45 protein-coding genes and 1 pseudogene (2 of these 46 cut by a window edge) are annotated in these 57,671 nt (G+C 64.5%); 16 read left to right on the top strand and 30 right to left on the bottom strand.

The features are described from left to right. From L1Z78_RS20545 to L1Z78_RS20445, 21 genes are all read right to left on the bottom strand, one after another. Positions 1-24: the 5' end (the start) of a proteasome-type protease gene (locus L1Z78_RS20545; RefSeq protein WP_234638196.1), read on the bottom strand. The gene continues 1,005 nt to the left of window position 1, outside the view; 24 of the gene's 1,029 nt are visible here — the first part of the coding sequence; its start codon is at positions 22-24; its stop codon lies beyond the left edge, outside the window. A 57-nt stretch (positions 25-81) separates the two neighbouring features. Next, entirely contained in the window at positions 82-2,670 is a 2,589-nt protein-coding gene (gene mutS / locus L1Z78_RS20540) for a DNA mismatch repair protein MutS (RefSeq protein ID WP_234642228.1), read from the bottom strand. A 384-nt stretch (positions 2,671-3,054) separates the two neighbouring features. Continuing rightward, a complete protein-coding gene (locus L1Z78_RS20535; RefSeq protein ID WP_234638195.1) occupies positions 3,055-3,288 on the bottom strand; it encodes a hypothetical protein in 234 nt (77 codons plus the stop codon). Positions 3,289-3,390: 102 nt separating this feature from the next. Further along, a complete protein-coding gene (gene brxL, locus L1Z78_RS20530) occupies positions 3,391-5,523 on the bottom strand; it encodes a BREX system Lon protease-like protein BrxL (protein WP_234638194.1) in 2,133 nt (710 codons plus the stop codon). Between the two features lie 3 nt (positions 5,524-5,526). Beyond that, positions 5,527-8,049 carry a PglZ domain-containing protein gene (locus L1Z78_RS20525; RefSeq protein WP_234638193.1) on the bottom strand — a complete coding sequence of 841 codons (2,523 nt, stop codon included), beginning with the start codon at positions 8,047-8,049 and terminating at the stop codon, positions 5,527-5,529. 17 nt (positions 8,050-8,066) lie between these two features. After that, a complete protein-coding gene (locus L1Z78_RS20520; protein ID WP_234638192.1) occupies positions 8,067-9,962 on the bottom strand; it encodes a BREX-1 system adenine-specific DNA-methyltransferase PglX in 1,896 nt (631 codons plus the stop codon). After that, a complete protein-coding gene (locus tag L1Z78_RS20515) occupies positions 9,959-11,878 on the bottom strand; it encodes a BREX-1 system adenine-specific DNA-methyltransferase PglX (RefSeq protein ID WP_234638191.1) in 1,920 nt (639 codons plus the stop codon). The genes L1Z78_RS20520 and L1Z78_RS20515 overlap by 4 nt, the downstream gene beginning before the upstream one ends. A gap of 16 nt (positions 11,879-11,894) precedes the next feature. Beyond that, entirely contained in the window at positions 11,895-15,554 is a 3,660-nt protein-coding gene (gene brxC, locus L1Z78_RS20510) for a BREX system P-loop protein BrxC (RefSeq protein WP_234638190.1), read from the bottom strand. 18 nt (positions 15,555-15,572) lie between these two features. After that, positions 15,573-16,145, bottom strand: coding sequence for a BREX protein BrxB domain-containing protein (locus L1Z78_RS20505; protein ID WP_234638189.1), 573 nt, complete (start codon positions 16,143-16,145; stop codon positions 15,573-15,575). Further along, positions 16,126-16,911 carry a BrxA family protein gene (locus tag L1Z78_RS20500; RefSeq protein WP_234638188.1) on the bottom strand — a complete coding sequence of 262 codons (786 nt, stop codon included), beginning with the start codon at positions 16,909-16,911 and terminating at the stop codon, positions 16,126-16,128. The genes L1Z78_RS20505 and L1Z78_RS20500 overlap by 20 nt, the downstream gene beginning before the upstream one ends. Next, a complete protein-coding gene (locus L1Z78_RS20495; RefSeq protein ID WP_234638187.1) occupies positions 16,911-17,408 on the bottom strand; it encodes a BrxE family protein in 498 nt (165 codons plus the stop codon). Before L1Z78_RS20495 ends, L1Z78_RS20500 begins: the two co-directional genes overlap by 1 nt. 74 nt (positions 17,409-17,482) lie before the next feature. Further along, positions 17,483-18,169 (bottom strand): hypothetical protein, encoded by a 687-nt coding sequence (locus L1Z78_RS20490; RefSeq protein WP_234638186.1) that lies wholly within the window; start codon positions 18,167-18,169, stop codon positions 17,483-17,485. After that, positions 18,156-18,704: a hypothetical protein gene (locus L1Z78_RS20485; protein WP_234638185.1), complete on the bottom strand. Its 549-nt coding sequence runs from the start codon at positions 18,702-18,704 to the stop codon at positions 18,156-18,158. The genes L1Z78_RS20490 and L1Z78_RS20485 overlap by 14 nt, the downstream gene beginning before the upstream one ends. 451 nt (positions 18,705-19,155) lie before the next feature. Next, entirely contained in the window at positions 19,156-20,349 is a 1,194-nt protein-coding gene (locus tag L1Z78_RS20480) for a DNA glycosylase AlkZ-like family protein (protein ID WP_234638184.1), read from the bottom strand. Positions 20,350-20,399: 50 nt separating this feature from the next. Beyond that, positions 20,400-21,116, bottom strand: coding sequence for an arsenical resistance protein ArsH (arsH, locus tag L1Z78_RS20475; protein ID WP_267966988.1), 717 nt, complete (start codon positions 21,114-21,116; stop codon positions 20,400-20,402). Beyond that, positions 21,103-21,534 (bottom strand): arsenate reductase (glutaredoxin), encoded by a 432-nt coding sequence (gene arsC, locus L1Z78_RS20470; RefSeq protein WP_234638183.1) that lies wholly within the window; start codon positions 21,532-21,534, stop codon positions 21,103-21,105. Before arsC ends, arsH begins: the two co-directional genes overlap by 14 nt. A gap of 23 nt (positions 21,535-21,557) precedes the next feature. Beyond that, positions 21,558-22,847 (bottom strand): arsenic transporter, encoded by a 1,290-nt coding sequence (locus L1Z78_RS20465; protein WP_234638182.1) that lies wholly within the window; start codon positions 22,845-22,847, stop codon positions 21,558-21,560. A gap of 57 nt (positions 22,848-22,904) precedes the next feature. Then, a complete protein-coding gene (locus tag L1Z78_RS20460) occupies positions 22,905-23,411 on the bottom strand; it encodes an arsenate reductase ArsC (protein ID WP_234638181.1) in 507 nt (168 codons plus the stop codon). A gap of 6 nt (positions 23,412-23,417) precedes the next feature. Further along, on the bottom strand, positions 23,418-23,906 hold the full coding sequence (locus L1Z78_RS20455) for an ArsI/CadI family heavy metal resistance metalloenzyme (RefSeq protein ID WP_234638180.1): 489 nt from the start codon (positions 23,904-23,906) through the stop codon (positions 23,418-23,420). A 12-nt stretch (positions 23,907-23,918) separates the two neighbouring features. After that, a complete protein-coding gene (locus tag L1Z78_RS20450) occupies positions 23,919-24,242 on the bottom strand; it encodes an ArsR/SmtB family transcription factor (protein WP_234638179.1) in 324 nt (107 codons plus the stop codon). A gap of 151 nt (positions 24,243-24,393) precedes the next feature. Next, entirely contained in the window at positions 24,394-25,371 is a 978-nt protein-coding gene (locus L1Z78_RS20445; protein ID WP_234638178.1) for a LysR substrate-binding domain-containing protein, read from the bottom strand. A gap of 123 nt (positions 25,372-25,494) precedes the next feature. Here L1Z78_RS20445 and L1Z78_RS20440 point away from each other — a divergent pair, with 123 nt between their 5' ends. From L1Z78_RS20440 to L1Z78_RS20410, 7 genes are all read left to right on the top strand, one after another. Beyond that, positions 25,495-26,730: a metal-dependent hydrolase family protein gene (locus L1Z78_RS20440; protein WP_234638177.1), complete on the top strand. Its 1,236-nt coding sequence runs from the start codon at positions 25,495-25,497 to the stop codon at positions 26,728-26,730. 34 nt (positions 26,731-26,764) lie between these two features. Next, positions 26,765-28,126, top strand: a complete 1,362-nt coding sequence (locus L1Z78_RS20435; protein WP_234638176.1) for an MFS transporter — start codon at positions 26,765-26,767, stop codon at positions 28,124-28,126. Continuing rightward, complete coding sequence (locus L1Z78_RS20430) at positions 28,123-28,668, top strand: GAF domain-containing protein (RefSeq protein ID WP_234638175.1); 546 nt, start codon at positions 28,123-28,125, stop codon at positions 28,666-28,668. Before L1Z78_RS20435 ends, L1Z78_RS20430 begins: the two co-directional genes overlap by 4 nt. A gap of 155 nt (positions 28,669-28,823) precedes the next feature. After that, a complete protein-coding gene (locus L1Z78_RS20425) occupies positions 28,824-29,342 on the top strand; it encodes a sigma-70 family RNA polymerase sigma factor (RefSeq protein WP_234642226.1) in 519 nt (172 codons plus the stop codon). Between the two features lie 2 nt (positions 29,343-29,344). Continuing rightward, a complete protein-coding gene (locus L1Z78_RS20420) occupies positions 29,345-30,343 on the top strand; it encodes a FecR family protein (RefSeq protein ID WP_234638174.1) in 999 nt (332 codons plus the stop codon). Positions 30,344-30,447: 104 nt separating this feature from the next. Continuing rightward, complete coding sequence (locus tag L1Z78_RS20415) at positions 30,448-32,907, top strand: TonB-dependent siderophore receptor (protein WP_234638173.1); 2,460 nt, start codon at positions 30,448-30,450, stop codon at positions 32,905-32,907. Positions 32,908-33,075: 168 nt separating this feature from the next. Continuing rightward, positions 33,076-34,947: a PepSY-associated TM helix domain-containing protein gene (locus tag L1Z78_RS20410; RefSeq protein WP_234638172.1), complete on the top strand. Its 1,872-nt coding sequence runs from the start codon at positions 33,076-33,078 to the stop codon at positions 34,945-34,947. A gap of 28 nt (positions 34,948-34,975) precedes the next feature. Here the strand turns inward: L1Z78_RS20410 and L1Z78_RS20405 are convergent, their stop codons facing one another. Next, complete coding sequence (locus L1Z78_RS20405) at positions 34,976-35,836, bottom strand: LysR family transcriptional regulator (protein ID WP_234638171.1); 861 nt, start codon at positions 35,834-35,836, stop codon at positions 34,976-34,978. A gap of 144 nt (positions 35,837-35,980) precedes the next feature. On the opposite strand from L1Z78_RS20405, the gene L1Z78_RS20400 reads away from it, so the two are divergent. Then, on the top strand, positions 35,981-37,525 hold the full coding sequence (locus L1Z78_RS20400) for an MFS transporter (RefSeq protein ID WP_234638170.1): 1,545 nt from the start codon (positions 35,981-35,983) through the stop codon (positions 37,523-37,525). Between the two features lie 18 nt (positions 37,526-37,543). Here L1Z78_RS20400 and L1Z78_RS20395 read toward each other — a convergent pair whose 3' ends face one another. Continuing rightward, the gene (locus tag L1Z78_RS20395) at positions 37,544-38,482 is read right to left on the bottom strand and encodes a DUF4349 domain-containing protein (RefSeq protein WP_234638169.1); all 939 of its coding nucleotides are present in this window, start codon (positions 38,480-38,482) and stop codon (positions 37,544-37,546) included. 36 nt (positions 38,483-38,518) lie between these two features. Next, complete coding sequence (locus L1Z78_RS20390) at positions 38,519-39,346, bottom strand: hypothetical protein (protein ID WP_234638168.1); 828 nt, start codon at positions 39,344-39,346, stop codon at positions 38,519-38,521. Positions 39,347-39,611: 265 nt separating this feature from the next. Here L1Z78_RS20390 and L1Z78_RS20385 point away from each other — a divergent pair, with 265 nt between their 5' ends. The 3 genes from L1Z78_RS20385 (at position 39,612) to L1Z78_RS20375 (ending at position 43,071) form a co-directional block, all read left to right on the top strand. After that, complete coding sequence (locus L1Z78_RS20385) at positions 39,612-40,856, top strand: SAM-dependent methyltransferase (protein WP_234638167.1); 1,245 nt, start codon at positions 39,612-39,614, stop codon at positions 40,854-40,856. A 469-nt stretch (positions 40,857-41,325) separates the two neighbouring features. Beyond that, complete coding sequence (locus tag L1Z78_RS20380) at positions 41,326-42,099, top strand: SDR family oxidoreductase (RefSeq protein ID WP_234638166.1); 774 nt, start codon at positions 41,326-41,328, stop codon at positions 42,097-42,099. 39 nt (positions 42,100-42,138) lie between these two features. After that, on the top strand, positions 42,139-43,071 hold the full coding sequence (locus L1Z78_RS20375; RefSeq protein WP_234638165.1) for a LysR family transcriptional regulator: 933 nt from the start codon (positions 42,139-42,141) through the stop codon (positions 43,069-43,071). On the opposite strand, the gene L1Z78_RS20370 is transcribed toward L1Z78_RS20375, so the two are convergent. From L1Z78_RS20370 to L1Z78_RS28105, 4 genes and pseudogenes are all read right to left on the bottom strand, one after another. Continuing rightward, positions 43,025-44,149: a sterol desaturase family protein gene (locus tag L1Z78_RS20370; protein WP_234638164.1), complete on the bottom strand. Its 1,125-nt coding sequence runs from the start codon at positions 44,147-44,149 to the stop codon at positions 43,025-43,027. The genes L1Z78_RS20375 and L1Z78_RS20370 overlap by 47 nt on opposite strands. Positions 44,150-44,293: 144 nt before the next feature. Continuing rightward, entirely contained in the window at positions 44,294-45,175 is an 882-nt protein-coding gene (locus L1Z78_RS20365; RefSeq protein ID WP_234638163.1) for a hypothetical protein, read from the bottom strand. Continuing rightward, positions 45,168-46,301, bottom strand: coding sequence for a type IV toxin-antitoxin system AbiEi family antitoxin (locus L1Z78_RS20360; protein WP_234638162.1), 1,134 nt, complete (start codon positions 46,299-46,301; stop codon positions 45,168-45,170). The genes L1Z78_RS20365 and L1Z78_RS20360 overlap by 8 nt, the downstream gene beginning before the upstream one ends. Positions 46,302-46,510: 209 nt before the next feature. After that, positions 46,511-46,729, bottom strand: a pseudogene (locus tag L1Z78_RS28105) (fatty acid hydroxylase); the annotation flags it as partial. 146 nt (positions 46,730-46,875) lie between these two features. Here L1Z78_RS28105 and L1Z78_RS20355 point away from each other — a divergent pair. The 4 genes from L1Z78_RS20355 (at position 46,876) to L1Z78_RS20340 (ending at position 54,630) form a co-directional block, all read left to right on the top strand. Beyond that, positions 46,876-49,200, top strand: coding sequence for a type I restriction-modification system subunit M (locus L1Z78_RS20355; protein ID WP_234638161.1), 2,325 nt, complete (start codon positions 46,876-46,878; stop codon positions 49,198-49,200). Next, positions 49,197-50,504: a restriction endonuclease subunit S gene (locus L1Z78_RS20350; protein ID WP_234638160.1), complete on the top strand. Its 1,308-nt coding sequence runs from the start codon at positions 49,197-49,199 to the stop codon at positions 50,502-50,504. The genes L1Z78_RS20355 and L1Z78_RS20350 overlap by 4 nt, the downstream gene beginning before the upstream one ends. 35 nt (positions 50,505-50,539) lie before the next feature. Beyond that, positions 50,540-53,824 carry a type I restriction endonuclease subunit R gene (locus L1Z78_RS20345; protein ID WP_234638159.1) on the top strand — a complete coding sequence of 1,095 codons (3,285 nt, stop codon included), beginning with the start codon at positions 50,540-50,542 and terminating at the stop codon, positions 53,822-53,824. A 395-nt stretch (positions 53,825-54,219) separates the two neighbouring features. Continuing rightward, entirely contained in the window at positions 54,220-54,630 is a 411-nt protein-coding gene (locus tag L1Z78_RS20340) for a hypothetical protein (protein WP_234638158.1), read from the top strand. 37 nt (positions 54,631-54,667) lie between these two features. Here the strand turns inward: L1Z78_RS20340 and L1Z78_RS20335 are convergent, their stop codons facing one another. Further along, a complete protein-coding gene (locus tag L1Z78_RS20335; protein ID WP_047473815.1) occupies positions 54,668-55,018 on the bottom strand; it encodes an ArsR/SmtB family transcription factor in 351 nt (116 codons plus the stop codon). Positions 55,019-55,363: 345 nt separating this feature from the next. Between L1Z78_RS20335 and fusA the strand changes: the two genes are divergently transcribed. Continuing rightward, positions 55,364-57,466 (top strand): elongation factor G, encoded by a 2,103-nt coding sequence (gene fusA / locus L1Z78_RS20330; RefSeq protein WP_234638157.1) that lies wholly within the window; start codon positions 55,364-55,366, stop codon positions 57,464-57,466. 16 nt (positions 57,467-57,482) lie between these two features. On the opposite strand, the gene L1Z78_RS20325 is transcribed toward fusA, so the two are convergent. Beyond that, a protein-coding gene (locus L1Z78_RS20325) for a LysR family transcriptional regulator (protein WP_234638156.1) crosses the window boundary here: on the bottom strand, positions 57,483-57,671 show its end. Its footprint extends 756 nt past the window's final position; the window shows 189 of its 945 coding nt (coding positions 757-945); the start codon falls outside the window, past its right edge; it ends in the stop codon at positions 57,483-57,485.

Below are 57,671 nucleotides of genomic sequence, written 5' to 3'. Positions count from 1 at the left end.
CTTGATGGCAACGCAATAAGTCATGGGAAGGCGTCCGATTCTGCGGTGGGGGCAAGTTTAGTGCGGCGCGATTGCCCGTGTTCAGGCCGCGAGCTTCTTGAGCTGGTAGAGCGCCTCCAGCGCCTCGCGCGGGCTCAGCGCGTCGGGATTGATGGCGGCCAGGGCCTCGGCCAGCGGGTTGTGCCGGCTCTCGGGCGCGGGCATGTCGGGCGCATCGAACAGATCCACCTGCAGGCGGCCCTCGTCGGCATGGGCCTCCAGTGCCTCCAGCGCATGGCGCGCGTGGTGCAGCACGCCGGCCGGCATGCCCGCCAGCTTGGCGACCTGGATGCCGTAGCTGCGACTGGCGGGGCCGGGCTGGATCTCGTGCAGGAAGACGATGTCCTGGCCCGACTCGGCGGCGCTCACATGCATGTTCACCGCCGCGCGCGCCTTGGCTGGCAGCTCGGTCAGCTCGAAGTAGTGCGTGGCGAACAGCGTGAAGGCACGCGTCCTGTCATGCAACTGGGTCGCGATGCCGCTGGCCAGCGCCAGGCCGTCGAAGGTGCTGGTGCCCCGGCCGATCTCGTCCATCAGCACCAGGCTGTGCGGCGTGGCCGCGTGCAGGATCTGGGCGGCCTCGGTCATCTCCATCATGAAGGTGGACTGGGCGTTGGCCAGGTCGTCGGCCGCGCCGATGCGCGTGTGGATGGCATCGATGGGCCCGAGCCGGCAACTGGAGGCTGGCACGTGCGAGCCCATGCTGGCCAGCAGCACGATCAGCGCCACCTGGCGCATGTAGGTCGACTTGCCGCCCATGTTGGGGCCGGTGATGATCTGCATGCGCGTGTTGGCGTTCATGCGCGTGTGGTTGGCGATGAAGCTGCCGCTCGAAGTCTCGGCCATCCGCGCCTCGACCACGGGGTGGCGGCCGGCCTCGATCTCGATGCACGGGTGGCCCACGAACTCGGGCGCGCACCAGTTCAGCGTCAGCGAGCGCTCGGCCAGCGTGCACAGCACGTCGATGGAGGCGATGGCCCCGGCCACGCGCGTGAGCGCGGGCACATGGGGCTGCAGCTGGTCCAGCACCTGCTCGTAGAGGAATTTCTCGCGCTGCAGCGCGCGCTCCTGGGCGGACAGCGCCTTGTCCTCGAAGGCTTTCAGCTCGGGCGTGATGTAGCGCTCGGCGTTCTTCAGCGTCTGGCGGCGGCGGTAGCGTTCGGGCACCGCGTCCTTGTAGCTGTTGGTGATCTCGATGTAGAAGCCGTGGACCTTGTTGAACTGCACGCGCAGGTTGGGAATGCCCGTGAGCAGCTTTTCCTTGGCCTCCAGCTCCAGCAGGAAGTCGTCGCAGTTGTTCTGGATGGCGCGCAGCTCGTCGAGCTCGGCGTCGAACCCCGTGGCGATCACGCCGCCGTCGCGCACCAGGGCCGCAGGTTCCTCCATGATGGCGCGCGCAAGCAGTTCGGCGCAGCCCTCGGGCGGCAGCAGGTCGGCGAACAGCTGCGTCAGGTGGGCGGACGGCGTCTGCCCCGCCCGCGCCAGCACGGCGGCCTTTTGCAGCGTGCGGCCCAGGCCCACGAGTTCGCGCGGGCGTACCTGGCGCAGCGCCGTGCGCGCCGTGATGCGCTCCACATCGCTCACGCCCTTGAGCTGCTCGCGCAACTGCTGCCAGGGCGCGGCCATGCCGCCCCCGGCGCCGCCTTGCAGCGCCCGCGTGGCCTCCAGCCGTGCCATGGCCAGGGCGCGGTCGCGGCGCGGCTCCAGCAGCCAGGTCTTGAGCAGGCGGCTGCCCATGCCCGTCATGCAGGTATCGAGCAGCGAGAACAGCGTGGGCGAATCCTCGCCGCGAAGCGTCTTGACCAGCTCCAGGTTGCGGCGCGTGGCCAGCGGCAGGGCGATCAGCTCATCGTCGCGCTGCACCTGCAAGGCGTGGATGTGGGACAGGCTGCGCCCCTGCGTGTGCTCGGCATATGACAGCAGCGCGGCGCTGGCCGCGTGTGCCAGCGGCAGGCCTTCCGCCTCCCAGGCCTTGAGGCTGGCTGCGCCCAGCAGCTCCAGCAGCTTGCGCTCGCCCAGGCCGCTGTCGAACTGCCAGTCCGGGCGCGGCGACAGCGGACAGGCAATGGAGCCGCCATGGCGCAGCGCGAACAGGCCCTGCTCGAAGCGCTCCGTCACGCCCGCGCTGTAGATCAGCTCGCTGGGCGCGATGCGCGAAATCCAGGCACCCAGCTCATCCTGGGCGCACTCTGCCAGATGGATGCGCCCCTGCGTCACGGCCATCCAGGCCAGGCCGCAGCGCTGGCGCCCGGCCGTGTGCAGGGACAGCAGGATGGCCTCGTTCTTGTCCGACAGCAGCTCGCTGTCCGTCAGCGTGCCCGGCGTGACCACGCGCACCACCTTGCGCTCCACGGGGCCCTTGCCCGCGCCCACCTCGCCCACCTGCTCGCAGATGGCCACCGACTCGCCCAGCTTGATCAGCCGGCCCAGGTAGTTCTCCAGCGCATGGAAGGGCACGCCCGCCATGGGAATCGGCTGCCCCGCCGTCTGCCCGCGCGTGGTCAGCGTGATGTCCAGCAGCCGAGCCACCTTCTCCGCGTCCCCGAAGAACAGCTCGTAGAAGTCGCCCATGCGGTAGAACACCAGCGTGTCGGGATAGTCGGCTTTCAGGCCCAGGTACTGCTGCATCATGGGGGTGTGCGCCGACAGATCAGGGGCCGGGGAGGGCTGGGTGCTTTGCGAAAGGTCGCTCATTGGCTTGGGAATCAACGGTTTGCGGCGGCGCTGCGGGCGCCGGCAAGGCCTTGGCCCCTGGCGCGAGGCCGCGGGAAGGCGCAGGTGTTCTTGTGTCGAGCCTGCCGCCCCGGACGCTTGCATTCAGCCAAGGGCACGGCGGCGGGCAAAGGTCACATTATCGACCAGGCGGGATTGGGGCTGGCGCCATGGGGGAAGTTTGCAGCGCTGGCGGACAGGTGTCGTGGCGCAGGCCGATCCCCGACTCGCTTGCATATGGCGGCGTCCAGAAAGGCAAAACCCGCCAGAAGCGGCGGGTCGGTATCGTGCAGACTGCATGGGTCAGGCATCTGGCGGATCGATCATGACAGGGAAGCGTCGATCCTTTCGCGGCTTGCGCGCGGCGGCTTCCAGGCGAGCTTGCATCTTTGCATCCACCACTGGAATGCTCTTGAACGAAAACTTAAAAACGCGGCCTGTCCCGGCAGGTTGTGCACTGGCCTGGGGCGCACGGACGGCCCCCGTCTCGGGCTTCGGCGTTGTCAATGATTCTTGAGGGCTGTGGACCTTGTTCATGTGGCTTCAGACTACAGCCTTGCGCTGCCCGCATTGGAGCTCGTGCTCCGGAGGTCATCCAATTGCGCCGTAGACCTTCAGAACAATGGCGGGTTCAAATGACTAAACGGCAGTCGCCTTGAAGATGTCCACCTTGGTTTCCAGACATCGCCGCAGGCTGATGTCATTTGCCCCGATGCCAAACCAGCTGTCTGGCTTCTGAAAGAAATCCAGGCCGCGGCCGATTTTGATGGTCCAGCCGTTGTCGATACGGATCTCGCGGTCGTGTAGGTTCTCATTCACTTTCACGTCCAAAGCCACATCCAGCTCCAGCAAGCTTTGCTTGAGTTCGTCCAAGCGCGCAGCCAACTCTTGCAGGTTTGTCGTCTCATCGTAGCTCGTGATCAGAACGACATTGCGCACCGAAGCCACTTTGATGACTGCCTCACAAAAGCGCACGAAGTTCTGGACCTGATGAGTGGCACGGATGTACGGGTCCTCGATGGTCACCGTGCGTGCGTTGCGCAGATAGGGCAACACGATGGACTCATAACTGTGGCCGGTGTCGCCGTAATGGATGGTGAAGTGCTGCTCGTTAAGTGCAGCCTCCGCAGATGCCGTGCTTGACGGGGGCGTGGTTGCGGTTGCCAACCCGACCTTGGGGTCAACCAACGCGGTAGCGGCTTCAGGCGCCGTGAGTGATGTCGCCGCAGGTTGCGTGTCTGCTGGTACCAGTGGCTGCACCGGCGCTCCACCATGAATACTGCGACGGCTAGGCTCGAGCGTGGCCGTGGCGTTACGAGATTCGGGACAGAACACGACAACCTCTTGCCCCGAAGCGCTGATGTAAGACAGATTGATGCGCGCGTATTCGTCGTCTGTCTTGCGCTTGTTCATCTGCTCTTTCACGCGGCGGCGGCCTTCCACCCCGTAAGCCACGTACTCCTCAAATTCGGCATCGGTCGGGCTGCCGTGCGGGTGCAGGATCTTCAAGAAAGCGCACACAGTCTTCTTGATCCCTTTCTCGTCGCGCCCCTCTACCTCGCTGCCCAGCTTGATACGCTTGCTGACCTCCTCGTACCTGTTGGTCTGCTTCAGTTGGTGATGAAAGGCTTCCGCCAAGTAGTCCGTGATGAACCCGTAGCGGCCTGTCAAGAACTCGCTGCTGTTCTTGGGCATCTCCCAGCCTGGCAAGTAGCAGGCGAAACGATCCTGCACTGCCAGGTCGAACTCTTTCGGCAAGGGCTGGAACAGGTCGTACACCTCCGAGTTCACGATCTGATCCACAGACAGATCCAGGTTGCCCACGAAGGCCAGGGACGCGTCCGCGATCACCTCGACGCCGCGCGAGAAGCGGCCGTTGGCCATGAAATCCTTCATGATCTGGATCGTGTCGGGATCCTTGACCTTCAGGCCACCCACCTCATCGAAGGCCACGGTGTCCCAGAAGCCGACCAAGCCAATCTTGTGGCGCTGGCTGTTGTAAAAGAGCACGGCTTTGGTGGCCTGGCCTCCACTGATGAGCGTGGAGTAGGGTGAGAACTCGCTGAAGAAGTACGATTTTCCTGTACCGCGGGGGCCCAGTTCAATGAAGTTGTAGTTTGCCTCGATGAGTGGCGCCAGACGCGCAATGAAGTGGAACTTCACCCGTGCAGACAGCCTGCCTGGTTCAAGGCCGACGGAGCGCAGGATCACGTCCATCCACTCATCGCGGGTGAAGCCCGCGCGGCCTTCGCAATAGCGGTCGAAGTCGAATCGACTGAGCTGGATGGGCCTGAGGTCTTCCACGTAGAAGGTGTACTTATCGTCTTCTACCTCGTTGTATGCTACGGTCACTTCCGCCCAAAGCCCGCCTTGCAGCAGCCGGTCGTTGTCGCGGTAATACTTCTCGCTGATGGCCACGCGGCGAGAATCGAAGTTCTCCAGCGCTGCCCAATGGCGCCGGTCCTTCTCCACGTAATTGACGTGTACCTTGTCAATAAAGCGGTGCTTGCCCTTCGTGGCCACTCGTGACTGTGCCGCGTTGGCATCGTTGGGCCGCACGTAGTTCTCGTTCAAGGTATCCAAGACGGCTTCCATGCCCGCCTGGATCTCTGCGGCGTCATCACTGGCGCAGTAGCGTGCAAGCAAGAATTCCAGCACGAACGTGGGCACGTTTGTGCCCTTCTTGATGCGGTGGAGCAGGTCTTTGCGCACCACCTTGCCGTCAAAGGTGGCCGAGAGCTTGCGGTCGAGGTCGTCTGGGCTGTATTCCATGGTTTACACCGTGTAGTCGGTTACCAGATCGATCTGGCAGTACGCAACGTTGGTCTTCGGGTCGAGCGCTTTCATCTTGAACTTGCCCTCGAACTCAAGCTGCATCTTCACGGCCACCTGAACCTTTTCGCCGGCGTGCAGCGTCAGTGTCCCGGTAGCGGCATTCACGGCGCCGCCGGAGCGCGCCTCACCCACCACGTTGCCCTTGGCATCCTGTGCCTCCAACAGGATCGCAAACGTACTGTCGGCTGAGAACATGTCGCCTGCGTCCACTGCTAAATCGATCACCGGCACGCGCGTGGTCACCTTGGACGCACCGTTTTTGTAGCTCATCTGCACCAAAGCGCGAGTCACCTCGGGCTGGGTTTTTGCCTTCAGTTGCACTGTCAGAACCGGCACGACGCATTCTTGCAATGAGGCACCGCCGTGGAAGTACGGTAGGCCAGTCCGGTAGGCAGCCAGCGTCAGTGGTCCAGCCACTTTGGCCAGCTCACCACGAATGCCTGCCTTGTCCGCGGGCAGCACGAAATGGGTGTTGCCCACAGCCCCATCGCCAAGGGCGCAGCGGTCATGCTCGATTAACCAATTGCCTTCGGGCTTAGGGCAAACATCGCCAGCACCTGCGTGCGTGTTAATGAAAAACCCGTGGTCGGTGGCAATCACCACGTCGTAGAAGCCGACCTTGGCCAAACGGTGCAACGCCATGCGAATGCGGCGCAGCGCGTTGGTGATTTCGGTCGGCGCTGTGTCCGGGTGATTCTCGAAGTGGCTGTCGATCTCTACCGCGCGCAGTACCAGCAGGTCGGCATCAGCGGACACGTCCAGTCGACCACGCACATATTCTTCCAGTCGGCCTTCGGCGAAGCGCTGGCCGTAGCGCTTACGCAGCACGTCCATGCGCTGCGCAACGTTTGTCACGGGCTGATCGCCCAGCAGGGGCACCAGGGCCGTGCCGTCGCGTCGCAGGCTGAGCTGCTGGCCGGCACCGGGCAGCAGCGCGGCCATGCCCACGGGGGTGATGGTGGGCAGCGGGGCCAGCGCAGCTTGCAAGGCCACGGCGCCGTCTTCTACCAGTTGCTGCTCCAGCGCCACGCCCAATTCATAGCGCAGTGCGTCGATCATCAAGTAGGCCACCTTGTGGCCATGCTGCTGCAGCTTGGGCGCCACGAAGCGGTCAAAAACATCGGCGTTGGCCAGCTGCCCAGACAAGGGCCAGCCCACCGCCTGCAGGTGGCGGGTGAAGGCCAGTTGCGCCCTCTCGGCCAGGCGGCCGTAGGCCTTGCGGGCCTGCTGGCGCACGGGCTTCATGGCGTCTTGGGTGTCTTGCCACTCAAAGTCGCCCAGGGCCTGCTCAAACTCGCGGTGCAGGCGGTCGGCCTCCCGCAGGCTGCCGGTGTAGAAGGCCAGCAGCTTGCCCATGTCTTGGGTGTGCTGGGGCAACTGGCTGTCTAGCTCTTCGCAGCGCAGGCTCAGTTCCAGCGCGGCACGCAGCAAGTCCCATTTCAGACGACTCTCACCACGAGCCGCCCAAACCGAGCGACGCTGGTGATCCAAAGTCTGGCGTACGGCGTCCACGTCGTCGCGCAAGAACGCATCAATGCCGCGCTCCAGCGCGCTGCGCTCTTCAAACGGGAAGGTTTCTCGCGGGCCCAGGTCTTTCAGCGCCACGCAGTGTTGGGCTAGGGCCAGCTCCTGCTCAAGCTTCTGCGCCCTGTCGATGTACACGGGTTGGGTGCGGTGGTCGTTGCGCAGGTCATCGCACAGCGCCAACACCACCACTTGTCCCCCCTCGGGTGCACGGGGCAGGTCTTGCAGCGCCACGGGCAAAGGGCCGGGCAAGTCAAACGCAAACTCGCTGAACAGCACATAGCGCCACAGCTCTTCTGCAATGCTGGACCAAGCCCGGCCACGCGTGCGCAGCGTGAGCGCCAGGCTGGCCTTCAGCAGCTCGCGCGCCTCGTTCACCCAGGTGTCGCCCGCCTTCAATGCCTTCTCTTGCTCGGCATTGGGCGCCAACAGGGCCAGCAAGATGTCGCGACCCGACTCCACGCCCAGCAGCGCGCGCAGGTTGGGCCAGCCCACACCGCCACCCAGCGCGTCGATCACGGCAAAGCTGGGGTTTGGGTCAGCCTCGAAGATGCGGCGCAGTTCCAGCACCTGGTCGGGCTTGGCGCTCGCGCACAGGCTTTCAAAGCGGTCGCCGTCGCCATCGGGGAACACGCGCCCGCAGGCGGCGTAGGGGCTGAACGGGTCTTGCTGGCGGGCCTCATCAGTCAGCGGCGCCGCAGTGGGCACGTATACAAGCAGGTGCTCAATGCGGCCCTGGCCTAGTTCCACCAGGGCGTGCGCGGCCTGCTCTCGGCTGAGGATGCTGCTGCCGCTGGCATCCACCACACGGCAGCGCTCGTCAGCCAGGCTGGTGCAGGTGCCGTGGTAGCGGCGTTCGGGGTCGTACACCACCAGCACGCCTTTGTCGGCCATGCGAGGCGTCAGGATCTCCTGCTGGATGAAGGTTTCGATGCGCATCGTGAATCGTCGTTCGGTCAGGTGTCGGCCTTCTTGCGGCCTCGGGTCTTCTTGGGAGCCGCCTCGGGCTCCACGTACAGGTCTTCCAAGCCGTGGGCGATGGCCAGCGACTTGTCGGTCTTGCACTTCTCTCGCACGCGGTCAGGCCAGTAAGCCATGGCCAGGTGAGCCCAGTCGTAGTCGCCCTTTTCCAGCTTGACCCAGGTGTCCTTCAAGACTTTCTGCCAGGGCTTGTGGCGAAAGAGCGGCCAGAGCGGCGCAGCGGTGATCTGTACACCGTCGTCGTGATTCGGCTTGTAGCCTGGAGCGATCTCCTCCAGCTTGTCGCGCAGTTCCAGCAACTCGGTCTCCGAGCTCTGAAGGGCTTCAAACTGCTTCTCGTCTTCCTCTGTTCGGGCTGTGCCCTTGTTTCGAAGCGCGCTCAGGTCCTCACCCACTTGTTTGAGCTTTGGTTCGACAAAGTCGTTGATCGCGGTGTAGAGCGTTTGGCTGGTGAGGCTGGGGTAGTAGACCCACAACGTGTAGCTACCCGATGTCGTGCCCAATGGCCAGTAGATGGGCGCTTTTCGACGGCTCTTGGAATAGCGCTGCAAGTGGAAGGGAAAGAAGTCCCGTTGCAGCCAGCGGCGTGCATCGCTAGGCGCGGGTAGATCGACGCGAGCGAAGACCTCTTCGATCAGGTGCGGCAGGTCGTGCTGATGGCTGGTGTCCTCAACCAAGAGGCCAGCACCGCCATGGAAAGGCGTGGCACCGTCAGACAACATCCCTGGACTTTTTGGGGGAAGCGGATCGAAGGGTTCGGGCTCCGGCGGTGCCGCGCGCTCTCCCGTGGCCAAGCGCCAGTCGAAGCGGCCGAAAGCCACGCCGACCGCCCACGAAAGCAGCGCATCGCCAGCGGCCGCTGGTGCCGCTGCATCGTTGTCGTCCTGGTCGTCTGCCGAGGCTTCGTCATCCTCATCCCTCGCGTCAGCGGCCTGCACCACAGCGGCACGATCGTCCGGCCCGAACGCGTACAGGTCGAACGCAATGCGGTCGATCTCGCTGGCAATATCGGCGAGCTCTGTTTCAATGACCTTCGGGTCGTAGGCATCGACGCGATGCAGTAGTGCTTCCGGTAACAGGAACGCGTGCGAGGTCTCTTCACCGGTATCCAGCTTGCGCTTTAGCGACCAAGCCCGTCGCGCCAGCGTCCCAAGCTGCTCAAGGTCGGCTCCTTGTGGTCTAGCCCAGGGCATGATTTGAAGAATGCCAACGATGAACTCGGGGTAGCCATAGCGACCGAGGGCTGTCTTGAAGAGGTAGTCGAATGCACGGCTGTTGAACAGCGCCAAGGTTGCGGCCTCGTGTTCAGGCTCTGGAAAGGCGCAGTAACCGCGGACAGAAAAAATTGAACCCGCTGGCAGGGCTTGCGGCGCAAAGCGGGACGCCCGGAGAGGCCAAGTCAACCCCGATCGAAAATAGAAATCAGTGTTTTGAGGCCGAGATAAGAGCTTGCCAGTCTTCAAATCGATGAAGTTCGAAATCTCTGCGCCATTCATTGCCCAATTCACACAGAGGTGAATATCGGCATAGAAGGGTGAGTACGCACCACCCTTGGCGAACGGAAACCAGCTCTTCTTTGTTCCATCAGCAACGATCTCCCATAAAGCACGCACGAAGCGAAAGTCGTCCGCGGTCGCCAGACCCTGCTTGACGGTACGTGCTCCGCTTTGGAACTCCGGCAGACGTTGGAATGTTCGCCGTACAGCATCGCTGACCCAATAAGCGAATGGCTTTCCAGGGATTGGATCGAAAGAGGACGGAGGGATATCAAAGTGGTACGCACCCGACGCGCCTAGCTTGAACTGGGCACACGCATCGCTCAGTGCAGCGGCCTTGTCGGACTCAGCCAGAAGGCGAAGAAAATGTGTCATGCTTGCTTCTCCAACACATAAGCTGCGGCTTCAACCATCGCATCGTCCATCACCCCATAACCCAGGTCAGCCATGACCTCAGGCTTCGCAATGCCCAATACAACCTGCTCCCGCCAAGCTTGGAAGCTGGAGAGAAAGAAGCAGGTGCGTGACGTGATAGCGCCGATACGGCCACCGGGGCGCAGAAGTTCCAAACCACGCTCCACCATGATGGCCAACAGGTCGTTCTTGCTGCGTGCGTAAGCTTTGGTGAGCACGTCTTTGGTGTTTGCCGCCAGCGCTCCAAATGGCGGGTTCATCACCACCACATCGAACACCTCGCGGCACAGGTCGATCAGCCGCAGTCCCTGCAAGGCGTCCTGCGCAAACAGCCTCCCCTGGTAGGTCGACTTGGCGGCTTGAGCGAACGATAGGAGCGCCGCACGCAGGCGAGCCTCAGCCTTTCGCCACTGTTCTACATCAGCTTCCTTGAACAAGCTGCCATGTTCACCAAAAACGGCTTGCACCAAACGCGGCAGCTCTCGTTCCATTTGCAGCAGCACACCAAGCTCTGGTACGCCCTTGAGCATCTGCAGTGTCTTGGCGAATAACGCTGCATCCAGACTGTCGAGCTGCGCCGCGAACTGGTCGCGCAGCGCCTTCTCCGCGGGTGGCGCAGTGGCTGCAATCACATTGCCTTGGCCGACGACTGGCCTGTTCTTTGCCTTGACGCCGTCATCGTGCCAGGCGCGCTGTGCTCTTAGCCACAGAGCCAACGCAGCAATCTGCGCGGCACGCGGATCGATGTCCACGCCGTAGATGCTGTGCTCGATGATCAGACGTGGCACATCGCGAAGGAAGGCCGCTTGATCTGCATAGGTTTGACACAGCGGCAGCAAGCCCGCATCCGGCTGAGTGCTCACGTCCAGGCTGCCCGCGCCGTGGCTCTGCTCCCAATCCCAAGCCTCGCGGTAGATGGCGAGGAACAAGTCAAACGCATACAGCCCAAAGTGCATGGACCCACAGGCCGGATCCAGCAGCTTCAGGGTGCGCGGGTCGCGCAGGCGCAGGGCAGCTGTTGGCTGTTCGTCAGGCTTGGCCAGCAGGTATTGGCACCGCTCACGCAGAATGGTTTGGTCGCCAGTAGCGTTGAACCACAGACGCCCTAGCGTGTTATCGACCAGAAACTCGACTACATAGCGTGGCGTAAAGAACTGGTTGCGAACCGCCAACTCGCGGCTGTTGCGGGGCGCCTGCGAGCCACCTTGCTTCGGATCCCTCATACGTTTGCGCTCGTCGGGATCGTTGAAGTATTGATAGATCCAGCCAATGGTTTCGTCTTCCCCCCACAGAGGCTGAATCTCATGGTGATTCAGCTCAGCCAGCACTTGCAGCAACGCCGCCTCGCGCGGGAACAGACGCCCCTGCGGCGCAAAGCGGTCAAACAGCGCGGGCAGCTCTTGAGCAAATTCGTCAAACAGGCTGAACAGGAACGTCTGGTAGGCCTGACCGGTTTCGCCCAGGGCGTTGCCCGCCACTATCTTGTAGAGCTCGAAAGCCGGAGACTGCTGTGCTGAACCCACAGCTGGCCGTTGCAGCACGCCACGCGCCTCCATCATCAGCAGCGCGGCCAGGCGGTTCAGCACGGTGAAGGCCTGCTCGCGCACGATTCGGTCGATGACGGGCACGCGCTGTGCGGAGCAGTCGTCAAGGCCTTCTGAGGCCAAGTAGTGCGCCAAGGTTTGGCGCAGCAGGTCTGCGATCTCACGCTCGGCAGCTGAGAGGTGGGTGAGCCGCTCCAGCGACGTCACATCACCTGTGTTCGGGTCCAGACCGTAGGTTTGCTGTACCTGAATGCGGAACTCATCCGTCAGCAAGCCTCGGCAGGTGGTCACCAGCTTTTGCAGCCGGCCTCGGGTTTTGTCGTCAAAGGCCATGTCGGTGCGGGCTCGCTCAGTCTTCCAGCTTCAGGTCTAGCTCGAAGGCGTGCGCAAAGTGCAGCTCGCTGCGCACGCGTTGCAGCTCTTTGATCAGGCTGTCCAAATCGGCCAGGGTGGTGATGTGACCGCGGGCCGTGACGTGGCGCTTGACGGCAGGCTTGGGCTTGTCTTCATTCTTCTCGCCGTCTTTCGTTTCTGGGACCTTGACGTCCATCTCGGCCTTCATGCGGGCTTGCACGCGTTCACGGCCGAGACGCTCGATGCGAGCTTTGACGTCTTGCGCCTGGCTGAAGATGACGGCGTCTTGGTTGACCAGGGTACGCAGGCCCGCAGCGTCGGGGTTGGCTTGCAGGGCCAAGGCCTCCAGGCTGGCCAGCAGCTCTTGCTGTTCTTGCTGGGTCAGTTCGGCCCACTCGGGCACACGCTGCACATCGGCGGCCACTTGCTTCAGGCGCTCGGCCTGGGCGGCTTGCTGGGCCAGTGCGGCGTCACGGACGCGACTACGCATGGCCGTCAGGCGGCTGCTCAGGTCGGCCGCGGCGCGGTAGGCGTCGTCTTGGGCCAGTTGGGCGTCCAACTGGGCCAGCGGCTCGTCCAAGTCAGCTTTTAGCGCGGCGGAAACTCCGGTGTTGGGCAGGCTGTCCACCAGGGTGCGCAGCTCGCGCAGGTCGCGCAGCGTGGCTTCCAGGCCTTGTTCCAGCGCATGGCGCAGGTCGGCAGCCCACTTCAGGCTGGCGTACAGGGGGCTTTCGGGCTTGCCCAGCCGTTGGGGGGCGTCTGATGCGTCCGTCAGCAGCACATCGGCTAGTTCGTGGCCCAGGCTGTCCAGGCGGTCTTCACCCGGCAGGCCCAGGCTCTTGAGTTTTTCGCCCAGCGGGGCGTAGCGCCGCTGCAGACCGGGGAAGAGGCGGATGGTGGCCTTGCTGATGTCGTCTTCCAGTGGCACCACGAGCTCGCCGCTCAGGTCGGTGAGCCGGTCGGCGGCCAAAGCCAGCATGTGCATCGAGGGCTTGTCTTCGCGCAGCGACAGGCCCACGTTCTTGAAGCTGTTATTGGTCTTCAGCGCGTCCACGGCCTGCTGGCCGTTAACGGTGACCTCGCGGCCCGCCACTTTCAGCTTTACCTCGCCGGCCACCAGCAACGCGGCCACCAGGTAGCGCAGCGTGTCGGGCGACCAGCCGAAGGGGGCATCGGCAAAGCGGTCGGACAGGCTCTTGCCTTCGATCAGGCCCATGCGCTCGATGGTGTCGCGGATGCTGACCAGGGCCTTGTGGTCCACCTTGATCGAGGGCTTGCCGGCCTTGACCTGAACCAGACCCAACGGGTCGATCGCCGAGGTGATGGCGGCCAGGTTGCCTGCACGCAAGAAACGTTCTGCGGTGTCGGTGGCCACACGCACGGGGGCTTCGGCGTAGCGGTCAAACACCTGCTCGGCCACGCCGCCCAGGTGCTTGCGGGCGGCGTCCAGCAGCTCGGGTGCGGCCGATTCCACCGCCTGCACCTGGCCGCGGAAGATGAACGAGCCTTGCAGCAGGCTGCGGCGGATGAGGCGCTGCAGTTCGCCTTCCAGGCGGCCGGCGCGGTCCAACTGGCCGTTGCAGTAGTCCTTGACCTCTTGGTCGGGGTCATTGCGGTGCTTGTTGGCTATTTCGCGGCAGCGGTAGATGTCAGCCGTGAGTTCGTCGATCTCGGGCGTGGTGCGACCGATAAGGAAGACCTGGAACTTGGCGGAGGCCTGGCGCGATTCGTCTTGCAGGTGGGTGCGGGTGGCCTCGTACTCTTTGGGTTCGGTCAGCTCCACCAGGGTTTGGATGGGGTTGCGGTCGCCGGCCAACGGGGTGGGCAGGCCGCCGGGGCCTTGGGCCTTGAGCCCGGTTTGCACGGCCAGCGAGCCGTTGAGCTGGGTGCTGGGTAGCGGGGCGTAGACCTCGGTGAGCGCGGCGTTGGCAATGCGCTTGAGCTCCACGGCGCGCAGCGGGATCTGGCTGCGCTCTTGCTCGACATTGTTGAGCTTCTCGCTGAAGAAGCGCAGCTGGCCGTCTTGCTCGCCAAAGGGCACAAAGCGGTCGGTGATCAGCTCTTCAATGGCGCGGTTTACCTCGTCGGCTCGACCGGCCAGGGTGACGCCGTCGTGCATCAGGCCGGCCACGTTCTGCCGGGTGACGGGCAGGTTGCCCAGGATTTGCAGCACGGCCACCGTCTTGGCGACCTGGTGGTGCAGTGGCGAGGTGGCGAAGCGGTTGCGGCAAACCTCTTGCACGGGCTTGTGCAGGTTGGGGAAGGCGCGCTGGATGTCTTTCTCCAGCGCATCAAACAGCGTAGCGGTGGTGGCCAACCAGCCCATGGCCTGGTCCGCCACAGCGGTGCGGGTGCCATCGCTTTCGATCAGGATGTCCTGGATGACCTTGATAGCCGAGCGCAGGCCGATGCCGCCCGTGGAGCGCGCCAACGCGCCCAGCAGGTGCAGCAGGATGTCGAAGTGCGCAGGCAGGAAAGGGTAGAGGTCGACGAAGGTCTTGCGGTCGAAGTCGGCCCCAAATGCACGGGCGTCTTCCAGCTTGGTGTTGTGGCGCAGGGCCTGGCCATGTTGATCGAACAAGGCGCCAAGCGCATCTGCTCCTTGGGGTGACTTGCCGAGCAGGCGCGTGAAGCAGATTTCCTTGATGTCGTTGGCTTCCAGGTCGATCTGGATTGGGAAGCGGTCTTTCAGTTTGAAGAGCTGGGGTGAATTGAGTGCGGCGCGGGGATCGTCTTCGGTCAGTGTTTGCTGGGCAGTGCCGATGATCCAGACCTTGCCGCCGCCCAAGGCTTTGAGGTTCTTGGACAGGCCGTCCAGGTTCAGTATGAGGTTCTGGCGGGAGCCGACGTATTGACCCACCTCATCGATGATGAAGATGATGTAGTCCTTGCCCGAGGCTTCACGGGCAATTGCCAACATCTCTTTGACGCGGTCGTTCTCGAAGACGACCACATCACTGGTTTCGGTGGTGAACGACGACTCGCTTTTGAACAGCAGGGGGTACAGCTGATGGGCGATGCCGGGTACCAGGCTGTCAACGACCAGATCGTCATCGCGGTACTGGGACCAGGGCTCGCCCCCTGTGGCCTCCTCGAACAGCTTCAAGAACTCGTCGTAGCGACCCTCACGACGCAGACGGCGTTCCAGGGCAGCGACCTTGAGGTTGCGCGAATAGCCTGCCCATTGCAGCACCTTGTAGAACAGCACCGTGGAGACTTCCTCCATGGTGGCGCCGGCCAGTTGCTCACTGGCCAGGTCGAGCAGCAACACGGCCGCTGGGAAGCGCTTGGCGACAGTGCTGAGCAGTTGGCGGGTGGTCGTGCGCTTCAGGCGGTCTTGCAAATGCTGCCGGAAGTGCACGCCGTCGATCTGAATTCGATCGTCGAATGCCAGGCCGAGATACTTGGTGAACGAGCTCTTGCCCGAGCCATAGAAGCCCGAAACCCAAACGCCCACCTCGTTCTCGCCGCCGGCGTCCATGGCAGCCTGCATCTTGAGCAGCAGCTTGTTGAACTGCTCATCGATGCTATCGGTAACGACGTATTCGGAGACTTCCTTCTTCAGTCGCTCTTCCTGCGAGACACCGTAGGCAATGACCTTCTCGATGCTGCGGTAGATGTCTTTGGACGGATCAAAAAGCTGCTTGATATTCATAACTTAGATTGCTCAGATTCAGCCGCCAACATGGACCGATCGGTAGTTGCCGTCCTCGGGGTAAAAGCCGAGGAACTTCAGACGGGTCTTGCCGGTGCGCACACCGGGGTACAGGAACACTGTGGGCACATGGAACTTGCCCTGCAGTTGGCCCTCGATGACACCGATGCGCATGTAGGGGTGCAGGGCCTCCAGGTCTGTGACCAGAAGGATGGACTTGGGCTTGCCTTCCAGCTCGGTTAGGCGCGCTTCCAGACGCTGCTGCAGCGCGCCGGTGGCCACAGCATTGGCGAGCGACTTGTTGGTCTTCTCCCAGGACTGAGGGGCCTTCTGGTCAGCGGCCACCCAGATCTTTCGCATGGGGGCGTTGGCCAGAATCTCAGCCACTTCTTTGGAGATGGAGAAAGTGTGAACGTCCCAGCCTTCATTGGCCAGGCGGCTTTCCCAAGCGGCATGACGGCGCTTCACGTCCAAGATCTGCTCTGGGTGGAAGACCAGGTAGAAGATGGGTTCGAAGCTGGCGTGACCGAACTCGCGCCCATGCTTGACGCGTTCGATCAACTCGTTGAAATCATGATCGAGCGAGGACATCGATCAACTCCCCTTTGGTTTTGTAGGTCCAGCCGATGTGCACCACATCGCCGGCGGCCTGAAGGATCAGGTAGCCCTGCAGCGAGAGCCGCTTGAAGACGTCGCGCACATCGTTGGGCTGAAGGCCGAGCAGCAGCCAGTCTTCATGCGCGACGATCTGGTTATCGGCCAGGCCCTGGAACTTGAGGTCGTAGGCCAGGTAGGCCGCGACGCGGTCTTGAACACGAAGCGCCTGGATCTTTCGCGGGCCGCGGATGTTCTTGGTCAGCAGCTCGTAGTCGGCGCAGCAACTGAGCAGGTAGTTGCACATCCGGCGGATGGTGCTGTCTGACCAAGGCTTTCGAGTTTGGCCAGCGCGGATACCAGCGAGCACAAACTCCTTTGTGTCTTCCGACGTCAGGCCGTCGCGACCAGATGCGTATCTCGGCCAGTAGAGGTGCGTCAGAAAGTCCCTCAGGATCAAGTTCGCGCGAGCGGTGTAAAGCAACAGCAACTGCAGAAGCTCAGAGCGGCTGAGGTGCTCTGCAAGTCGTTTCAACAGTTGTGCAGCGTCGGGTTCGCGCAGATAGCGCGGAGCGAAGCACTCAATGACCACATTGCGAAGCCGGCGGGCTGTGACACGCGAGAAGAGGCCAGACTCAAGTGCTTTGGCCAGCAATGCCTGCGGCTCCATTCCTGGTTCATGAAGTGACAGTAGCAGGCGGGTCTCTTCGACCAAGCCTGCACCGGCTTGCAGCTGGGTTGTATAAAAGTGAGGTGGGACCACTAGCCCTCCCGCACGAATGGAAACGCCTTAATGCCCCGGCGAAACGCGTCGACATACACGCCCGCGAGTGATCGCAACAACGCTTCGACTTCATCGTAGAAGTCGCCCGACATCACTTGTGCGCCTTCGGTTGCAGTGCACGGCACAGCAAGAGTTTCAAGGCGCGCCAGTGCCACCTCGCACGATGTCAAGTGCTGACGAAGCTGCTCGACGAACTGGGCGTCGGCCATTGCTGCTGCCACGCCCTGCTCGAGCACTTCAGGAAGACGAAAAAGGTGATGCGTTCGGCCAACGCCGATGGCCTCATCGTGGAGGTGTGCGGCCGCGGCCGTGGCGCCATTGCACTGAGCCTGAAACCCGGTGCGTGCGAAAACGGGCGCGAGGAATGCTGATGCGCGTGGCCCAAAAAACTGGCTGGAGAACCAGGCGGCCTGCTGTTCAGTCAGGTATCCGACGAGGACTCGAGTCTCTGCCGCAGATTGGAAAGTTCGGATCATTTTTCTAATGTTCTGGAGAACGTATCACAGCCGTGTGTTGCTAGGTGCCACGTGCTTTGAGTGCTGATCAGTCCTCATCGCCGACACATAGCCTTGATGCGCTGCGTAACCAGATCAGCCCGTTCTGGCTCAGCAAGCATGCCTGGCAGAACGTTCGCAAAGTTCGGATCTGACAGGAGTCCGTTGAAAGCATCACCTACGGCATGCTGGATCTCGGCAGGGGCCGTAGACAACTCGTTTGCCAACTCCTCGCGCCCGTCGACGATGTTAAGCACGTCTTCGATATCGTGGCTGCTCAAGTAGTCGCCACCCCCACGGCCGGCGAAGGCTTCCAGCTTTGTGGCCACGAAGCCTACTGCGCTGACTAGCCGAATAGTGATGCCAGTTCCCAAGTCCGTAGGCTCGGCGGTTTCGACCGCATACGGGTACCAGCGGTTTGAGAACCCGAGCACCTCCGGCTCCACTGGCATTAGGTCCAACAACATGCCAGAGTCCTTATGCACCCAGCGGCAGATCACTTCGCTGGTCACGTCGCGGGCAAAGCCGCGCTGCGCCACCGCTTCCTCTATCCGGTAGAACATGGTTCGGCTGGCGTTCACCACTGCATCGACGTCGCGGGTGGCACGCACGGGGTCGGCTAGAGGGTCGGTCACCAGCAGGCCGGCGACGGCCCCGCCGACGAACACCACCTGTTCACGTAGGTTGCCCAGTGCCTCAGCGATCTGGCGCAGTTGTGGCAGATTCGGGTCATCTGCTCGCATCGGGCGCCTCACTGTGTGTTTGCATTAATTCGGCCTCCAGTAGTTTGGCGGCCAGCCCGCGCTCGCGAGCCCGACCGATGCGTAAGGCATCGAGCAACGCCAGCAGGCGATGCAGCGATGGATCGGCCAGAGCAGCTTGCGGAGCCGTGCGATAAAGCGGTGGAAGCGTCGGCCCTTTTGCTTTGCCCTCGGGATGCGCCCATACAGGCGCCTCGCCTGGTGCGGCTGTCAACTGGCTGGCCAGCGGTTCCGCACCGAATGCAGTTGGAACGCCGCGTTTTACTGGTCCGGCAGCGGCCGGCCAGATGTAGCGCACGCCGTGCAACATGAACTCCAGCAGGTTTGGCCGAATCGGCGACCATTCGGCCCGGGACGCCGCCACGGCAAGTCCTGATGCCACGGCGCGCTTCACGCTGGCATGAGCCTCGGAGGAGCTCATGCTCAGAGCATCACCCAGCGCGACGTACGTCCATCGCTGGGGCGGGTGGGCTGCCACCTTCAGCAATACAAGCAGGTCTTGCGGTTTGAGGTCCATTTGCGGAGATATTCGCTATTCGTGAATTGCGAATATCTCCGATCGGTGTGCTTTTGTCAAGCACCGCACGGGTCATTGGCCGCTGCGGGCCACTGACTCGGCTCGAGACTATCGGCTGAAGTCAGGAGTAGCCACCAAAGGGGACTAAGAGGGGACTGAATCATGCCGTCAATGCGGTAACTCGTTATCCCTAAATGAGAAAAAAGTCACTCAATGGTGCTGCTGCATCATCGGCGTGTGCGCCGACAGATCAGGGGCCGGGGAGGGCTGGGTGCTTTGCGAAAGGTCGCTCATTGGCTTGGGAATCAACGGTTTGCGGCGGCGCTGCGGGCGCCGGCAAGGCCTTGGCCCCTGGCGCGAGGCCGCGGGAAGGCGCAGGTGTTCTTGTGTCGAGCCTGCCGCCCCGGACGCTTGCATTCAGCCAAGGGCACGGCGGCGGGCAAAGGTCACATTATCGACCAGGCGGGATCGGGGCTGGCGCCATGGGGGAAGTTTCCGGCACCGAGGGGCAGGTGACGTGGCACGCTGGTGCAGGCAGTGTCCCGTCTCGACGCGGAACGAGAAACTGCTGCATGCGCATCACTTCCTCATCGAGGGCATTGCGGAAGGCGGCGTCCTGGGGCGCCGCACCTGCGACATAGCCGAACGCAGGCTCCGGCCGGCCTTCGCGGGCGGTCACGTTGGCCCAGCCGATCACATGGCCTTGCCAGAGCATGGGCAGCGCGTAGTAGCCGAACTGGCGCTGGGCCGGGGGCGTGTAGGCCTCGAACCGGTATGTCCAGTCCCAGAGCAGCGTGAAGCGGCGCCGGTCCCAGACCACGGGGTCGAACGGGGCAAGCAGCCGCAGCCGGCCGTCGATGGCGTGGCGGCGCGAGCGCGGGTTTTCGTCGGAGGGCCAGTACCAGGTGGTGCCATCGATGCGGCAACTGGCCAGGTGCTCGCGTGCCAGCCGCAGCGCGGCCTGGGTCTGCTCGGCCAGATGGGGGGCGCCGTAGGCTAGCAGCCGCACCAGGTAGGTCAGGCTGGCGGCCGGCAGCGGCGCGTACTTGCGTACCACCAGATCGATCAGGGCGGCCGCGCGCCGGGCGCTGGCGGCGGGGCCATCGTCCGTCGGCGGATGCGTCACCGCCTCGTAGGCGCGCGTGCCGCTGTCGCGCCGTTGCACGCGCAGCAGGCCGCGGTAGTGCATGCCGTCCAGCAACTGCGTGCTGGCGTTGCTGGCCCCTCCCCAGTAGTTCTGCACCCGTCCGTGCGCGAAATGCTGTTCGACCTCGCGGGGATGGACCGCACCGCGTTCGCGCACGAAGGCCAGCACGTCCGTGGCCTTGCGCTCGGTCTCGGCATCCCAGGCCTTTCTGGCCCGGCGTGGATGCATCAGCGCCAGGTGCTCGCGCGGCAGGAAGCCGTAGTTGACCAGGCAGTCCTCGTCAATCGCCAGGCGTGGGTAGCGGCGCTCCAGGTCGCCGGCGCGGTAGTCCTTGACACGGTGGCGCAGCGTCAGGTCCTGTGCCCGCGCCGGGGCACGGATGGGGTCGGCCTGCACGAAACCCAGGCGCTGGATGGCCGCAGGCAGGGTGGTCGGCGTGAACAGGCTGCGTGCCACCGCGTAGCGGCGCAGGTCTTCAAGGCTGGGTTCGGTCGGCATGGATTCATTGGAGCACAGGCCTGCCGTCGATGCGCCCGCCGGCTGCTGCGCTAGATGCTGCCCTGGCCGACCCGCCGCGACAGCGCCTCGGCACTCTCGCGACGCTCGCTGTACCGGTCCACCAGATAGTCGGCGCAGTCGCGCGTCAGCAGGGTGAACTTGACCAGTTCCTCCATCACGTCCACCACGCGTTCGTAGTAGGGGGAGGGCTTCATGCGGCCGGCTTCGTCGAACTCCTGGTAGGCCTTGGCCACCGACGACTGGTTGGGAATGGTGAGCATGCGCATCCAGCGGCCCAGCACGCGCATCTGGTTGACGGCGTTGAAGGACTGCGAGCCGCCCGAGACCTGCATCACGGCCAGGGTCTTGCCCTGGGTGGGGCGCACGGCGCCGACGGAAAGCGGAATCCAGTCGATCTGGGCCTTGAGGATGCTGGTCATGGCGCCGTGGCGCTCGGGCGAGGTCCAGACCATGCCTTCGGCCCACTGCGCCAGCGCGTGCAGCTCACGGACCTTGGGGTGGCTCTCCGGCGCCGCGTCGGGCAGGGGCAGGCCGTGCGGGTCGAAGATGCGGGGCTCGGCGCCCATGTGGCGCAGCAGCCGCGCGGCTTCCTCGGTCAGCAGCCGGCTGTAGGAGCGCTCGCGCACCGAGCCGTACAGCAGCAGGATGCGGGGCGCGTGCGTGGCCCGTGCCTGCGGCAGCAGCCGCGCCAGGCTGGGGACGGCGAACGATTGCGGGCCCAGGTTCGGCAAGTCAGTGCTTGGCAACACGTCGTCCTTTCGCGTCGATGACGGCTTCGCCGTCTTCCTTGGAGAAAGCCCCTTGCTGGGGGCGTGGCAGGATGTCCAGCACGGCCTCGGACGGCCGGCACAGGCGCGTGCCCAGCGGCGTCACCACGATGGGGCGGTTGATGAGGATGGGGTGCTGGAGCATGAAGTCGATCAGCTGGGCATCGCTCCACTTCGGATCGCCCAGGCCCAGCGCGTCATACGGCGTGCCCTTGTGCCGCAGGACCTCGCGCACGGGCATGCCCAGGTCGGCCAGCAGTCGCTCCAGGGTGGCGCGGTCGGGCGGGGTCTTGAGGTACTCGATGACGGCGGGCTCCTCGCCGCTGTTGCGGATCAGGGCCAGCACGTTGCGCGAGGTGCCGCAGGCGGGGTTGTGGTAGATGGTGATGGTGCTCATGGCGGGGTCCATGCAGGGGGGATTCAGGCGAAGATGCTCAGGCGCAGTGCCAGGGTGGCAAGGGTGATGAGCAGCACGGGGACCGTCAGCACCGTGCCGACCTTGAAGTAGTAGCCCCATCCGATCGTCGTGCCTTTCCTGGCGAGGACATGCAGCCACAGCAGCGTGGCGAGGCTGCCGATGGGCGTGATCTTGGGGCCCAGGTCGCAGCCGATCACGTTGGCGTACACCATGGCTTCCTTGACCACGCCGCTGGCGCTGGAGGCGTCGATGGACAGCGCGCCCACCAGCACGGTCGGCATGTTGTTCATCACGGACGACAGCAGGGCCGAGAGCACGCCCGTGCCGATGGCCGCGCCCCAGACGCCGCCCTGGGCAAAGCGGTCCAGCAGCGCGGCGAGGTAGGTGGTCAGCCCGGCGTTGCGCAATCCGTAGACCACCAGGTACATGCCCAGCGAGAACACCACGATCTGCCACGGCGCGCCCCACAGTACCTTGCGGGTGGCGATGGCCTTGCCGCGTGCCGCCACGGCCAGCAGCAGGACCGCGCCCGCGGCCGCGACCGCGCTGACCGGCACGCCCAGCGGCTCCAGGCCGAAGAAGCCGATCAGCAGCAGGGCCAGGACCACCCAGCCCGCGCGAAAGGTCGCCGGGTCGCGGATCGCGTCGGCAGGGCGCCTGAGCCGGGCCAGCTCATAGGAGGCGGGAATGCTGCGCCGGAAGAACAGCATCAGCATGGCCAGGCTGGCCAGCACCGAGGCGATGTTGACCGGCACCATGACCGAGGCGTATTCCCCAAAGCCGATCCTGAAGAAGTCGGCCGAGACGATGTTGACCAGGTTGGAGACGATCAGCGGCAGGCTGGCGGTGTCGGCGATGAAGCCCGCCGCCATGACGAAGGCCAGCGTGGCGGCCGGCGAAAAGCCCAGCGCCGCGAGCATGGCCATCACGATGGGGGTGAGGATCAGCGCGGCGCCGTCGTTGGCGAACAGGGCGGACACGGCCGCGCCCAGCAGCACGATGAAGGCGAACAGCCTGGTGCCTCGCCCTCCGCCCCAGCGTGCGAAGTGCAGCGCTGCCCATTCGAAGAAGCCGGCCTCATCGAGCAGCAGGCTGATGAGGATGACCGCTACAAAGGTGGCGGTCGCATTCCATACGATGTTCCAGACCACTGGAATGTCGGACAGATGCACCACACCGGCAAGCAGGGCGACGATGGCGCCCAGCGAGGCACTCCAGCCAATGCCCAGGCCGCGCGGCTGCCAGATGACCAAAACAAGGGTGAAGACGAAGATCAGGACGGCCGTGAGCATGGTGCTGGGGGGACTTGGGTTGCAGAGAGTGCACCTTCGTGGACGAAGGCGGGGCGGTCAGTGGGAGGCCAGATCGCGTGCGGTGCCCTGTAGACCTGCCTTTTCCAGCTTGTCGTCGGGCAGGTTGACCAGCAATTCCAGCCGACGACGCATCATGTGCAGGGTCTGGCGGAAGGCTTTGAGCTTGACCTCTTCGGGCGCATCGCCTTCCGAGGGATCGGCGTAGCCCCAATGGGCGGTGGCGGGGTGGCCGGGCCAGATAGGGCAGACCTCGCCGGCGGCGTTGTCGCAGACGGTGATGATCAGGTCCATCTGTGGCGCGTCGGGTGCCGCGAATTCGTCCCAGCTCTTGCTGCGCAGGCCCTCCACAGGTACGCCGGCACGTTGCAGAACCTGCAAGCCCAAGGGATTGGGTTGCTGGTTCGCGCGGGGGCTGCTGCCGGCCGAGTACGCCTTGAAGCGTCCCTTGCCCATATCGTTGAGCAAAGCCTCGGCCAGGATGCTGCGCGCCGAATTGTGGGTGCACAGGAACAGGACATTCAAGGGGAGGATGGAATCGGACATGGTGGCTCAGCAGCAGGACTTGGAGGAGGCGGGACGGGGCGCGCAGCAGGCGGATGCAGCCGCCTGGCGCGGTGCCGGTGGCGTACAGCAGGCGCCGGCTTCGACGGCTGCCGTCGCGGCTTCGTGGAACACGGGAATGTTCTCCAGCGAATGAAAGTGCTCCCAGGCAATGCCCTGCGGGTCGGTGATCCAGTGCTTGTCGCTGCGCGCGTAGCAGCAGGTGGTGGTGCCTTCGTCGAGCATCGCCAGCTCCGCAGCCCTGGCGCGGGCCTTGAGGGCGTCCAATTCCTCGGCCTCATCCACCTGAAGACCCAGGTGGTCCAGGCCGGCTTTCTTGCCGCGCGTCGAGATGGCGAAGTTCACCCGAGGCTCGTCCAGCATCCATTTCGCGTAGTCGCTTTCCACGCGGGCGGGCTCGGCGCCAAACAGTTGGGAATAGAACGCGATGTTCTTGGCCAGATCATCGACGTGCATATGGACATGGAAGCGTTTCATCGTGGATTCCGTTCAGCAGTTGCAGGAGGCTGCATCCGTCGTGGCGCAGGCCGCGCCCTGGCAGCAGTTTTCGGTCAGGTAGGCCAGCAGGTCGTTCATGGCGGGAAAGGCCGCCCGGTACAGCACGTTGCGACCCTGGCGTTCCTGGCTCACCAGCTCGGCATGGGACAGCTCCTTCAGGTGGAAGGACAGCGCATTGGGCGCAATGCCCAGTTGCCCGGCCAGCGTACCGGGCGTCAGCCCCTCGGGGCCGGCGACGACCAGGGCGCGGAACACGCGCAGGCGCGCTTCGTGGGCGAGGGCGGAGAGGGAGCGGATGGCCTGGGCTTCTTGCATTCTTCGATGATACAACAAATGTTGAAATATTGAATATTGATGGAGGCAGGGCGCCGGCGTGGCTGCCTTTTGCCGTGCAGATCCGGCACCACGGCACCACGGCACCACGGCACCGCGCGTTGCGAGTCCGGCGACGCGGCGATGCGCTGCCCTACGCCGTGATGGTCGCGCTCTGTCTGCAATAGCGGCACTGTGGCGTCTGTGTGGGCTCTTCTGGCGTGGGGTGCTGCGCCGAGGGGATGTGGCAGCACTCATGGTGCAGCCACTCGCCAAATCGCCGGTAGCTGTCCATATTGCTGCGATGGTTGGGTGCACAAAGATAGTAGCCGAGAGGACTTTCGAAGCGCTGCTCGAAAGGCTCTATCAATTGCCCACTCATCAATTTATCCTGTACCAGACAGGACGGGACCAGTGCAATACCAAAACCGGAAACGGCTGCCTGAATGATCAGGGTGAAAAGGTTGAAGGCAGGCCCGATACGGGCATCTTTGTATTCGCCTGCATAGTTGATAAACCAGTCCTCCCAGGCCGATGGGATTTCATTGTGCTGTAGCAGCGTGCATCGTTTCAGATCCGGAAAATGCTTGACCGCCAGGCGATTCCTGTATTCAGGCGAGCATACGACACTGGTTTCCTTGCCAATAAGATAGGTGGCCTCTGCAATGGCCCAGTCTCCGTAGCCGTACTGGATGGAGGCGTCATGGTCCGGGCCGGCTTCCATGGCGTCTATCGTGTGATAGCGCACGAAGTTGATGGAGATGTCCGGATTGAGCAACCTGAACGCCGCCAGCCGGCTGAGCAGCCAGTTGGCAGCGAAGGTGGGGGCCACGGACAGGTTGAGCAGGTGCGTGTGCCTGGCGGTGGACATCACCTGTGTCGTGGCGCTTTCCAGCGCATGCAGGGCAGGCCGCACCTGCTTGAGAAAATGTTCACCGATCTGGGTCAATGCCAGGCCGTTGCGCGATCGGATGAAAAGCGGGTGCCCCAGGTAGGTTTCCAGCTCGGCGATATGCCTGCTGATTGCACTTTGCGTCACGAACAACTCTTTTGCCGCTTTGGAGAACGACAGTTGCCGCGCCGAAACGATGAAAGCGTTCAGTTCCGAGATGGTGGGGCAACGTCTTCGCATGGTACGTATGAGTATGGCTCATGGGGGTAGAAGTAGATGGGAAGGATGTTGGCCTGAAACACCAAGCATGACGTAGTGCATCTCGCTAGATTTGCTGCCATGGAGGCAACTATGGATAAAAAGATGCAATCGATCATTATTCGAAATGCCCGGATTTTGGATACTCGAAATCTCCGGCTGGATTCTACGCAGGCTGTCCTGATTCAGGCGGGCGTCATCGAGAAAATCGGTGGCGCCGACCTGTCCTGCGAAGGCGCGCTGGAGATCGACGCCAGGGGCATGACCCTGATGCCCGGCCTGATCGACTGCCACGTGCACGTCATGGCCTCGTCCTTCGATCTGGGCGCGGTCGCCCGCATGCCCAACGCACTGGCGCTGCTGCGCGCCGTGCCGATCATGAAGGGCATGCTGGACCGTGGCTTTACCTCGGTGCGCGATGCCGGCGGCGCCGACTGGGCCCTGGCCGAGGCGGTGAAGACGCGGCAGTTGGTCGGGCCGCGCCTGTTCTGTGCCGGCAAGGCCTTGTCCCAGACCGGGGGACATGGGGATTTCCGCGGCCGCAACGACACGCTGGAAGACCCCTGCGCCTGTGCCTACAAGCTCGGCAACATCGCACGCGTGGTGGATGGCGTGGACGACTGCCGCAAGGCGGTGCGCGAGGAAATCCTGAAAGGCGCGTCTCAGATCAAGGTCATGGCCTCCGGCGGCGTGGCCTCGCCCAACGATCCCATCGTCCATCTGGGTTTCTCCGAGGCCGAGCTGCGCGCCATCGTGGAGGAAGCGGACAACGCCAACACCTATGTCATGGCCCATGCCTACACGCCCAAGGCCATTGCGCGGGCCGTGCACTGCGGTGTGCGCACGATCGAGCACGGCAACCTGGTGGACGAGTCGTCCGCACGGTTGATGAGGGAAAAGGGCGCCTTCATGGTGCCCACGCTCATCACCTACGAAGGCCTGGCCAACGACGGCCCCAGGTACGGGCTGCCGCCCGAGTCCGTGCGCAAGATCGCGCAGGTGCGCAAGCATGGCCTGCAGGCCCTGAAGGTGCTGGACGAGGCCGGCGTGAAGATGGGCTATGGCACCGACCTGCTGGGCGAGACGCACCACATGCAGTCGGACGAACTGCTCTTGCGCGCCAGGGTGCTGGGCAATGCCAAGACCCTCCAGCAGGCGACGCTGATCGGTGCCGAGATCCTGAATCACGCAGGCCTGCTGGGTGAGGTCGTTGAGAACGCCTGGGCCGACCTGCTGCTGGTCGACGGCAATCCGCTCGACGACATTGCCCTGTTGACCCGGCACGACACGGCGATCAAGCTGGTCATGCAGGACGGCGTCATCCACAAGAACGGCCTCTGAGCGGCGTTCAATTCATCGTCCCTGGGAGGAATCCATGTACACCGTCTCGGAACGCCTGGAGCGGCTGCCATTCAGCCGGTTTCACTTCACACTGCTTGTCATCGGTGGCCTGGGGCTGGCCTTCGAGGCGCTGGATGCCGGAATCATCGCCTTCATACTGCCCTCCCTGCGTGAGCAATGGGGGCTGACCGGCGCGCAGGCCGGCTGGATCGCCAGCAGCACCTATGTCGGTTTCCTGGTGGGGGCGCTGCTGTCGGGGCTGCTGGGTGACCGCTTCGGCCGCAAGGTGGTGATGATGTGGGCGCTGGTGCTGTTTTGCGTCGCCACCTTCATCAATGCCTTTGCGACGAATTTCCACGAGTTCTACATCCTGCGCATGACCGCCGGCGCAGGCATGGGGGCCGAGGGTGCGATTGTCGCGCCCTACCTGGCCGAATTCGTCGGCAGCCGCTATCGCGGGCGCTTCACGGGGGCGTTGGCCGGCTTCTTTTCCTTCGGCTTCGTGCTTTCCGCCGTGCTCGGTTACCTCGTCGTGCCGACAGGCCCCGATGGCTGGCGCTATCTCATGGTCATCGCGGCATTGCCGGTTTTTTTCCTGCTGTGGATGAGGCGCTCACTGCTGGAGTCGCCACGCTGGCTGGAGCAGGTGGGGCGTGTTGCCGAGGCGGGACAGGTGTGCGATGCCATCGAGGCCCAGGTCAGGGCATCGACCGGCCAGCCATTGGCCGAGCCCAGGAAACTCCCCCACCCGGTGGTGCCGGACCCTGCCAATGCGCGACGCAGTTTCCTGGGTCAGCTGGCGCAGCTGCTGAAGCCACGGTATCTCGGCACCACCCTCGTGGTCTGGGTGTTCTGGATGGCCGTCATCTTTTGCTACTACGCCTTCCTGGTCTGGATTCCCAGCCTGCTGGTCGCCAAGGGCTTTACCGTGACCAAGAGCTTTTCGTTCACGATCCTGATTTACCTGGCGCAGATTCCCGGCTACTACACGGCTGCCTATCTGAACGACAGGATAGGTCGCAAATACACCATCCTGGCGTACATGCTGGTGTCGTGCCTGGCCGCGCTGGGCCTGGCTTTTGCGGCGGGCGACACGCAGATCGTCGCCTGCAGCATGCTGCTGTCCTTCGGCATCAATGGCGTCGTTGCGGGCCAGTACACCTATACGGCCGAGATCTACCCCACATCGATCCGGGCCACCGGCATGGGGGCGGCCTCGGCAATGGCCCGCATCGGCTCGATCGCCTCGCCCACCATTGTCGGAGCCGCGTATCCGGTGCTGGGTTTTGGCGGGGTGTTCGTCATGATCACCTCGGTTCTCCTCATCGGAGGCTTGGGCATCCTTTTCTTCGGCAAGGACATGCGGGGCGTGGCTTTGGAAGGCATCAACGAATGAACGGCGAGCATGCTTGGGCGAGCCTGGCCCGGGCCGCCCAGGCCTTGGGCCGGGCGCAGGGCGATGAGGCCCGATGGTCCGAGATTTCGCGCTTGGCCAATGCCGTCCTTGGCTACCGCCTGCTGACCGGCCTGGTGTACCTGCAAGAGCTGCGCCTCATGCGCCGCATTTTCTCGACCGATGCGCGGGTGAGCCCGCCGGGCGGCTTCAAGGCCACAGGCAAAGGGCCGTGGTCGGCCAGGGTCCTGGACCAGGGGCTGCCCTATATCGGCAGCGACGAGAACGACCTGCGCACCGTTTTCTCGGAGGCCGAGTGGCTGATCGGGCATGGCCTGCACTCCGTGCTGAATCTGCCCATCTGGTTTGACGGCCAGGTCATCGGCTCGCTCAACCTGCTGCACCATCGGCATGCCTACGATGGCGCCGACGAGCGGCTGATCCAATCGGTATCGGGCCTTTGCACATCGGCGTTCCTGCAGGAAAAAGAGCGTGCCCTGGCAGCTGCCGAGTCGCTGGACCGGTCGGGGCTGCAGAGCGTCTGAGGGCCGGGCGCGCTGCGGGGCGCGCGGGCAGTGCCTGGGCGCTTGCGTGGTCCGTCGGCTGCGGCAATGGCGAATGTTGGAATGCAAACCATTCCTATTCGCGGCGGATAGAATACCGCCCCATCATGTCCGTGCCCCACACGCCCCCCGACCCCATGCTCCAGGTCCATCAGCTGTACGTGGGCCACCACACCTGGCTGCTGTCGCGCCTGAAGGCGCGGCTGCGCGACACGGCCGAGGCGCAGGACGTGGCGTCCGAGACCTTCGTGCGCGTGGTGGCCGCGCGTGCGGCGGGGCCGGTGCACGAGCCGCGCGCCTTCCTGACCACCATCGCCAAGCGCCTGCTGTTCACGCTGTGGCGCCGCCGTGAGCTGGAGCGCGCCTACCTGGAGACGCTGGCCCTGCAGCCCGAGGCGCTGGCACCCTCGCCGGAGGAGCGTGCCGTGCTGCTGGAGACGCTGGAGCACATCGCCCAGGCGCTGGACGGCCTGCCGCTGAAGGCGCGCCAGGCCTTTTTGCTGAGCCAGCTCGATGGCCTGACCTACCAGGCGATCGCGGACCGGCTGGAGATTTCCGTGAGCACCGTGCGCCGCCACATGGCGGAAGGCTTTCGGCGCATTGCGGTGGCGCTGGCGCAGCAGCAGGCCGGCATCGCTGCCGCGCGCGGGCGCTGAGCATGGCGGCAGTGCAAGGCGCGGCCCTCGATGCCGCGACCGAAGCGGCCGTGGGCTGGCTGGTGACGCTGAACTCCGGCGAAGTCAGCGCCAGCGAGCGCCAGGGCTTCGAGCACTGGCTGCAGGCCGATGCCCGCCACCGTTCGGCCTGGGAGCAACTGCACGGCCCGCTGCAGCAGATGCTGTCGCCGCTGCGGCCTGGCACGGCGGGACGGATGGGCGAAGCCATGAGCGAGGCGATGGGCCGGGCCGAGGCCCGCGCCCGCCGGCGGCGCAGCCTGCTGCGCGGCGCGCTGGGCCTGGGCGGCATGGCCCTGGGCGCCGGCTTCGTGGCCCACCGGCATGCCCCCATCCACCAATGGACCGCCGACCTGCGCACCGGCACGGGGGAACGGTGCGAATTCGCGCTGCCCGATGGCAGCACGGTCACGCTGGATGCGCGTTCGGCCGCCGACCTGGATTTCAGCGGCGGCCGGCGCAACGTCTTTCTTCGCCAGGGCGCAGTGCTCGCGCATGCCGCTCCACGGGCCTGGGTGGTGGGACAAGGCGGCGACGCCTTCACCGTGCGCACGGCCCATGGCCGGGTCAGGGCGCTGGGCACGCGCTTCGTGGTGCGCCAGGACGCGGACAGCACCCTGGTCAGCATGCTGGAGCACAGCGTGCGCATCACCACGACCGAGGGCCACAGCCAGGTGCTGCAGCAGGGCCGCAGTGCGCGCTTCGGCCGCGCAGGCATCGCCGAGGATCCGACCGACCCCGCGACGGCCTCGGCCTGGCAGCGCGGCATGCTGGAGGCCCATGACCTGCCGCTGGGCGAGGTGGTGCAGGCGCTGCGCCCCTATCGCGCGGGTTTCATCCGCGTGGCGCCACGCGCGGCGGCCCTGCATGTCTACGGCACCTTCTCGCTGGACGACACGGACCGCGCCCTGGCGGCGCTGGCCGAGACGCTGCCCATCGCCGTCAAGGTCTACCAGCGCGGCTGGCTGGTGACCATCGAGTGACAGCGGCATGCCCGCGCAAAAAGATGAACACTTTTTGCGGCAGGTTCGACAAGCCTTGGAAACCTGGCTCCCAGGCCCTTCCCAATCCCTTGTCTAGAAACCGCATGCTGCTTCCTTGCCCATTGCCCCTGCGCACCCTGGCCGCCGCCGCCGCCCTGGCCTGCGCGCTGGGCGCCCACGCCCAGACTGCCTCTACCGCGCCCGCTGCCGCCGCCGCATCGGCCCTGCGCAGCTATGACCTGCCGGCCCAGCCGCTGGGCAGTGCCCTGGCGCGCATAGGCGCCGACAGCGGCCAGCAGATCAGCATCGACGCCGAACTGGTGCGCGGCATCAGCGCCCCCGCCGTGCGCGGCAGCTACACGCCCGAGCAGGCCGCGCGCGCCGCCCTGCAAGGCAGCGGCCTGGAGCTGGTGCGCACGGGCTCGGGCAACTGGGGGCTGCGCACGGCACCTGCCGCGCCCGCCACCCCGGCCCGGGCCGCAGGCACCGCCACGGCGGACGGCCGGGCCCTGGCCGAGGTGCGCGTCACGGCGCAGGCCATCGTCAGCCCCACGACCGAGCAGACCGGCTCCTACACCACGCGCGCGCTGAGCATCGGCAAGCTGGAGCAATCCATCCGCGAGACACCCCAGTCGGTGACCGTGGTCACGCGCCAGCAGATGGACGACCAGAACCTGTCCAGCGTCGAGGACGTGATCGCCCGGACCACGGGCACCTCCAAGTCCCAGCGCAACTACGGCGCGCATGTCTACATGCTGCGCGGCTACGAGATCCCCGATGCCAACTACCTGCTCGACGGCGTGGCCGGCGGCACCTACAGCCCCACGGGCTGGGTGCCCATGGACACGGCCATCCTCGACCGCGTGGAGGTGCTGCGCGGCGCGGGCGCCCTGGTGGTGGGCGCGGGCGACCCCAGCGGCGTGGTCAACATGGTGCGCAAGCGCCCGCGCGCCGAAAAGCACTTCGAGTTCGCGCAGAGCATCGGCTCCTGGCGCAATTTCCGCACCGAGATCGACGGGGGCGGCGCGCTCAACGAGGCCGGCACGGTGCGTGGCCGCGTGGTGGCCGCCTACACCGACCGCCACGGCTTCATCGACCTGGTGCACTCCAGGTCGCCCATGCTCTACGGCGTGATCGACGCCGACCTGGGCGCGGGCACCAAGGCCACGGCCGGCTACCGCCACCAGCGCTCGGACATCGACGGCTACAGCATCTTCGGCCTGCCCAGCTATTCCAGCGGGGCCTCGCTGGGCCTGCCGCGCTCCACCTCGCTGGGCCAGCGCTGGAACCGGCACGAAGCCCAGGTTGACGACGTGTTCGGCGAGGTCGAGCACCGCATGGGCGGCGACTGGGTGGCCAGGCTCACGCTCAACCGCAGCAAGACCACCATCGACCAGAAGCTGGGCTCGGCGCGCGGCGCCATCGACCCCGTCACGCTGCAGGGCCTGCGCTACGCGGGCAACGACTTCATCGCGCGCGACATCCATGCCACGGGGCTGGATGCCGGCGTCACGGGGAGCTTCCAGGCGCTGGGCGGCACGCACAAGCTCATGTTCGGCACGAGCTGGACGCTGCAGAAGGTGCTCACGCAGACCGCGTCCTCGGGCCAGATCGTGCCGCTGGACATCTTCGACTTCGACCATTCCCGCTTCCCCGAGCCCGATGCGCCCGCCTATGACCATGGCCTCAGGGAGCGCCGCCAGCAGCTGGGCCTGTACGGCAGCGGCCGCTTCGAGCTGGCCGAACGCCTGCACCTGCACCTGGGCGGGCGCCTGAACTGGCACCAATTCCGCTCCAGCGACTACTTCACGGGCGCGCTGACCAACGACTATCGCCAGAATGCGCAGTTCACACCCTATGCGGGCGTGGTCTACGACATCGACCCGCGCTGGTCGGTTTACGCCAGCTACACCAGCACCTTCGTGCCGCAGTCGCAGTACGCCAGCGTGGACGGCAGCCGCCTCAAGCCCGCCGTGGGCGGCAACTACGAGGCCGGCATCAAGGGCGAGCTGTTCGAGCGCAGGCTCAACCTGGCGTTCTCGGTGTTCGACATCAAGAAGCGCGACGTGGCCGTGCAGGACTTCGTCAACGAAGGCCGCTGCCCCGGCGTGACCACCAACGACTGCTACCGCAACGCCCGTGTGCTGCGCAGCAAGGGGTTCGACGCCGAGATCGGGGGCGAGCTGGCACGCGGCTGGCAGGTGGCGGGCGGCTACACCTGGCTGAACACGCGCGACGACGAAGGCAGCCCGCTGAGCAGCGACACCCCGCGCAGCCTGCTGCGCCTGTCCACCAGCTACCGGCTGCCCGGCGAATGGTCGGCCTGGACCGTGGGCGCCAACCTCGGCGCGCAAAGCCATGCGCGCGTGGACAACGTGCAAAACCCCGGCCATGCCGTGCTGGACCTGCGCGCCTCCTACCGCATCAACCGCCAGTGGACGGCCGCGCTCAACGTCGGCAACGTGACCGACAGGACCTACTGGGCGGCCATCGGCGGCGCGCGCAATGGCTCCTACTACGGCATGCCGCGCAATGCAACGCTCACTTTGAGGGGGACTTTCTGAGATGAGCCCCCCCTGTGCGGCTTTGCCGCTTCCCCCAAGGGGACGACACCCTCGCTGCGCGGCGGCGCTTGCCAGGTGTCCCTGGGTTGGGCCAGCGCGTGCCGGGGCCGCCGGGAGCGAGGCGAGTGGCAGGGTGGGGCGGATATGAAGTCTTCTTTTCGCCAATCCATGTCCGGGCTTCACACCTGGTGCGGCCTGGTGGCCGGCTGGCTGCTGTGCGCCATCATGCTGGCGGGCACGCTCAGCGTATTCCGCCAGCCGATCACGCACTGGATGCAGGCGCGGCCCTCGGTGCCTGGGGGGGCCGATGCGCAGCAGGCCGGCGACGGCACCGCGCTGCGGGCGGCCGCCGCCTACCTGCAGGCGCAGGCCGCCGGGGCGCGCTTCTGGCGCATCGAACTGCCCCAGCGCAGCGGCGATGCGCTGCTGCTGGCCTGGGCGGCCAAGGACGGCCGCGGCCTGCAGGCCATGGACCCGGCCACGGGCGCCCTGCTGCCCATGCCCTGGGGGCGCGAGACCGAGGGCGGACGCCATTTCATGTCCTTCCACTACGCGCTGCACGGCGGCATGGCGGGCTTCTGGGCCGTGGGCGCGGTGACCCTGTTCATGCTGGTGGCCCTGGTCTCGGGCGTGGCCGTGCACCGGCGCATCTTCGCGGACTTCTTCACCTTCCGGCCCGGCAAGGGCCAGCGCTCCTGGCTGGATGCGCACAACGCCACGGCCGTGCTGACCCTGCCCTTTCTGTTCGTCATCGGCTATACCGGGCTGACCGTCTTCTACTCCAGCTACATGCCCTGGCCGCTGAAGGCCGCCTATGGCGACGACGCCAGGGCCCATGCGCGCATGCAGGCCGAACTGTCCGGCGAGGCCGCGCCGCTGCGTCGCCCGCGCACGGGTGAGCCTGCCGCGCTGGCCGACCTCGCGCCCATGCTGCGGCAGGCCCGCGCCCTGACCGGCAGCGCGCCGCGCATGCTCGTGGTCGAGCAGCCCGGCGACGCCGCCATGCTGGTGCAGGTCCATGGCGAGGCACCGCAGGACGGGCGTGACCTGCTGGCGGCGGCCCCCCAGGTGGGCTTCGACGGCGTCAGCGGCGAGCTGCTGCAGGTGCGGACGGGTGGCGGCGGCAAGAGCGGCAGCCCGGTCCATGGCGTGATGAACGCCCTGCACCTGGTGACCTTCGGCGGCTGGACCATGAAGTGGCTGTACTTCCTCAGCGGCCTGCTGGGCACGGCCATGGTGGCCACGGGCACGGTGCTGTTCATGGTCAAGCGGCGCCAGAAAAGCGCCCAGGAATTCGGCGCCTTCACACCGCGCGCCTACCGCGCCATCGAGGTGCTGAACATCGCCGCCGTCGCAGGCATCGCCGTGGCCTGCATCGCCTATTTCTGGGCCAACCGCCTGCTGCCCGCCGAGCTGGCCGGGCGCCAGGGATGGGAGATCCGCAGCTTCTTCCTGGCCTGGCTGGCCACGCTGGTGCATGCCGCGCTGCGGCCTGCCGGCCGGGCCTGGTGCGAGCAGTTCGCGGCCGCGGCCCTGCTGTGCCTGCTGCTGCCGCTGCTCAACCTCGCCACCACGGGCCAGCACCTGGGAGGCTATGCGCTGGCCGGCGACTGGCAGCGCGCGGGCGTGGAGCTGACCGCTACGGCGCTGGGGCTGGCGCTGGCCGCCATGGCCTGGCGCGTGCGAGGCGGCATGCGCGGTGGCGGGAGTGCGTCCACAGGAAAAAAGGCCGCGCCTGCCAGGGCGGCCACGCCCAACGGCCGGGCCACGCCCTGGGGCACCATCGCCAGCCGCGTGCTGGCCGGCCTGCCGGGCAGCTATGCGGTGGCCGCGCTGGGCGCATCGGCGCTGGCCGTCTCCTGGCCCGGGCTGGGCCTGGGTACGCTCGCCGAAGGCGTGCAGGCGGCCGGGCTGCTGAGCTTTGCCCTCTACACCGGCGCGGCCATCTGGTGCTTTGCCGCGCGCAGCGCGCGGCACGCCTGGCTGGGGCTGGCGGGTGCGGGACTGGCCTGTGGCGCGGTGATCCTGCTGCTGCGCTGAGCGTGGCGCGGCAGCCTTCAATCGCGGCTCAAACTGCCGGGCCCTGGTGCTCGCGGTAGGCCGCGACCAGCGTGCGCAAGGCCTCGCGCGAGCGCCGGTCAGTCAGCGTGGAGTGCAGCATGATGCGCGACGAGGGCAGGGCGGGCAGGCCGAAGCGCTGGCTGACCTCGATGGTGTCCGGTGGCGCCAGCCTGCAGGAGAACACCGAGACGGCCAGGCCCGCCGAGACGGCCGCCGCCACGGCGGCGCTGCCGCCCACGAACACCTCGGACCACGCGATGCCCGCGGCATTCAGCGTCTGCGTTGCGATGTCGCGCACGCCGCAGCAGGGCAGCAGCGCGGCCAGGCGCAGCGGCTCGCCGGGGCGCGGGCAAAAGCCCGGCGCGGCGAACCAGCCGAAATGCTCGGGGCCCAGGTCCTCGCCATCGCGCCGGTCGTCTTCCTGGCGCACGATCACCGCATCGAGTTCGGCGCGGTCGAAGTCGTCCAGCAGGCTGCGCGAGTTTTCCAGGCGCACCTCGATGGTCAGCGCCGGATCGCGCTCGTTGAGCCGCGCCAGCAGCAGCGCGATCTCGGGCCCGGCCACATGCATGGCGATGCCCAGCCGGAAGTGCCGGCGCTCGGCGCTCAGCTCGGCCAGCGCGCGGTCATGCGCGGCGATGAATTCGCGCGCCGCCTGCAGGAACAGCGTGCCCTGGGCCGACAGGCGCACCTGGCGGGGCGTGCGCTCGATCAGCTTGCAGCCCAGGCGCTGTTCCAGCCGCTTGAGCTTGACGCTGATGGCGCCCTGCGTGCTGCCCAGCGCATCGGCGGCCTTGGTGAAGCTTTGCAGCTCGGCGATGCTCACGAAGGCCTGGACGGATTCCACATCCAGCGTGGGTCGGTTCATGATCTATCCGGAAATGTTGTCTCAGATATGTCCGAGCATAGCGTTGTGCAATGCATGCCCGCTTCCTACCATGCCCATACAGGGCGTGGGGCCCGCCATGCCGGGTGGCCGCGCCGTGTTTCGCAATGTCAGGAAGCCTTTTCAATGAATGAACCTCTTCGCCGCCAGGGCCGCTACGCGCTGGCCGCCGTCTGTCTGTCCGCGCTGATGCTGGGGCTGGAAATCTCCAGCGTGCCGCCCATCCTGCCCACGCTGGAGCGGGACATGCAGGCCAGCTTCAGCCAGCTCCAATGGATCATGGCGGCCTACACCATCGCCATGACGTCCATCCTGATGGCCGTGGGCACGCTGGCCGACCGCTACGGGCGCCGGCGCCTGTTCCACATCGGCATCGTCGCCTTCGGCCTCACCTCGCTGGCCTGCGGGCTGGCCGCCAGCGCGCCGCTGCTGATCGCCGCGCGCTTCCTGCAGGGCCTGAGCGCGGCCCTGATGCTGATCTGCATGCTCGCCATCCTGGCCAGCCAGTTCCGCGGCGGACGCGAACGCGCCACGGCCTTTGCCTGGTGGGGCGTGATCTTCGGCGTGGGCCTGGGCTTCGGCCCCATCGTCGGCGGCGCCATCCTGGCGCTGGCCGGCTGGCCCTGGGTGTTCCTGGTCCATGGCCTGCTGGCCGTGGTCACGCTGGGCCTGAGCCGGGCCGGCGTACAGGAGTCGCGCGACGGCGGCGCCGGCCGCCTGGACATCGCCGGCATGCTGACGCTGTCGGCGGCGGTGTTCTGCCTCGTGCTGTTCGTGACCCAGGGCCCGGTGCTGGGCTTCGGCAGCGCGGCGGCGCTGTCCATCCTGTGCCTGTCCGTGGCGGGCTTTGCGGGCTTCGTGGTGGTGGAGACCCGCAGCGCGCGCCCCATGGTCGAATTCTCGATGTTCGGCAACCGCCGCTTCTCGGGCGCGCTGCTGGGATCGATGGGCATGAACTTCAGCTTCTGGCCCTTCATCGTCTACCTGCCCATCTACTTCCACGCGGTGCGTGGCTACGACGGCCTGCAGACCGGGCTGGCGCTGCTGGCCTATACCTTGCCCACCCTGTTCGTGCCGCCGCTGGCCGAGCGCCTGTCCCTGCGCTACCAGCCGGGCCTGGTGATTCCCGCGGGCCTGGCCACCATCGGCCTGGGCTTTGTGCTGATGTGGGCCGGCACCGCGCCGGCGCAACCGGCCGCGCTGCTGATCACGGGCTGCGTGGTCGCGGGGCTGGGCCTGGGGCTGACGAATACGCCGGTCTCCAACACCAGCACGGCCGCCGTGCCGGTCGAGCGCGCGGGCATGGCATCGGGGGCCGACATGAGCGCGCGCATGCTGTCGCTGACGCTCAACATCGCCATCATGGGCTTCATCCTGCTGGAAGGCGTGCTGGCCGCCCTGCGCGGCGGCTTCGGCGCTGCGCCGGGCCCGGATGCGGCGGCGCTGCGCGGCGTCGCGGAGAGGATCGCCTCGGGGGACGTCACGGCCATGCTGCCTGCCGGTGCTGTGCCGCGGCAGATGCCCGAGGCCCTGGCGGCCGGCTTCGGCGCGGTCACGGCCTATGGGGCTGCCAGCGCCTTCGTGCTGGCGCTGGCCTGCCTGTGGGTCTTCGCGCCGGGCCGTGCGCCGCGCCCCGTGGCATGCGCGCAGGCCGGTGGCTGCAAGGCCTGAGGCATCAGGAGCGCGGCCTCAGGCCTTGCGCGCACGCCGGCGCCGCCACAGCACGCGCGTGATCCAGCCCAGCGGCAGCACGACCAGCAGCAGCCAGGGCAGCACGGCCGCCGCGAAGGTGATGAGGGCGGCCACGCTCTCGGCCAGCACATCGCCGGCCTCGCGCAGCGCACGGCCGATGGGGCTGTAGCTGCTGCCGCCCTGCACCAGCGTGCGCGTGGGGCTGAACTGGATCTGGATGTGCTGCTTGCTGGTCTGCTGCTCCAGCACCTTGCGCTGGGCGGCCATGGCGTCCAGCTCGGCCTGCGTGTCCGACAGCGTGCGCTGGATCTCCAGCAGGTCGGACATGGTGCGCTTGGTGGTGGTGTCGCGCAGCATCAGGCGCAGGCTGTCGCGGAACTCGGTGCGGTTCCTGATGCGCGCCTCCACGTCGATCACCTCGGCCGTCTTGTCCTCGCTCAAGGTGTTCTGCGACACGATGCTGGCCACGCCGGCCAGCGTGCCCAGCAGCCGGTCCACGTCGGCCGGCGCCACGCGCATCTCCAGCTGGGCGTGGCCGGGCTGCTGGGGCGTCTCGCGCAGCAGCGATGCCGACAGCAACTCGCAGCGCAGCGTGGCGCACTGGTCGCGCACCTGGCCCCAGGCATCGGCCAGCCGGGCCTGCGGCACCTCCACGTTCAGCTCCTGGCGCACGGCCAGGTAGCGCTGCGCCACTTCGTCCTTCGCCGGGGGCGCCGCCGCCGCGTCCTGTGCCTCGACCTGTATCTCGGCCTGTACTGCGGCGCGGCCTTGCTTCATGCTCGCGCCGGACGCCATGGGCGCCGGGGCGGATGCGGGTTCCATGGACGCCGTATCGTGGCGCTGGTTGCAGCCCGCAAGGGCCAGCGTGGCAGCCAGTACCAGCAGGGCCGGCACGGCCATGCGGGAAGACAGGATGGAAAGCCTTGGATGCGTCATGAAGGTCCTCGAAAAAAAAGGGGGCGCTGCGCCGGCTCAGGGCCTGGCGCCGGGGCCGAACATGGTGTCGATGTCCGCCTGCAGCCGCAGGATGTCGGACACCGTGTACAGGCCCACGCCCTTTTGCAGGTGGCCCGGGTCGGGAGGCGTCTCCACGCAGGCCTTGACCAGGGTGAGCTGCCCCGCAGGGTCGGGCAGGAACTTCATGCCCGCCACGGAAAAGCGCGACACGCGCTCGACGCCGTCGTTGTAGCGCCGCCCCCTGGCGCGCGCGCCCGCCAGCTCCGCGATCTGCGGCACATGGTCGAACACCGCGTCGTAGAACTCGACGATGGGGCTCTGGTTGGTGCTGGCGCAGCCATGCACGTACAGGGCGTGGAAGCGCCCGTCCAGCTCCATCGCCACCACGTCGGCCGCGCGGTAGAAGGTCAGGCAGTCCGGCTGGCCCGGTGCGCGCTTGAGCGGCGCGGGCGGCGTGTCCAGGAAATCCTTGCGGATCTGTGCCGACTTGCGAAAGAAATCGTCGCTGAGCGCGACCTCGGCATTGAGCTGGTCGATGGCCGTGCGCGCGGCGGCACTCAGGTGCGCATCGGCGATGCCGTTCCTGTGCAGCACGATGGCCAGGGCCAGCGCGGCCTTGTGGCGGTACAGCGCCGAGGCCTTGGCGTCATCGGCCTGCAGCACGCAGTTCCAGCGCCGCAGCAGGGCGGGCAGCACATGGGCGCCATAGTCCGCCGCGATGGCGGCATCGTGCCGGCCCAGCGCGTAGGCGCGCGACAGCGTGCGCGCCACATCCTCTTCGAGGGTCTGCACGAGGACGTCGGCGGCAAGCTTGTCCAGCGCCTGGGTGTGTGTCATGGCCATGGTGGTCGTTCCGGAGAGGGCATGGGCTGCAACTTCAGCGCGGCGCCAGGCCGGGAGCATCGTCCCGGCCTGCGGCGGGCACGCAGCGAACGCCGGCCAGTGTGCCCTATGCGGCGGCCGGGCCCAAGCGCGGGGCGCGGCGAGTCTGTATCGAACCGCTACCGGATTTGTCGCGGGTTTGACGTCCTGCCGTCACATGGGGCGGCAAGACTGGTCATCTGCATTTCATCTCGCGGGGCCGTGGACGGCCCCAAGGAGGCCGGCAATGTTCTGGGACAGAAAGCTGCGGCGCTGGGCCGAGGCCGTGCGCGCACGCGCCGACCTGCCCGCGCGCCTGGTGCTGTGGAATGGCGAGCAGTTCGACTTCGGCCGCTTCGAGCAGCCGCGCGTCACGTTGACCGTGCGCAGCGCGGCGGCCCTGCCGCTGCTGCTGGACCCCAGCCTGGACCACCTGGGCCAGGCCTATGTGAAGGGTCAGATCGACATCGACGGGCCGCTACCCGACATCATCGAGTTCTGCTACGCGCTGGTGCGCGGCATGTCCAGGACCCAGGGTGCGGGCCGGGCGCCCGGGCGGCTGGCACTTGCGGCACGTGCTGCGCGGCGCTTTCGCCACAGCCGCGCCACGGACCGCGAGTCCGTCCAGTACCACTACGACGTCTCCGACGACTTCTATCGGCTGTGGCTGGACGCGGACATGGTCTATTCCTGCGCCTACTTCGAGCAGGGCGACGAGGACCTGGCCACCGCCCAGCGCAAGAAGCTGGACCACATCCTCACCAAGATCCGCCTGCAGCCCGGCCAGCGCCTGCTGGACATAGGCTGCGGCTGGGGCGCGCTGGTGCTGCGTGCGGCCGAGCGCTTCGGCGCGCAGTGCGTGGGTGTGACGCTGTCGCGCAACCAGTTCGAATGGGCCACCGAGCGCGTGCGTGCAGCAGGCCTGGCCGACCGCATCGAGATCCGCCTGCAGGACTACCGCGACGTGCAGGGGCGCTTTGACCGCATCACCAGCGTCGGCATGTTCGAGCATGTGGGCCGCCGCAACCTGCCCATGTACTTTGCGCACATGCGCGAGCTGCTGGCCGATGACGGGCTGGCGCTGAACCACGGCATCACCTCCACCGATGCGGACGTGGGCGCCACGGCCCTGGGCGGCGGTGCGTTCATTGACCGCTATGTGTTTCCTGATGGCGAACTGCCGCACCTGAGCCTGGCGCTGGAGTGCATGCAGCGTGGGGGGCTGGAGGTGCTGGATGTTGAGGGGTTGCGGCGGCATTACGTGCGCACGTTGCAGTTGTGGCTGGAGCGGTTTGAGGCAAATGCGGTGCAGATACGGGGGCTGGTGGAGGAGGAGAAGTTTCGGATTTGGAGGGTGTATTTGGCGGGGTGTGCTTATGCGTTTGAGCATGATGATGTGTCTATCTTTCAGGTTGTTTGTCGGAGGGCGGGGCAGGGGGCTGCTTCGTTGCCGTGGTCGCGGAGGTATATGTACGAGCGGGAGCTGTCCTGATGTCTTGGGACACGGGCGGTGTGTAGCTTGTTCTTGACCCTGCCGGGTGGTGGTTTTTCGAGGCCGGGTCTCGGCCCGGCGGCCGACCCGCTTTCTTGTCTCGCCAAGAAACCGGGCCAAAGAAGGCGACCCGGATGCCCGCGACCCTCCGCTTCGCTGCGGGCAACCTGCGTCGTGGCGCTTGCGGGGTTTGCCGCAGAACTCGCTGCGCGCTTCGCGCTCCGCTCAGACAACTGCGGCAAGTCAGATCACGAAGCAAGCCTGTCCTTCGGCAGGCTTGCAACCCCGCAAGCGCCACGACGCAGGCGCGGGCATACGGGAAGGGGGAGCGGAGGCGGGGGCAGTGGCAGGCAGTTTTTGGGCGCGATTGTTCTTGTTTTCTGGATGATCCATCTCGGCTGGGCCGGTTTATCGCGAGGGGCGGGCTGCCTAAGCTGGGTGCTTCATCCAAGCAACAAGGAGCGTTTCCATGGCAGACCATTCCATTCGCGGCAAGGTGGCGTTGATTGCAGGCGGCGCCAAGAATCTGGGCGGGCTGATTGCGCGCGATCTGGCGGGGCACGGGGCCAGGGCCGTGGCCGTGCACTACAACAGCGAGGCCTCCCGGGCGGACGCGGATGCCACGGTGGCGGCGGTGCGTGCGCTCGGGGCCGAGGCCGTGGCGCTGCAGGGCGACCTGACGCGTGCCGGGGCGGTGGAGCAGCTGTTCGCCGATGCCGTGGCCGCCGTGGGCCGGCCGGACATTGCCATCAACACCGTGGGCAAGGTGCTCAAGAAGCCGCTGATGGAGATCACCGAGGCGGAGTACGACGAGATGGCGGCCGTCAACGGCAAGTCGGCGTTTTTCTTCCTCAAGGAGGCGGGGCGCCATGTCAACGACCACGGCAAGGTCGTGACCCTGGTGACCTCGCTGCTGGGCGCGTTCACGCCGTTCTATTCCTCCTACGCGGGCACCAAGGCGCCGGTGGAGCATTTCACGCGGGCGGCGGCCAAGGAGTTCGGGGCGCGGGGCATTTCGGTCACGGCCGTGGGGCCGGGGCCTATGGACACGCCGTTCTTCTACGGCCAGGAAGGCGCGGACGCCGTGGCCTATCACAAGAGCGCGGCGGCGCTGTCGCCGTTCTCGCCCTCGGGGCTGACGCATATCGAAGACGTAGTGCCCTTCATCCGCCACCTGGTCAGCGACGGCTGGTGGATCACCGGGCAGACCATCCTGATCAACGGCGGCTACACCACCAAGTAGGCCAAGTAAACGCATTGCCCCCCGGCTATGCTGCGTCCCATGGACCGACTCGACCGATACCGGATCTTCATGCAGGTGGCCGAGATGGGCAGCTTCATCAAGGCCGCCCATGCGCTGGACCTGCCCCGCGCCACGGTGTCTGCCGCCGTGCAGCAGCTGGAGGAGCAGGTGGGCGCAAGGCTGCTGCACCGCACCACGCGCCAGGTCAGCCTCACGGCCGATGGCGCCCAGTTGCTGGAGCGTGTGCGCCCGCTGCTGTCGGAGGCCGAGGACGTGGAGCAGATGTTCCAGGCCCGCACGCGCCAAGCTTCTGGCCGGCTGCATGTGGACGTGCCCAGCCGCATCGCGCGCCGCCTGCTGGCGCCCGCTCTGCCGACCCTGATGCGCCGCCACCCGGGGCTGCAACTGGTGCTGGGCTCGTCAGACCGCGCCATCGACCTGGTGCAGGAAGGCGTGGACTGCGCCGTGCGCGTGGGCACCTTGCATGACAGCAGCCTGGTCGTGCGCCCGCTGGGCTGCATTGCCCTCATCAACTGCGCCAGCCCCGCTTACCTGCGCGAGCATGGCCTGCCCGATCAACCGCAGGACCTGCTGCACGGCCACTGGAGCGTGGGCTATGCCTCGCCGCGCACGGGGCGGGAACTGCCGTGGGAATGGAGTGGGGCGAGCAATGTGGGTGGGGTGGATGGGATGGATGGGCCGCAGACCCTGGCCGTGCCCAGCCGCGTGGTCACCAACAATGCAGAAAGCTATATCGCCTGCTGCCGCGCAGGCCTGGGGCTGATCCAGATCCCGCGCTATGACGTGCAGCACCTGCTGGACACAGGCGAGCTGGTGGAAGTGCTGCCCGCCCACCGCGCAGCGCCCATGCCCGTGGCGCTGCTGTACCCGCACCGCCGCCAGCGCTCGCGCCGGCTGGCGGTTTTTATCGAGTGGTTCGAGGCGCTGATGCGGCCGAACCTGGAGCCGTAGGCGCAGCCCCGGCCGCCCCAGTCACCGCAGCCGCCCCGGCCGCAGGGTGGGGCTGGGCCCCATCGTCGTCATGAATGGGCCGGTAGCCCGGCCCGAACGACACATCGCCCAGCCGCCAGCCCTCGCGCCGGCGGAAGGCGCCCCAGAACCGCTTGAGCGTATGCCACTGCATGGCCACCAGCCCGCGCTCGTTGTCGGCATCCACCTCGGGGTCGCTCACGCCCGTGGGGCGCACGGGCTCATCGGTGTACAGCGCCGTGCCAAACAGCATGTCCCACCAGGGCAGCACCTGCCCAAAATTGCAGTTGTGGCGCGTGGGCCGCTCGGGGTCGCGCAGCATGTGGTGGTGGCGGTGGAACAGCGGGCCCACCAGCACGCGCTCACCCACGCGGCCCAGCCAGCCCAGGCGCAGCCGCACATTGGCGTGCGAGAAGTTCTGCACCAGCTCGCTCAGCAGCCCCAGCAGCGCAAATTCGGAAGGCTCCACCCCCATCGCCAGCCCCACCGTGGCCAGGATGAAGGACTGCAGCATGCCGTCCAGGTAATGGCTGCGGTCATTGCTCCAGCAGCTCATCTGGCGCTGGCTGTGGTGCATGCTGTGCATGGCCCACCACCAGGGAATCACATGCTGGGCGCGGTGCATCCAGTAATACACCAGGTCGTAGACCACGTAGTACACCAGGAACAGCGCCACCGGATGGTCCGCAAACCACGGCACCCAATGCTTGAGCCCCGTGGCCTCCTCGGCCGCCGGCCCGCCGCCCAGCATGCTGGCAAACGGCATCAGCACCAGAAAACTGAACAGCGGAAACAGCCCCAGCAGCATCAGCAGCGTGTAGTTGCGGTCCACCGTGGTCAGCCGCCGGTCGCTCCAGCGCTCGGCCGGAAACAGACTCTCCAGCGGCCGCATCACGCCCGCGATCAGGAACAGCTGCAGCGCGGCAATCAGCACCGCCTCGGCAATCTCGCGCGGATCGCCGGCCGCCTGGGCGATGTCCAGCCAGTGGACGGTGGGGGTTACGGCGTGGGTGGCGAGCCAGGTGATGGCTGCCTGCCACAGCTCGGTGGGTGGGGTCATGGGTTGTGCCTGCCTGCAAAAAGCCTTGGGGAGGGCTGGGGGTTGCGGGCGGGATTATGGGCAGGGTTTGTGCAGAAAGTGTGTGGGGTGCGCGGGTGTAGAAGGAGGTTGAATTGTGTTGTGAGCAGGCTTTGGTGGCGCAGGTTATTGCCCAACCCGTGCACGTACCAACTGAACGAATTCCGTGAGCAGTCCGCTAACTTGGCGCAACTCCAGCGTGCGCGTTTCTGCGTCAGTGATGTCATGGAATTGGACGTAGCGCCCAGGCCCGTCCTTGAGGTAGCCAGCCGTGTGTGGGTCGGTGCAGAACTTCTCTTCCAGTGTCGCGAGCGCCAGTTGAAGCGGCTCCGCATACTCCCCGGCTGTGAGCCTTGCGGCGTACTGCTCGGCAATCGATGCTGGCGCGCCCTCGTAGTTGCGCAGAACGTGCACCAGGTCGGCGACGTCCTTGGACTCGTGCCGATACCTCATCGCCAGCGCCTTCAATGCCACGAAGGCGGCGGCGTCGGCATGGCGGATGGTCTCCGTCGAGATGCCCGCTCCATCAGGTCTTTCGAAGCGCAGGGTGTGGGCCACAAACCAGTCCTTGACCATCCCCGCATGAGGAATCCTGCACGCAGAGATTTCCTCGCCATCCAGCGGTACGAGCCCCTTTTCGTTCGGGTTGTCGGAGTTCACCAGGAACTCGACAACGACCGGCACACCATGGACCACCAGTTGCCATTGCCAACTGCTCGCCTTGCCGTCCTTTACCAGCCGCTGGAAGCCCGCCCTCTTCAATTGATCTCGCAGCGAACTGTAGTCTTCGCCCGCCAGCAGCACCTGTACATCGAGCACGATGTCCACATCGGTCGTGCCTATGTGAGCGGGTTCAACCGGCGCCAGATAGCGCGGCACCAGACCGCCAATCAAGCGCAGACTGTCCTTGAAACCCCCGAAGGCCTCGAAGAGCAGGCCGAGCGCGATTTCACACGCGATGGTGACTTCGTTGCTGTAGAGCGCCGCCTTGTCGTACTTTTCAGCCACTGGCCATCTCCCCCAATTTCAGCGCCCGGCGCCGAAACTCTGCCGCGAGTTCCTTGTTCCTGCCGACGCCGTTCAACAGGTCCAGATAGACCACGAACGGGCTTGCAAAGCGAGAGCCCGGTCGTTCCGGATGCGTGTCGCCGAACATCAGCGATGCGCCAGTCCTTTCGATGAAGGTTACGTTCGAGCCCTTCTCTGCGGGCTCCAGCTTCAAGTCGGCAGCCCACTGCTTGCTGACGCCGCCCGGTGGCACGATGAGGGTCACGCGATCCACGGCGGTCAGATGTGGAACGACTGCATTGGCCGCACCGGCGCCCGTCATCAGCCAACCGTCCAGCCCACCCAGCCGCTCCAGCATGTCGTCCACGATTCCTTCCGGAGTTCGAACATAGGCGTACCAACGCGTGCTCGTTTCCTTGGGCAACCTTTGTTTCCAGACCTGGGCCCAGGCATCGAGCAGCAACTCCGGGCGGCTGAGTCTGCGCCTCAGATTCGGCCCGGCACCCGTGGCATCGACCCAGGCTTGCCGTTCGAGCTCCTGCAGGGTTGTCGAAACCGTAAATGGTGAGGTAGCCGCCATGTCCGCGAGTTCAGCGCCAGACACCCACGCCTCGTCTCCCTCGCGTCGCCAGTGCTCAAGCAGCGCATGCACCACCTGCTCCCGCGCACCACTGAACACGCTTCGGATTTTCCGCTGCTCGGCAGGCTCCCGGCTTTCGCGCTGGATGTCGATGTGCCTCTGACCATGCCGGTAGTAAAGCGTCCCCGAGGACACCTCGTAGAAGTTGACGTGCCCCTCGCGCAGCAGCTTTTGGGTGGCACTGCTCAAGTGGTTGGCGACCACAATGGGCACTTCGTCGGTTCCCGCCAGGTACTTGGCACGCGCAGCAAACCTCTGCGTCAGCACTTGGGCATCGCGCGGGTAAGCGCTGTCCAGGGCTTCTATGCCCAGTGCCGTGGCCTTCTTTTCACTGCCAAGGTGCGCATGCACCAGGAAATCGAGTCTTAGCCGTTGCCCCTCCGCTTCAAACGGTTCTTCCTCCTTGCAGTCGACAACGCTCAGCCCCGCAACTTCGTCAAGGGCGTTGAGAAACAGTTGAACGCGGGCATCGGATACCTTTGGCATGGATGCGATATTAGCTGTACAGCAAATCTATGTAAAACAGCTAAGTTATGAATCCTTCAAATATTTGCTGTTCAGCAAATATTGCATAAATAGCAAATATGTAGCCGTTGGTGCCGCCGAGGCGACTACCTGCTCAACGCGAGCCGCGCCCATGCAGCTGACCCTGCGTTTCCCTGCCTCGCCGCCCTTGCGCCTGCATAGCTCCCCGGCAACAGCGTGTAGCTGCGGTTCACCGTGGTCAGCCGTCGGTCGCTCCAGCGCTCGGCCGGAAACAGGCTCTCCAGCGGTCGCATCACGCCTGCGATCAGCAAGAACTGCAGCCCGGCAATCAACACCGACTCGGCAATCTCGCGCGGAACGTCGGCCGCCTGGGCGATGTCCAGCCAGTGGACGGTGGGGGTTACGGCATGGGTGACGAGCCAGGTGATGGCTGCCTGTCATAGCTCGGTCGGTGGGGTCGTGGGTTGTGCCTGCCTGCGAAAAGCCTTGGGGAGGGCTGGGCGGAAATCCACCCCGAAGCCCGTGCAATACTCGCCCTCGTAGGGTTGAAACCCCAAGCCCTCGTTCGTAACACATGACCCAAGAAACCAACAACCTCGCCGCCGACCTGTGGGCGCTGGCCGACCTGCTGCGCGGCGATTTCAAGCAGAGCCAATATGGCCGCGTCATCCTGCCCTTTGCGCTGCTGCGCCGCCTGGAGTGTGTGCTGGAGGGCAGCAAGCCAGCTGTGCTGGCCGAAGCCGCCAAGGTCGAGAAAATGGCCATTGCCGAAGAGGCCAGAGAAAAGCTGCTCCGGCGTGCCACCGGTGGCCTGTCTTTCTTCAATACCTCGCCCATGGACCTCAGCACCCTGGGCGAGTCGGGCATCAAAGCCAATCTGGAACGCTACATCCAGTGCTTCTCCAAAGACGCCCGCGAGATTTTTGACCACTTCAAGTTCGCTGAATTCATTGGTTTGCTCAACGATGCCAACCTGCTCTACAAGGTCGTGCAAAAAGTCCGCACCATGGACCTGCACCCCAAGGTCGTTTCCAACCACGACATGGGTCTGGTGTTTGAAGAGCTGATCCGCAAGTTTGCCGAAAGCTCCAACGAGACGGCAGGCGAGCACTTCACCCCGCGTGACATCGTGCGCCTCACCACCTCGCTGGTATTCATGGAAGACGATGAAGCCCTCACCAAGCCCGGCATCATCCGCACCATTTACGACCCCACAGCGGGCACGGGCGGCTTTCTCTCGGCAGGCATGGAATATGTGCACGAGCTGAACCCCCAGGCCGTGATGCGCGCCTTTGGCCAGGAGCTCAACCCAGAGAGCTATGCCATCTGCAAGGCCGACATGCTCATCAAGGGGCAAGAGGTCGACAACATCAAGCTCGGCAACACGCTGTCCAACGACCACCTCTACGCCAGCAAGTTTGACTACATGCTCTCCAACCCACCCTTTGGCGTGGACTGGAAAAAGATCGAAGGCGACATTACCGACGAACACACCCTCAAAGGCTTTGACGGCCGCTTTGGCCCCGGCCTGCCGCGTGTGTCGGATGGCTCGCTGCTGTTTTTGCTGCATCTCATCAGCAAGCTGCGCGATGTGAAGGACGGCGGCTCACGCATCGGCATCATCCTCAATGGCTCGCCGCTCTTCACTGGTGGCGCAGGCTCGGGCGAATCGGAAATCCGCCGCCATATTCTGGAAAGCGACCTGCTCGAAGCCATCGTCGCCCTGCCCACCGACATGTTCTACAACACCGGCATTGCCACCTATGTGTGGGTGCTGTCGAACAAAAAGCGTGCTGAGCGCAAAGGCAAGGTGCAGCTTATCAATGGCACCAACCTCTGCGGCAAGATGCGAAAATCGCTGGGTAGCAAGCGCAATGTGATGGATGAGGCCGACATTGCCACCATCACCCGTTGCTTTGGCCAATTTGAGGTGGTCAAAGCGCAGGCGCTCAACAAACCGGCGGAAGCCAAAAGCAACCGGGGCCGCCAAGCCGCCAACCCCAAGCCTGAAGGCGTCAAAACCTTTGCCAGCAAAATTTTTTCCACGCACGAGTTTGGCTACCGCCGCATCACCATCGAGCGGCCCCTGCGCCTGTCGTGGCAGTTCAGCGATGAACGCATTGCCAGCCTGCGCTTTGAGTCTGGCGCGCTGAATGCAGCCATGCAGTGGGTCTACGCCGAGTACGGCCAGCTCTACTGGCAAGACGCTGTCGATTGCGACCTCTACGGCCAGCTGGACGACTACACCGAAGAAATACGCGCCCACCTCAAGCGCCACTTTGCCGACCTCAAGGAAAAGCAGATCAAAGACCTGCTCGACACCAAAACCTGGCTGGCGCAAAAGGCCGTGCTGCTCAAAGCCCGCGCCCTGCAAAGTGAAATCGGCAGCGCCCAGCACGACGACTTCAATGCCTATGACGAAGCCATCAAGGCCGCGAGCAAGCGGGCCGGCATCACGCTCGACGCCAAAGAGAAAAAGCAAATCGCCGATGCCGTGAGCTGGAAGAACCCCGCCGCTGAAAAAGTGGTCAAGAAGGTGCACAAAGGTAAGGCCAACCCACTGTATGGCCTGTTTGCCGTGAACCAGGAAGTCATTGAATACCAGGCTGATGGAGAGCTGCGCGACTTTGAAAACGTGGCCCTGGACCCCAGCCGCACGGTGAGCGCCAGCGTGGAGGCCTACTTCATCGCCGAAGTGCAGCCCCATGTGCCCGATGCGTGGATGGACGCCAGCAAGCGCGACGCCAAGGATGGCGAGATTGGCATCGTCGGCTACGAAATTCCGTTCAACCGCCACTTCTACCAGTACCAGCCGCCACGCCCGCTGGAAGCCATTGATGCCGATCTGGATGCCGTGAGCGCCGAGATCATGGCCCTGCTGCACGAGGTGCATTCGTGAATCGGTACAAGGCTTATCCGGAGTACAAGGATTCCGGGCTTCAATGGTTAGGTCATATTCCTACACATTGGGATCTTGTACAGAGCCGTCGCCTTTTTGCTCAGCGCAAAGAAAGAGCGCGACAAGGCGATGAACAACTAACTGCATCTCAGAAATACGGCGTTATCTACCAAAAGCTTTTTATGGAGCTTGAAGGACAAAGCGTTGTTCAAGTTTTTACTGGTACTGACATCCTCAAGCATGTTGAGAAAAACGATTTTGTAATAAGTATGCGTAGCTTTCAGGGTGGGCTAGAGCTGTGCAGCTATCCAGGCTGTGTCAGTTCCGCTTACGTTGGATTAATTCCAATCAAGCACGTACGCCCTGAGTTTTTTAAGTACCTATTTAAATGTTCCCCATACATCCAGGCTTTACAAAGTACATCAAACTTAGTTCGTGACGGCCAGGCACTTAGATTCGAGAATTTTTCACAAGTGCATTTGCCTTGCGTTCCAGATGACGACCAAAAGAAAATCGCCGCTTTCCTCGACCACGAAACGGCGAAGATTGATGCCTTGATCGAGAGGCAGCAGCGGCTGGTTGAGTTGCTTAAGGAAAAGCGCCAAGCCGTTATCAGCCACGCCGTCACCAAAGGTCTCAACCCCAATGCCCCGATGAAAGATTCTGGCGTGGAGTGGCTAGGCGAAGTACCCGCGCATTGGGTTGTTAAAAAATTCAGTCATTGCACTATTGTCAAAAGTGGTCAAGTCGATCCGACCAGGCTTCCATACAGCGGGTTCACATTAATCGCGCCAAATCACATCGAAAGTGGAACGGGGAAAATTATTGGCCTCGAAATTGCAGAAGATCAAGGTGCTGATAGTGGAAAGTATTTGTGTAGCGAGGGAGAGGTTATTTATTCAAAGATTCGCCCAAATTTGGCAAAAGTGTGTCTATCGCCAAGCAATGAAACTATTTGCAGCGCTGATATGTATCCGATCAGTGGAATAAATGGGCTTTCTAATAAATTTCTATATTGGAGCTTGCTCTCAAACTGGTTTACAAGCTTTGTCACACTCGAATCTGATCGTGTCGCAATGCCAAAAATCAACAGGGAAAAATTGGCAGAAATTTTGCTGCCTATCCCTCCAGAGAATGAGCAAGCGGAAATTGCCGTTTGGCTCATAAATAAGACTGATATTGTTGATTCCTTGCTGGAAAAAGCAAGAAATGGCATTGAATTGCTTCAAGAGCGCCGCACTGCCCTCATTTCCGCCGCCGTTACCGGCAAGATCGACGTGCGCGACTGGCAAGCCGCTGCCTGACTGTCTTCACCCGCAAAGCCAAACCTTCCTTGACCATGAGCGACCAAGCCACTGAACGCATCTTTCAAGACGACATCATTCGCCAGTTGCTGGCAAATGGCTGGTTGCTAGGCTCGCCGGAAAAGTACAACCGCGAACTGGCCTTGTACCCCGAGGATGCGCTGGGCTTTGTGCAAGAGACGCAAGACACGCAGTGGCAAAGGTTTTGCGCCAACCACCCTAAGGATGCGGAGCAGAAGTTCTTGCAACTGATCGCTGCGCAACTGGGCAAAGGCGACCCGAATGCCACGCACAAAGACAGCCGCACCTTTGGCACGCTGGGGGTGCTGCGCCACGAGCTGCGCGACCGCAATGCGCGCCTGTCGCTGTGCCAGTTCAAGCCCGAGCACGACCTGAACCCGGACACGCTGGCCCGCTACGCCAAAAACCGCCTGCGCGTGGTGCCGGAGCTGGTGTACAGCCCGTGGTGTACCGATGCCTGTTTAGCGGAGACAGGCGCCAAGGCCAAGGCGTGGCGCATTGACCTGGTGCTGTTTGTCAACGGCGTGCCGGTGGCCACGCTGGAACTGAAAAGCGAGTTCAAGCAGGCGGTGGACCGGGCAGTGCGGCAGTACAAAACCACACGCCTGCCGGTGGACCCGGTGGCCAAGAAGCCGGAGCCGCTGCTGACATTTAAGCGCGGTGCGCTGGTGCACTTTGCGGTGAGCCAGTACGAGGTGCACATGGCCACGCGGTTGGAGGGCGAGGAAACGTACTTTTTGCCCTTTAACAAAGGCACGGCAGACGGCGGCGCGGGCAACGATGTGCCAGACGACATCCACCGTTATGCCACCGATTACCTGTGGAACGAGGTGCTGCTGCCGCACAACCTGCTCAACATCCTGGCCCGCTTTGTGCACTTGCAAATTGAGGACAAGGAAGACTGGGAAGGCCGCAAGTACAAGAAGGAAAGCCTGATCTTCCCCCGCTACCACCAGTGGGACGTGGTGGGCAAGCTGCTGGCGGCGGCGCACAGCGAGGGGCCGGGGCAGAAGTATTTGATTCAGCACAGCGCGGGCTCGGGCAAGTCGAACTCGATTGCCTGGGTGGCGCACCAGCTCTCGTCGCTGTACAAGGCCGAGGGCAAAAAGCAGTTTGACTCGGTGATTGTGGTGACGGACCGCACGGTGCTCGATGCGCAGTTGCAAGACACGATCTACCAGTTTGAGCACACCGATGGCGTGGTGGGGCGCATCAACAACAAAGAGGGCGATGGCTCCAAGTCTGAGAAGCTAGCCGCGGCTTTGGAGTCTGCCCAGCCCATCATCATCGTCACCATCCAGACCTTTCCGTTTGTATTGAAGGCGATTGAAAACAGCGTGAGCCTGAAACAGCGCTGCTACGCCATCATTGCCGACGAGGCGCATTCGTCGCAAAGCGGCTCCACGGCGCGGCAGCTCAAAGAGGTGCTGATGAAGGAAGCCAGTGAAGCGGGAGATGAGGCTGCCGAACTGGATAGCAACGACATCATTGCCGCCACGGTGGCGTCGCGCCCCGCATCGGGCAACCTGAGCTACTTTGCTTTTACCGCCACGCCCAAGGCCAAGACGCTGGAGCTGTTTGGCCGCGTGCCGCGCCCGGACGAGGTGCCTTCCGCCACCAACAAGCCAGCGGCGTTCCACGTGTACAGCATGCGGCAGGCGATTGAGGAGGGCTTCATCCTCGACGTGTTGAAGAACTACACCAACTACAAGGTGGCTTACAAGCTGGCTCTGAAGGTGCAGGATGCTGATGCCGAGGTGGAAAGCAAGCGCGCCAAGGTGAAGCTGAACCAATGGGTACGCCTTCATGACCACAACATTGCCCAAAAGGTGATGGTGATCGTGGAGCACTTCAAAGACAACGTGATGGGCTTGCTGGGCGGGCAGGCCAAGGCCATGGTGGTGACCAGCTCGCGCAAGGAGGCGGTGCGCTACAAGCAGTGTTTCGATAAGTACATAACGGAGAAGGGCTACCAGAAGATTCACGCCATGGTGGCGTTTTCGGGTGAGGTGGAGTTCACCGACAAAGACCCGGCTGCGGCGGGCCAGATCGGCGAGAAGTTCACCGAGACGAATATGAACCCGAACCTCAAGGGCCGCGACATGCGCAAGGCTTTCGATTCGGACGACTACCAGGTGATGATCGTCGCCAACAAGTTCCAGACCGGCTTTGATCAGCCCAAGCTGTGTGCCATGTATGTGGACAAAAAGCTGGTCGGGGTGGAGTGCGTGCAGACGCTGTCGCGCCTGAACCGCACCTACCCGAACAAGGCCGAGACAGGCACCTATGTGCTCGACTTCTTCAACGAGCCGGATGAAATCCTTGCGGCGTTTCAGCCCTACTACCAAACGGCGGAGCTGCTGGATGTGTCGGACCCGAACCTGATCTTTGCGCTGCAGGACAAGCTGCGGGCAGGGGGCATTTTTACGTGGCAGGAGGTGGAGCAGTTCTGCGCGGCGTTTTATGTGAAGAACAGGAGCAACGCGGCCATTGCCAACATTTGCAAGCCGGCGGTGCAACGCTGGCAGCTGCGCTACAAATCAGCGGTGGAGGCGTTCAAGAGCGCCAAGGACATGTTTGAACGCACCCAAAAGACGGGCGATGCCGTGCTGATTGCGAACGCCGAGAAAAGCCTGAAGGAATGCCAAAAGGAAAAAGACGCGCTCGAAATTTTCAAGAAGGATTTGGGCACGTTTGTGCGCTTTTACGAGTTCATGTCGCAGATCGTGGATTACGACGACACCGACTTGGAAAAGCTGAGCCTGTACGCGCGCAGCCTGCGACCCATGCTGCGCGAAACCTTGCTGAGCGAAGACGACATTGACCTGGGCAACGTGGTGCTGAGCCACTACCGCGTAGCCAAGATTCGCCAGCAGGATCTGGTGCTGAAAGAAAACAGCGCAGAGTACAAGCTGGTGCCCGGCGAAGGCCTGGGCACGGCCAAGCCGCAGGACAAGAAGGAAGAGTTTCTATCGCAGATCATCCACCGCCTGAACGAGGTGTTTGTGACCGACCAGCTCACCGACAAGGACATGGTGAACTACGCCTATACGATCCGCGACAAGGTGGGCGAGAACATCAAGGTGATGAAGCAGATCGAGAACAACTCGCCCGAACAGGCCATGCTGGGCGACTTCTCCAAGGCGATAGACGATGCCATCATGGACAGCAGTGAAGCCCATCAGAACCAGATGATGCAGTTGCTGGCCGATCCGAGCAAGGCAGCCAACTTTGCGCGAATAGTATTTGATCTGCTGGTGCAGGGTAATCCCCCCAATATCCAACGTTCCGAGAAGTAGATTGGTTACGCGGGAGGTCTAATCGCTGATTTGGGGTAGTGCCCAAGGTTATGTGAGGGCGGTCGTGATGTGTTTTCACCTTGGAAGTGACTTCGAGCTTCGGGCAAATCACTGAATTTCTGTTTCCGCAGGCTGGGCCTCCGCCCCTAACTCTTCCTAGCCCTCCCCATCACCTCAGCCGTACTACACCCCAGCCCCCGCGCAATCCTTGAACACGATAGTCGAGGTCGGCATGTGCTCGCCACGCTCCACCTGGTCCGTGTACGAGCGCTCGATATCGGCGAGGTTGGTTGATGACGGCTGGCTTTTGAAGCCTGCGCTGATCGTTTGCACCCCCGGCCATGAGTTAAAGAAAACGTGGCCCAGCGCACCTTGCGAACCAAGAATTGTGAGCCATGACTCACGCACACCCAGGTTCATTTGAGCAACGAACCTCCGCCACCACTCCCCAACCCAACCTCGAAGACCTAGCCATAGACGCCGTCCTGCACCTTGGCGCTGCCCTGGACGTCCTTGACCTGCACGCCCGTCACAACATCACAGCCATCAACTGCGTGTGCCGCGACCTGCTGCGCATCTACTACGCCAAGGCCGATCAGGCGCAGTCGCTTGAGCCGCAGGACAAGGAACTGCTGGGCCTGCTGTACGACACGGCGGTGAACCTGGGCTATGCCATTGAGGTGGTGGACCATCTGAATGGCGATGAGGCTGACGACCCCATCCTCTATGCCGTGAGCTATCTGCTCAAGGCGGCCAAGCGGTTTGCGGATGAGGGCGTTGCTGCGGCGCTTGCCGTGAAGGGGTAGGGCGCAGGGCTGCCGCCTGCGTTGCGGGGGCCGGGCTTCAGGGGCAGGGTTTGAGGTGCGCTGCCGTGGTCTGTTCGGTGAGAGGGTCTTCGGCCAGGGCCTGCAGCAGCGCGTCCAGCAGGCCGGGAAAGCGTGCGTCCAGGTCTTCGCGGCGCAGGGAGAGCAGGTTCTCGCGACCGTCCGGGCGCTGCCAGATCACGCCGCTGTCACGCAGCACGCGCCAGTGGTGGGTCATGGTGGATTTGGATTGGCCCTGCAAGAGCGAGCCGCAGGCGCGCTCATGGCCTGCGGCCAGCGCGCGCACCACGGCCAGGCGCAGGGGGTTGCCCAGGGCGTTGAGCAGGTTTTCCAGGCGTATCTGTTCGCGGTCGGGGTGGTTGGCAAGCATGAATCGTCCTCAGGACTTGTGCAAACAGGTGGCAGCTAAGCGCTGCGCCCTGTGGCAAAACGCTGGGGGCGTTCCTTCTTGCGCAAGTCGTAATCCTCTCGATGGGGCGCCACTGTGCCATGGAAGCAATGCCGCACGTCGCTGATGCGGCGTGGCGCGGGCAGTTATCTGGCAGACAGGGGCATGGCGTGGTGAAAACATGAATCGTTCTGCAAGAAGTTGCGGAAGATAGTACGATTGTCTTCGTACATTCCAATTGTCATCAACCCTCATTCAACCCCCGCGAGAATCCGACCCTTCGGCAGATCACGCACCTACGCTTTTGCAGCACTCAGGAGTCCTTTCATGGCCCGCCATACCCCCATAGAACGCTATCGCAACATTGGTATCTCCGCGCACATTGATGCCGGCAAGACCACCACGACCGAGCGCATCCTGTTCTACACCGGGGTGAGCCACAAGCTGGGCGAGGTGCATGAAGGCGCGGCCATCATGGACTGGATGGAGCAGGAGCAGGAGCGCGGCATCACCATCACCTCGGCGGCCACCACCTGCTTTTGGAAGGGCATGGACGGCCGCTTTGACCAGCACCGCATCAACATCATCGATACCCCTGGCCACGTGGACTTCACGATTGAAGTGGAGCGTTCCATGCGCGTGCTCGACGGCGCCGTGATGGTCTATGACGCCGTGGGCGGCGTGCAGCCGCAGTCCGAAACGGTCTGGCGCCAGGCCAACAAGTACAAGGTGCCGCGCCTGGCCTTCGTCAACAAGATGGACCGCACGGGCGCGGATTTTCTGCGCGTGCGGCAGATGATGGTGGACCGCCTCAAGGCCAACCCCGTGCCCATCGTGCTGCCCATTGGCGCGGAGCAGCAGTTCACCGGCGTGGTGGACCTGCTCAAGATGAAGGCCATCATCTGGGACGAGGCCACGCAGGGCATGAAGTTCGAGTACCAGGACATTCCCGCCGCCATGCTGGCGGACGCCAAAAAGTGGCGCGAGTCCATGGTGGAGGCGGCTGCCGAGGCCAGCGAAGACCTGATGAACCGCTACCTGGAAGAGGGCGACCTGCCCGAGGCCGACATCCTGCGCGGCCTGCGCCTGCGCACCATTGCGGGCGAGATCCAGCCCATGCTGTGCGGCTCGGCCTTCAAGAACAAGGGTGTGCAGCGCCTGCTGGACGCCGTGGTCGAGCTCATGCCTTCCCCGCTGGAAGTGCCGCCCGTTGAGGGCCATGCGGAAGACGGCTCCATCATCGTGCGCCATGCCGATGACAGCGAAAAGTTCTCTGCCCTGGCCTTCAAGCTGATGACCGACCCCTTCGTGGGCCAGCTCACCTTTGTGCGCGTCTACTCGGGCGTGCTCAACAAGGGCGACAGCGTGCTCAACTCCGTCAAGGACAAGAAGGAGCGCATCGGCCGCATCGTGCAGATGCATGCCAATGAACGCCTGGAGGTCGATGAAATCCATGCCGGCGACATTGCCGCCTGCGTGGGCCTGAAGGACGTGACCACGGGCGAGACCCTGTGCGACCCGTCCGCACCCATCGTGCTGGAGAAGATGGTCTTCCCCGAGCCCGTGATCGCCCAGGCCGTGGAGCCCAAGTCCAAGGCCGACCAGGAAAAGATGGGCATCGCCCTGTCGCGCCTGGCGGCCGAAGACCCGTCGTTCCGCGTGCGCACCGACGAGGAATCGGGCCAGACCATCATTGCCGGCATGGGCGAGCTGCACCTGGAAATCATCGTGGACCGCATGAAGCGCGAGTTCAACGTGGAAGCCAACGTGGGCAAGCCCCAGGTGGCCTACCGCGAGACCATCCGCAAGAAAGTGACCGACGTGGACGGCAAGTTCGTGCGCCAGTCAGGCGGCAAGGGCCAGTACGGCCACGTGGTCTTCACGGTGGAACCCCAGGAACCCGGCAAGGGCTTCGAGTTTGTCGACGCTATCAAGGGCGGCGTGGTTCCTCGCGAGTACATCCCTGCGGTGGAAAAGGGCGTGGTCGAGGCACTGACCAGCGGCGTGCTGGCCGGCTACCCCGTGGTGGACGTCAAGGTCACGCTGACCTTTGGCTCCTACCACGACGTGGACTCCAACGAAATGGCGTTCAAGATGGCCGCCATCTTCGGCTTCAAGGAGGCCGCGAAGAAGGCCAGCCCCGTCATCCTCGAACCCATGATGGCCGTCGAGGTCGAGACGCCCGAAGACTACGCCGGCACCGTCATGGGCGACCTGTCCTCGCGGCGCGGCATGGTGCAGGGCATGGACGACATGGCCGGCGGCGGCAAGTCCATCAAGGCCGAAGTGCCCCTGTCCGAAATGTTCGGCTACGCCACCTCCCTGCGCTCGCAAACGCAAGGCCGTGCCACCTACTCCATGGAGTTCAAGCACTACGCCGAAGCGCCCCGCAACGTGGCCGAAGCGGTGATCAACGCCAGGGCGAAGTAAGCGCGCAACAGGCGTCTCAACACGCTTTGGCGGCCTGCGCGGCGGTGCGCAGGCACTCGGCCAGCAGGGTGGCGGCGGGCGAAAGCCGCGCCCCCCGGCGGGTGGCGATGCCAAAGCCTTCGTGCCGCGCCTGCAGGGTCAGCGGCAGGCGCCGCGCGATCTGGTGTTCTTCGCAGAACGCCATGGTGCCCGTTGCCATCAGGGC

The organism is Delftia tsuruhatensis, from assembly GCF_903815225.1.
GTDB classification, from domain to species: Bacteria; Pseudomonadota; Gammaproteobacteria; order Burkholderiales; family Burkholderiaceae_C; genus Comamonas; species Comamonas tsuruhatensis_A.
This window is presented reverse-complemented; position numbering and strand designations above follow the sequence as displayed.

Excerpts from the sequence above, each read along its gene's own strand:
- L1Z78_RS20480 (WP_234638184.1), bottom strand. The coding sequence starts at position 20,349 with ATGCCGACCGAACCCAGCCTTGAAGACCTGCGCCGCTACGCGGTGGCA.
- L1Z78_RS20420 (WP_234638174.1), top strand. The coding sequence starts at position 29,345 with ATGGCGGCAGTGCAAGGCGCGGCCCTCGATGCCGCGACCGAAGCGGCC.
- L1Z78_RS20340 (WP_234638158.1), top strand. The coding sequence starts at position 54,220 with ATGACTCACGCACACCCAGGTTCATTTGAGCAACGAACCTCCGCCACC.
- L1Z78_RS20460 (WP_234638181.1), bottom strand. The coding sequence starts at position 23,411 with ATGTCCGATTCCATCCTCCCCTTGAATGTCCTGTTCCTGTGCACCCAC.
- brxL (WP_234638194.1), bottom strand. The coding sequence starts at position 5,523 with ATGGAATACAGCCCAGACGACCTCGACCGCAAGCTCTCGGCCACCTTT.
- L1Z78_RS20525 (WP_234638193.1), bottom strand. The coding sequence starts at position 8,049 with ATGCGCATCGAAACCTTCATCCAGCAGGAGATCCTGACGCCTCGCATG.
- L1Z78_RS20455 (WP_234638180.1), bottom strand. The coding sequence starts at position 23,906 with ATGAAACGCTTCCATGTCCATATGCACGTCGATGATCTGGCCAAGAAC.
- L1Z78_RS20385 (WP_234638167.1), top strand. The coding sequence starts at position 39,612 with ATGTTCTGGGACAGAAAGCTGCGGCGCTGGGCCGAGGCCGTGCGCGCA.
- mutS (WP_234642228.1), bottom strand. The coding sequence starts at position 2,670 with ATGATGCAGCAGTACCTGGGCCTGAAAGCCGACTATCCCGACACGCTG.
- fusA (WP_234638157.1), top strand. The coding sequence starts at position 55,364 with ATGGCCCGCCATACCCCCATAGAACGCTATCGCAACATTGGTATCTCC.
- L1Z78_RS20505 (WP_234638189.1), bottom strand. The coding sequence starts at position 16,145 with ATGTCCTCGCTCGATCATGATTTCAACGAGTTGATCGAACGCGTCAAG.
- L1Z78_RS20445 (WP_234638178.1), bottom strand. The coding sequence starts at position 25,371 with ATGCGAAGACGTTGCCCCACCATCTCGGAACTGAACGCTTTCATCGTT.
- L1Z78_RS20375 (WP_234638165.1), top strand. The coding sequence starts at position 42,139 with ATGGACCGACTCGACCGATACCGGATCTTCATGCAGGTGGCCGAGATG.
- L1Z78_RS20380 (WP_234638166.1), top strand. The coding sequence starts at position 41,326 with ATGGCAGACCATTCCATTCGCGGCAAGGTGGCGTTGATTGCAGGCGGC.
- L1Z78_RS20410 (WP_234638172.1), top strand. The coding sequence starts at position 33,076 with ATGTCCGGGCTTCACACCTGGTGCGGCCTGGTGGCCGGCTGGCTGCTG.
- L1Z78_RS20400 (WP_234638170.1), top strand. The coding sequence starts at position 35,981 with ATGAATGAACCTCTTCGCCGCCAGGGCCGCTACGCGCTGGCCGCCGTC.
- L1Z78_RS20395 (WP_234638169.1), bottom strand. The coding sequence starts at position 38,482 with ATGACGCATCCAAGGCTTTCCATCCTGTCTTCCCGCATGGCCGTGCCG.
- L1Z78_RS20490 (WP_234638186.1), bottom strand. The coding sequence starts at position 18,169 with ATGCGAGCAGATGACCCGAATCTGCCACAACTGCGCCAGATCGCTGAG.
- brxC (WP_234638190.1), bottom strand. The coding sequence starts at position 15,554 with ATGAATATCAAGCAGCTTTTTGATCCGTCCAAAGACATCTACCGCAGC.
- L1Z78_RS20465 (WP_234638182.1), bottom strand. The coding sequence starts at position 22,847 with ATGCTCACGGCCGTCCTGATCTTCGTCTTCACCCTTGTTTTGGTCATC.
- L1Z78_RS20390 (WP_234638168.1), bottom strand. The coding sequence starts at position 39,346 with ATGGCCATGACACACACCCAGGCGCTGGACAAGCTTGCCGCCGACGTC.
- arsC (WP_234638183.1), bottom strand. The coding sequence starts at position 21,534 with ATGAGCACCATCACCATCTACCACAACCCCGCCTGCGGCACCTCGCGC.
- L1Z78_RS20515 (WP_234638191.1), bottom strand. The coding sequence starts at position 11,878 with ATGGCCTTTGACGACAAAACCCGAGGCCGGCTGCAAAAGCTGGTGACC.
- L1Z78_RS20435 (WP_234638176.1), top strand. The coding sequence starts at position 26,765 with ATGTACACCGTCTCGGAACGCCTGGAGCGGCTGCCATTCAGCCGGTTT.
- L1Z78_RS20360 (WP_234638162.1), bottom strand. The coding sequence starts at position 46,301 with ATGCCAAAGGTATCCGATGCCCGCGTTCAACTGTTTCTCAACGCCCTT.
- L1Z78_RS20355 (WP_234638161.1), top strand. The coding sequence starts at position 46,876 with ATGACCCAAGAAACCAACAACCTCGCCGCCGACCTGTGGGCGCTGGCC.
- L1Z78_RS20335 (WP_047473815.1), bottom strand. The coding sequence starts at position 55,018 with ATGCTTGCCAACCACCCCGACCGCGAACAGATACGCCTGGAAAACCTG.
- L1Z78_RS20415 (WP_234638173.1), top strand. The coding sequence starts at position 30,448 with ATGCTGCTTCCTTGCCCATTGCCCCTGCGCACCCTGGCCGCCGCCGCC.
- L1Z78_RS20425 (WP_234642226.1), top strand. The coding sequence starts at position 28,824 with ATGCTCCAGGTCCATCAGCTGTACGTGGGCCACCACACCTGGCTGCTG.
- L1Z78_RS20430 (WP_234638175.1), top strand. The coding sequence starts at position 28,123 with ATGAACGGCGAGCATGCTTGGGCGAGCCTGGCCCGGGCCGCCCAGGCC.
- L1Z78_RS20495 (WP_234638187.1), bottom strand. The coding sequence starts at position 17,408 with ATGATCCGAACTTTCCAATCTGCGGCAGAGACTCGAGTCCTCGTCGGA.
- L1Z78_RS20535 (WP_234638195.1), bottom strand. The coding sequence starts at position 3,288 with ATGAACAAGGTCCACAGCCCTCAAGAATCATTGACAACGCCGAAGCCC.
- L1Z78_RS20345 (WP_234638159.1), top strand. The coding sequence starts at position 50,540 with ATGAGCGACCAAGCCACTGAACGCATCTTTCAAGACGACATCATTCGC.
- L1Z78_RS20370 (WP_234638164.1), bottom strand. The coding sequence starts at position 44,149 with ATGACCCCACCCACCGAGCTGTGGCAGGCAGCCATCACCTGGCTCGCC.
- L1Z78_RS20440 (WP_234638177.1), top strand. The coding sequence starts at position 25,495 with ATGCAATCGATCATTATTCGAAATGCCCGGATTTTGGATACTCGAAAT.
- L1Z78_RS20450 (WP_234638179.1), bottom strand. The coding sequence starts at position 24,242 with ATGCAAGAAGCCCAGGCCATCCGCTCCCTCTCCGCCCTCGCCCACGAA.
- L1Z78_RS20405 (WP_234638171.1), bottom strand. The coding sequence starts at position 35,836 with ATGAACCGACCCACGCTGGATGTGGAATCCGTCCAGGCCTTCGTGAGC.
- L1Z78_RS20520 (WP_234638192.1), bottom strand. The coding sequence starts at position 9,962 with ATGACACATTTTCTTCGCCTTCTGGCTGAGTCCGACAAGGCCGCTGCA.
- L1Z78_RS20485 (WP_234638185.1), bottom strand. The coding sequence starts at position 18,704 with ATGGACCTCAAACCGCAAGACCTGCTTGTATTGCTGAAGGTGGCAGCC.